35 protein-coding genes and 1 tRNA gene (1 of these 36 running past the window's edge) are annotated in these 57,671 nt (G+C 68.3%); 24 read left to right on the top strand and 12 right to left on the bottom strand.

Annotated elements, in window-relative coordinates:
- The 7 genes in view from MHN80_RS08340 to MHN80_RS08310 are tightly spaced (at most 22 nt apart) and all read left to right on the top strand, a layout consistent with a single transcriptional unit that may run on beyond the window.
- A protein-coding gene (locus MHN80_RS08340; protein ID WP_239400871.1) for an alpha/beta fold hydrolase crosses the window boundary here: on the top strand, positions 1 to 815 show its 3' portion. It extends 52 nt beyond the left edge of the window; the window shows 815 of its 867 coding nt (coding positions 53-867); the start codon falls outside the window, past its left edge; its stop codon occupies positions 813 to 815.
- 22 nt (positions 816 to 837) lie between these two features.
- Entirely contained in the window at positions 838 to 1,641 is an 804-nt protein-coding gene (locus MHN80_RS08335) for a 2-keto-4-pentenoate hydratase (protein ID WP_239400869.1), read from the top strand.
- 14 nt (positions 1,642 to 1,655) lie between these two features.
- Positions 1,656 to 2,600, top strand: coding sequence for an acetaldehyde dehydrogenase (acetylating) (locus MHN80_RS08330; protein WP_239400867.1), 945 nt, complete (start codon positions 1,656 to 1,658; stop codon positions 2,598 to 2,600).
- Positions 2,597 to 3,661: a 4-hydroxy-2-oxovalerate aldolase gene (gene dmpG, locus MHN80_RS08325; protein WP_239400865.1), complete on the top strand. Its 1,065-nt coding sequence runs from the start codon at positions 2,597 to 2,599 to the stop codon at positions 3,659 to 3,661. Before MHN80_RS08330 ends, dmpG begins: the two co-directional genes overlap by 4 nt.
- Before the next feature lie 5 nt (positions 3,662 to 3,666).
- Positions 3,667 to 5,334, top strand: a complete 1,668-nt coding sequence (locus MHN80_RS25800; protein ID WP_239400863.1) for an FUSC family protein — start codon at positions 3,667 to 3,669, stop codon at positions 5,332 to 5,334.
- Positions 5,331 to 5,507 (top strand): hypothetical protein, encoded by a 177-nt coding sequence (locus MHN80_RS08315; protein ID WP_239400861.1) that lies wholly within the window; start codon positions 5,331 to 5,333, stop codon positions 5,505 to 5,507. The genes MHN80_RS25800 and MHN80_RS08315 overlap by 4 nt, the downstream gene beginning before the upstream one ends.
- Positions 5,504 to 6,769 (top strand): CynX/NimT family MFS transporter, encoded by a 1,266-nt coding sequence (locus MHN80_RS08310; protein WP_239400859.1) that lies wholly within the window; start codon positions 5,504 to 5,506, stop codon positions 6,767 to 6,769. Before MHN80_RS08315 ends, MHN80_RS08310 begins: the two co-directional genes overlap by 4 nt.
- 208 nt (positions 6,770 to 6,977) lie before the next feature.
- Here MHN80_RS08310 and MHN80_RS08305 read toward each other — a convergent pair.
- Positions 6,978 to 7,051, bottom strand: a tRNA-Leu gene (locus MHN80_RS08305).
- Positions 7,052 to 7,163: 112 nt separating this feature from the next.
- Between MHN80_RS08305 and MHN80_RS08300 the strand changes: the two genes are divergently transcribed.
- Together MHN80_RS08300 and MHN80_RS08295 are read left to right on the top strand one after the other, a co-directional pair.
- Entirely contained in the window at positions 7,164 to 7,787 is a 624-nt protein-coding gene (locus MHN80_RS08300; RefSeq protein WP_239401202.1) for an ANTAR domain-containing response regulator, read from the top strand.
- Positions 7,788 to 7,981: 194 nt separating this feature from the next.
- On the top strand, positions 7,982 to 9,346 hold the full coding sequence (locus tag MHN80_RS08295) for an ABC transporter substrate-binding protein (RefSeq protein WP_033205878.1): 1,365 nt from the start codon (positions 7,982 to 7,984) through the stop codon (positions 9,344 to 9,346).
- Between the two features lie 123 nt (positions 9,347 to 9,469).
- On the opposite strand, the gene MHN80_RS08290 is transcribed toward MHN80_RS08295, so the two are convergent.
- Genes MHN80_RS08290 through MHN80_RS08275 form a run of 4 tightly spaced genes read right to left on the bottom strand, consistent with a single transcriptional unit; the run spans position 9,470 to position 13,738 of the window.
- The gene (locus MHN80_RS08290; RefSeq protein ID WP_004018887.1) at positions 9,470 to 10,285 is read right to left on the bottom strand and encodes an ABC transporter ATP-binding protein; all 816 of its coding nucleotides are present in this window, start codon (positions 10,283 to 10,285) and stop codon (positions 9,470 to 9,472) included.
- The gene (locus MHN80_RS08285) at positions 10,282 to 11,499 is read right to left on the bottom strand and encodes an ABC transporter ATP-binding protein (protein WP_239400857.1); all 1,218 of its coding nucleotides are present in this window, start codon (positions 11,497 to 11,499) and stop codon (positions 10,282 to 10,284) included. The genes MHN80_RS08290 and MHN80_RS08285 overlap by 4 nt, the downstream gene beginning before the upstream one ends.
- Positions 11,492 to 12,481 (bottom strand): branched-chain amino acid ABC transporter permease, encoded by a 990-nt coding sequence (locus tag MHN80_RS08280; protein ID WP_101821548.1) that lies wholly within the window; start codon positions 12,479 to 12,481, stop codon positions 11,492 to 11,494. The genes MHN80_RS08285 and MHN80_RS08280 overlap by 8 nt, the downstream gene beginning before the upstream one ends.
- Before the next feature lie 3 nt (positions 12,482 to 12,484).
- A complete protein-coding gene (locus tag MHN80_RS08275; RefSeq protein WP_239401200.1) occupies positions 12,485 to 13,738 on the bottom strand; it encodes a branched-chain amino acid ABC transporter permease in 1,254 nt (417 codons plus the stop codon).
- A 261-nt stretch (positions 13,739 to 13,999) separates the two neighbouring features.
- Between MHN80_RS08275 and MHN80_RS08270 the strand changes: the two genes are divergently transcribed.
- The 6 genes from MHN80_RS08270 (at position 14,000) to MHN80_RS08245 (ending at position 21,334) form a co-directional block, all read left to right on the top strand.
- Positions 14,000 to 14,572, top strand: a complete 573-nt coding sequence (locus MHN80_RS08270; RefSeq protein ID WP_239400855.1) for a GNAT family N-acetyltransferase — start codon at positions 14,000 to 14,002, stop codon at positions 14,570 to 14,572.
- A gap of 60 nt (positions 14,573 to 14,632) precedes the next feature.
- A complete protein-coding gene (gene polA, locus MHN80_RS08265) occupies positions 14,633 to 17,413 on the top strand; it encodes a DNA polymerase I (protein ID WP_239400853.1) in 2,781 nt (926 codons plus the stop codon).
- A complete protein-coding gene (locus tag MHN80_RS08260) occupies positions 17,413 to 18,498 on the top strand; it encodes an isocitrate/isopropylmalate dehydrogenase family protein (protein ID WP_239400851.1) in 1,086 nt (361 codons plus the stop codon). The genes polA and MHN80_RS08260 overlap by 1 nt, the downstream gene beginning before the upstream one ends.
- 169 nt (positions 18,499 to 18,667) lie before the next feature.
- Positions 18,668 to 19,567 carry an ABC transporter substrate-binding protein gene (locus MHN80_RS08255; RefSeq protein ID WP_239400849.1) on the top strand — a complete coding sequence of 300 codons (900 nt, stop codon included), beginning with the start codon at positions 18,668 to 18,670 and terminating at the stop codon, positions 19,565 to 19,567.
- 1 nt (position 19,568) lies between these two features.
- Complete coding sequence (locus MHN80_RS08250; RefSeq protein WP_239400847.1) at positions 19,569 to 20,528, top strand: amino acid ABC transporter permease; 960 nt, start codon at positions 19,569 to 19,571, stop codon at positions 20,526 to 20,528.
- Positions 20,525 to 21,334, top strand: coding sequence for an amino acid ABC transporter ATP-binding protein (locus tag MHN80_RS08245; RefSeq protein ID WP_275447533.1), 810 nt, complete (start codon positions 20,525 to 20,527; stop codon positions 21,332 to 21,334). The genes MHN80_RS08250 and MHN80_RS08245 overlap by 4 nt, the downstream gene beginning before the upstream one ends.
- A gap of 6 nt (positions 21,335 to 21,340) precedes the next feature.
- Here MHN80_RS08245 and MHN80_RS08240 read toward each other — a convergent pair whose 3' ends face one another.
- The 3 genes from MHN80_RS08240 to MHN80_RS08230 all read right to left on the bottom strand — a co-directional run bounded on the left by MHN80_RS08240 (position 21,341) and on the right by MHN80_RS08230 (position 24,299).
- Complete coding sequence (locus tag MHN80_RS08240) at positions 21,341 to 22,204, bottom strand: class I SAM-dependent methyltransferase (RefSeq protein ID WP_239400845.1); 864 nt, start codon at positions 22,202 to 22,204, stop codon at positions 21,341 to 21,343.
- 84 nt (positions 22,205 to 22,288) lie between these two features.
- The gene (locus MHN80_RS08235) at positions 22,289 to 23,386 is read right to left on the bottom strand and encodes a trans-aconitate 2-methyltransferase (protein ID WP_239400843.1); all 1,098 of its coding nucleotides are present in this window, start codon (positions 23,384 to 23,386) and stop codon (positions 22,289 to 22,291) included.
- 337 nt (positions 23,387 to 23,723) lie between these two features.
- The gene (locus tag MHN80_RS08230) at positions 23,724 to 24,299 is read right to left on the bottom strand and encodes a 2'-5' RNA ligase family protein (RefSeq protein WP_004018875.1); all 576 of its coding nucleotides are present in this window, start codon (positions 24,297 to 24,299) and stop codon (positions 23,724 to 23,726) included.
- A 225-nt stretch (positions 24,300 to 24,524) separates the two neighbouring features.
- Here MHN80_RS08230 and rpsA point away from each other — a divergent pair, with 225 nt between their 5' ends.
- Positions 24,525 to 26,000 carry a 30S ribosomal protein S1 gene (gene rpsA, locus MHN80_RS08225; RefSeq protein WP_004018874.1) on the top strand — a complete coding sequence of 492 codons (1,476 nt, stop codon included), beginning with the start codon at positions 24,525 to 24,527 and terminating at the stop codon, positions 25,998 to 26,000.
- 59 nt (positions 26,001 to 26,059) lie between these two features.
- On the opposite strand, the gene MHN80_RS08220 is transcribed toward rpsA, so the two are convergent.
- The gene (locus MHN80_RS08220; RefSeq protein ID WP_101821531.1) at positions 26,060 to 26,683 is read right to left on the bottom strand and encodes an SWIM zinc finger family protein; all 624 of its coding nucleotides are present in this window, start codon (positions 26,681 to 26,683) and stop codon (positions 26,060 to 26,062) included.
- Positions 26,680 to 28,140: a DEAD/DEAH box helicase gene (locus tag MHN80_RS08215; RefSeq protein WP_374206317.1), complete on the bottom strand. Its 1,461-nt coding sequence runs from the start codon at positions 28,138 to 28,140 to the stop codon at positions 26,680 to 26,682. The genes MHN80_RS08220 and MHN80_RS08215 overlap by 4 nt, the downstream gene beginning before the upstream one ends.
- Positions 28,141 to 28,534: 394 nt before the next feature.
- Between MHN80_RS08215 and MHN80_RS08210 the strand changes: the two genes are divergently transcribed.
- From MHN80_RS08210 to MHN80_RS08195, 4 genes are all read left to right on the top strand, one after another.
- Positions 28,535 to 29,257: a TetR/AcrR family transcriptional regulator gene (locus MHN80_RS08210; protein WP_239400841.1), complete on the top strand. Its 723-nt coding sequence runs from the start codon at positions 28,535 to 28,537 to the stop codon at positions 29,255 to 29,257.
- Between the two features lie 66 nt (positions 29,258 to 29,323).
- Positions 29,324 to 30,589 (top strand): zinc metallochaperone AztD, encoded by a 1,266-nt coding sequence (gene aztD / locus MHN80_RS08205; RefSeq protein ID WP_275447532.1) that lies wholly within the window; start codon positions 29,324 to 29,326, stop codon positions 30,587 to 30,589.
- Positions 30,590 to 30,732: 143 nt separating this feature from the next.
- Complete coding sequence (gene coaE, locus MHN80_RS08200) at positions 30,733 to 31,629, top strand: dephospho-CoA kinase (protein ID WP_239400839.1); 897 nt, start codon at positions 30,733 to 30,735, stop codon at positions 31,627 to 31,629.
- 135 nt (positions 31,630 to 31,764) lie between these two features.
- Entirely contained in the window at positions 31,765 to 32,235 is a 471-nt protein-coding gene (locus MHN80_RS08195) for a hypothetical protein (RefSeq protein ID WP_275447530.1), read from the top strand.
- 24 nt (positions 32,236 to 32,259) lie between these two features.
- On the opposite strand, the gene MHN80_RS08190 is transcribed toward MHN80_RS08195, so the two are convergent.
- Positions 32,260 to 32,853: a DUF402 domain-containing protein gene (locus MHN80_RS08190; protein WP_004018867.1), complete on the bottom strand. Its 594-nt coding sequence runs from the start codon at positions 32,851 to 32,853 to the stop codon at positions 32,260 to 32,262.
- A gap of 145 nt (positions 32,854 to 32,998) precedes the next feature.
- On the opposite strand from MHN80_RS08190, the gene uvrB reads away from it, so the two are divergent.
- Complete coding sequence (uvrB, locus tag MHN80_RS08185) at positions 32,999 to 35,155, top strand: excinuclease ABC subunit UvrB (RefSeq protein ID WP_033205868.1); 2,157 nt, start codon at positions 32,999 to 33,001, stop codon at positions 35,153 to 35,155.
- A gap of 173 nt (positions 35,156 to 35,328) precedes the next feature.
- Positions 35,329 to 35,772 carry a universal stress protein gene (locus MHN80_RS08180; RefSeq protein WP_004018865.1) on the top strand — a complete coding sequence of 148 codons (444 nt, stop codon included), beginning with the start codon at positions 35,329 to 35,331 and terminating at the stop codon, positions 35,770 to 35,772.
- A gap of 62 nt (positions 35,773 to 35,834) precedes the next feature.
- On the opposite strand, the gene MHN80_RS08175 is transcribed toward MHN80_RS08180, so the two are convergent.
- Complete coding sequence (locus MHN80_RS08175; RefSeq protein ID WP_239400835.1) at positions 35,835 to 36,737, bottom strand: hydroxymethylglutaryl-CoA lyase; 903 nt, start codon at positions 36,735 to 36,737, stop codon at positions 35,835 to 35,837.
- Positions 36,738 to 37,203: 466 nt separating this feature from the next.
- Between MHN80_RS08175 and MHN80_RS08170 the strand changes: the two genes are divergently transcribed.
- A complete protein-coding gene (locus tag MHN80_RS08170) occupies positions 37,204 to 45,450 on the top strand; it encodes an amino acid adenylation domain-containing protein (protein WP_239400833.1) in 8,247 nt (2,748 codons plus the stop codon).
- A partial coding sequence (locus tag MHN80_RS08165; RefSeq protein ID WP_239400831.1) for a non-ribosomal peptide synthetase occupies positions 45,447 to 57,671 on the top strand: 12,225 nt, incomplete at its 3' end. The genes MHN80_RS08170 and MHN80_RS08165, both read left to right, overlap by 4 nt.

Raw genomic sequence — 57,671 nt, 5'->3', positions numbered from 1 at the left:
TCGCCGACAAGTGGCTCCCCACCGCAGACGGCGAACTGACCCATTACCACGAACTCGGCGAAGGCACCCCCATCCTTTTCCTGCACGGATCAGGCACCGGAGTCACCGCCGCGGCGAACTGGTGGCTCAACCTGCCGCAACTGAGCCAGTACTGGCGGTGCATCGCGATCGACTCCATCGGCTACGGCCAAACAGTGGTCGCCGAGGGCACCACATACGGGATTCGGGAATGGGTTCGCCACGCCGTACGCGTCCTCGACGCCCTGGACATCGACAAGACGTGGATCGTCGGCAACTCCCTGGGCGGTTGGCTGGCCTTCCAATTCGCCATCGACTTCCCCGAACGACTTCTGGGCGTCGTGTCGATGGGGACCGGCGGTGCCATACTCACCGGAGCACTCAAGGGCCACTCCACTCCCGATCTGTCCGAGGCCGGCGTTCGGCGCACCCTCGAGCAGTTCGTTGTCGACAAGTCGCTGGTCACCGACGAACTTGTGTCGCTGCGCTACCAGTCCGCGCTGAACGACACCGCCTCCGACCGACTGAAAGACGTTGTCGCCGCACGAGACCGAGACCGCACCGAACTGCCGCTGGACTTTGACGTGTTGTCACGTCTGGAGATCCCGGTACTGCTCATCCACGGAGTGCAGGACGTCGTCATCCCTGTCTCGCGAACCTGGGAACTGCTCAACGTCATTCCACATGCTGACGCCCACATTTTCAGCCAGTGCGGGCACTGGTCGCAGGTCGAACGCGCAGACGAGTTCAACGAACTCATCGGCAACTACCTGACTCGCCATCTCACCGCCCACTGACTCACTAACAGGAAGACCAGAGATGACTGTCTCCGCCACACCCAGCGACCACGTGCGTGCCGCTGCTCAACGGCTCGCCGACGCTGAGACCACTCGACTGCCGTGTGCTCCCATCCGAGACGTCATTGATGTCGGCGACATCGAGGCCGCCTATGCCGTGCAGCAACACAACGTCGCCGCCGCCCGGTCAGCAGGCCGCCGCGTCGTCGGTCGCAAGATCGGACTGACATCACCAGCAGTGCAACGCCAGCTCGGTGTCGACCAACCCGACTTCGGGGTGCTCTACGCCGACATGGATGTCTCTACCGACCCTGAGATTGCGCTTACGAGACTGCTGCAACCCAAGATCGAAGCCGAGGTGGCGTTCGTGCTCGGTCGCTCGATCACGGAGCCGATTACTGCCGACACCGCCCGGGATTACGTCTCGAAAGTGATCGCAGCGTTCGAAATCGTCGACTCGCGAGTGGCCAACTGGGACATCACACTGGCCGACACCATCGCCGACAACGCATCATCCGGCCTCTACGTGCTCGGCAACCGTGTCCCGGTCACCGACGCCCCAGACCTGGCATCGGTCACCATGACGGTCACCGACAACGAGCACACCACGCTCTCGCAGGGCACCGGTGCGGACTGCTTGGAAAGCCCCTACAACGCGCTCGCGTGGTTGGCCAACACCGCTCAGAGGTTCGGCGACCCGCTGCTGGCTGGCGACGTCATCCTCTCCGGCGCCCTCGGACCGATGGTGCCGGTCACCGCCGGTCAGACCTACACCGCCACCATCAGTGGACTGGGCACGGTCGCCGCAACCTTCTCCGCACACTGACGAGGACAGACTCCATGACGAAAACCAAAGTGGCCGTGATCGGTTCAGGAAATATCGGTACCGACCTGGTTATCAAACTCAAGCGCATCGCCCGCAACGTCGAGATCGCTGTGCTGGTCGGCATCGACCCCGCCTCCGACGGGCTGGCCCGAGCCCGGAGATTGGGCATCAGCACCGTCGACTCGGGCGTGCAGGGACTCATCGAACACCCCGATTTCGACGACATCTCCATCATCTTCGACTCCACGTCGGCCAAAGCGCACGTCGCGAACGCCGAGGCACTCAAGCCCTACAACAAGCGGCTCATCGACCTGACCCCGGCGGCGATCGGCCCATACGTGGTGCCGCCGGTCAACATCGAACAGCACCTCGACGCGCCGATCGTCAACATGGTCACCTGCGGCGGGCAAGCCACCATTCCGATCGTGGCGGCCATCGCCGCGGTCACCCCGGTCCACTACGCCGAGATCGTCGCCTCCATCGCCTCGAAGTCCGCCGGCCCCGGTACTCGCGCCAACATCGACGAGTTCACCGAAACCACCTCCAAGGCAATCGAAGTGGTCGGAGGCGCGGCGCATGGGAAGGCCATCATCGTGCTCAACCCGGCCGACCCGCCGCTGATCATGCGCGACACCGTCCTGGCTCTGGTCTCCGATCCGGACCAGAACGCGATCCGCGCCTCGGTCAGCGAGATGGTCGAACGCGTCGCCCAGTACGTCCCGGGGTATCGCCTCAAGCAGCAGGTCCAGTTCAGCGCCGTGGACCCGGCCGACAACTTGACCACTCTCACAGGCGGCGAGCCGATCGACGGACAGGCGTGGAAGGTGAGCGTGTTCCTCGAGGTCGAGGGCGCTGCCCACTACCTGCCCGCCTACGCCGGCAACCTCGACATCATGACCTCCGCGGCTCTACAGGTCGCCGAACGTATCGCCGAACAATCCCTGGAGTTGACCCGATGACCGCATCCACCGCCGACCGCACCGCCGGAGCCACCGCCGCCGATGGTGCTGCGCTTTACATTCAGGACGTCACGCTCCGCGACGGCATGCACGCCACCCGCCACCGCATCCGGCCCGAGCAGGTCGCTGCGATCGCCGGTGCACTCGATGCCGCGGGCGTGGACGCCATCGAGGTCACCCATGGTGACGGGCTGGCAGGCCACAGCCTCACCTACGGACCCGGGAGCAACACCGACTGGGAATGGATCGAAGCCGCCGCCGGTGCAGTACACCGCGCGAAGCTGACGACCCTGCTGCTGCCGGGGATCGGTACCGTCGCCGAATTGACGCGTGCCCATCACATGGGGGTCACGTCGGTGCGGGTCGCGACGCACTGCACCGAGGCCGACGTCTCCGCGCAGCACATCGCCACCGCGCGCGACCTCGGGATGGATGTGTCCGGGTTCCTGATGATGTCGCACCTGACCGAGCCCGCTGAACTGGCCAAGCAGGCCAAGCTCATGGAGTCCTATGGCGCGCACTGCGTCTACGTCGTCGACTCCGGCGGCCGGTTGACCATGGACGGTGTGCGGCAACGTGTCCGCGCCTACCGCGACATCCTCGACCCGGGCACCCAGATCGGCATTCACGCCCATCAGAATCTGTCGCTGTCGGTGGCGAACTCCGTCATCGCGGTCGAGGAAGGTGCGATCCGTGTCGATGCGTCGCTCGCCGGGCACGGCGCCGGCGCCGGTAACTGCCCGATCGAACCGTTCATCGCCGTCGCCGAACTCAACGGATGGAAGCACGGCTGCGAGTTGTTCCCGCTCCAGGACGCAGCCGACGACATCGTCCGTCCCCTGCAGGATCGGCCGGTCCAGGTCGACCGCGAAACACTCACGCTCGGTTACGCCGGGGTGTACTCGAGCTTCCTTCGGCACGCCGAAACTGCCGCCCGGACCTATGATCTCGACACCCGAGACATCTTGATGGCGGTCGGACAGCGCCGCCTTGTCGGCGGGCAGGAAGATCTCATTACCGACATCGCCCTCGATCTGGTGGCGCATCGCAACCGGGATTGATGCGGGTGGCAACGCGTATCGCTGCCCATGTGCGTGCCGGATTGCGGCCACGAGCCGCTGACGCCTATCTCGCTCCGTCGTTACGCGCCGGCGTTGCGGTGGGTGTGCCGCTGGTGATTGCAGTGGTTTACGGGTGGGATGACTGGATCGCATACCTCGCACTGGGCAGCCTGGTTTCCTTGTACGGCAAGAACGCACCGTACCGAGAACGCGCCGTGTTGTTGGCCGGAACCGGAGTCGCACTGACCACCGCAGTGGTGATCGGAGCCCTAGCCTCCGGCCTCTCGAACGACTACCTGCGGGTGGCGGTTGTGGCTGGCGTGGCTGGGCTGGCGAAGCTCGGCTTCGACGCGGCTGCCACCGGTCCTCCCGGTGGCCTCATCGTAGCTTTCAGCTCGGCAACGGCGGCATTTATCCACCCATCTCCGCCGCTGGCGCAGGTGGTTCTTGCCTGCGCCGTCGGCGCAACGTGGGGTTGGTTGGTGTGTATGAGTGGATGGATCATCCGCCCGCACACGCCCTTGCAGATCGCGGTCGCGCGGGCACTGCGGACGGTTGCCGGACCCCAGGCCACCGGGCCTGCCGGTCGCATCGCAACTGCACAGGCCGTCCTTGCGGCTCGCACGGCGATCCGACGATGCCGTTCGACACGCCAGGCCGAACACCTGGCGTGGCTCGACTCAATCATGGACCGAGCCGAAACGGCAATGCTGCGCCGCGACGGCGTTGACGAGTCCCTACGAGAAGAGCTCCACGCCGCTTCCCGGGCGGTGGGGCGACTGCGTCCGCCGGCGTCGGCTGCCGACCTCGGTCGCAGAGCATCACCGGCCGCCGGTTCGGGCCGATTCGCCGCGATCCTGCGGGCCCTGCACCCGAACTCGGCGTACCTGCCAGGCGCCACACGAACGTTCGTGGGTGCACTGATCGCCGGATCGGTAGCCCTGGCCCTAGGGGTAGGTCATTCCTACTGGGCCGCAGTCACCGCGGTAGCCGTGCTGGCGGTACCGAATGCGGCCGGCAGCCTGCCCAGGGTCCTTCAACGCGTGGTCGGGTCGCTGATAGGCGTCGGCATCGCGTTCGCGACCCTCGCGTCCGTCAGCGATCCCATCATCGTCGCGGCACTGATCATCCTTTTCGTGACGGTCGGCGAGATGCTGGTCGTGCGTAACTACGGCTACGGAATGGTGCTGATCACGCCCACAGCCATGCTGTTGACATCTATGGCGCACCCGAACACCGCCGCGGCGTTGTCGGCGGATCGACTCGCCGACACCATGATCGGAGCTGTATTCGGAGTGTTGTGTGCCCTCGGTGTTCCCAATCCGCGGGCTCGCCGGGAAGTCGAGGCCGCATTGAGCGCCGCCCGCACCGAACTGCACCGATTCGCCGGGGACCGCACGACCGAGGCCCGTGGGCGTCTGCTGCACGCCCTCGTCGTGCTGCGGGAATCGCATTCCACGGCATCTGGGGAGTACTGGACGGCCGCTGTGAACAGCGACGAGGTTTCGAAGCTCGAGCACGAAGGCTTCCGCGCGGTCAGGGAAGCGAATCTGTTCGACAGCACGCGATCACAACCCGACGACCCGGAGCATCGTGCGGTGAGTCGAGCGCACAATGTCGACAAGTCATCCCTACTCGACGAGGTAACGACACAGGAAGCGACGCCGACATGAGTCCCTCGCTCTACTCGTCTCGACGTCGACAGGTCCAGGTGTTCTTGGTCGGTGTCGCGCTGGGGTTGGTAGTCCTGTCCGTCGGGCACGGACCAGTGATGGTGTCACTGGCGGTCGCCGCGCTGGTCGTGACCTGCGCCGTCTTCGTCTATGACGGCCGATATCGGCGATGAGCAGCAGCAACTCGCCCACCTACTCCCACCAGTCGAACGAACGTGGTCCCACTGTGTCGCGCCGCCGCGTACTGGCCGCGGCGGTCACAGTCCTCGCCATCGTGTTCCTGGGCTTGACCCTTCGATCGCCGATCAGCAGTCTGGCCGTCGTTCTGCCGGACGTCCAACACTCCCTGCAGATGTCGCAGCTACTGACCAGCTTCCTCACCACCGCACCGGTCTTGTGTTTCGCGCTCATCGGGTTGTGGTTCGGTCCGCGGATCTTTCGCTTGGGGCTGCGCCGAGCGGCGATCCTCATTCTCGTCGTCATGAGTGTGGGACTCGCGATCCGCGCGGCGTCCAATGGTGGCCTGCTCTTCGCGGCAGCGACACTGGTGATCCTCTCGGCGATAGCGATTGGCAACGTGCTGATCCCAGCGGCGGTCAAAGCGTGTTTTACACACCACGTTTCGGGCGTGAGTGCGGTATGCGCCGCCTCCATCATCGGCGGCGCGACATTGGGGGCAGTGCAGGCGGGCTGGATGCAACAGATCTGGGGATGGCGGCTCGCGCTGGCGGGCACCACGATCCTCGCTGTGGTGGCCATCTGTCTGTGGCTTCCGATCCAATCCGGTAGCCGCGTGTCGTCGACCCCGCCGGAGCCGACGATCTCGACTCGTCAGCTCGCGACGCTCCGCCCCGTCTGGCTACTGACAGGGTGCTTCGGCCTGGTGACCGCACAAGCCTATGCGCAGCTGGGTTGGTATCCGGCCATTCTCATCGACACCGGCCTGGACAACGCCGCCGCCGCAGGCCACCTCGCGTTGCTGACCGGGATCGGAATCCCGACCATGGTGCTGCTTCCGGCGCTGACTCGCCTCCTGGGTCTACGGGGCGTCATCGTGGCCCTTGCCGCCGCTACTGCCCTTGGGTGGCTCGGATTACTCTATGCGCCTTTGACAATGACGTGGCTGTGGTCCGCGCTCATCGGAGTCGGCGCGGGCAGCTTTGCGTGGACGCTGACGATGATCGGGCGTCATGCCGAGAGTCCCGAGGCAACCGCTGCGTTGTCTGGTTTCGTCCAGGGGTTGGGGTTCGTCTTTGCTGTCGTCGGGCCTTTGGGGGTGGGCCTGTTGCGAGACGTCACCGGCTCGTGGACGGCGTCGCTGTGGCTACTCGTCGTCGTCGGCCTGGGGATCGGCGCGGCGGGCGTGTTCATCGCGCACCGGTGGTCGGTGGAGGACTTGCTAGGCGCAAGCTCGCCGCGCCGGTCCACAGGCTAATCATCGCCCTGGATGCTGAGGAATTGTGTGCTGCGCCGATTCTGCCCTTGGCTGTCTAAAGGATGCTGCGCCACGAACGTAGACTCTTCCAACCGGAGGGGTGTAGAAACCCCGGCGGGGACATCGCAAAAGTCATGCGCGCGCCATGTGCTGATGCCCGCATGACATGTCCGAAAAGATAGAACCGTCTGTGAGCAGTTGATTTCTGTGCCCCCGGTCAGACTCGAACTGACACTGGACGGGTTTTGAATCCGTTGCCTCTGCCAATTGGGCTACGGGGGCCAGTACACGGGTCGCCCCGCGCCGGAGACCAACTCTAGATGATCGGCCGAGCGGCCTGCCAACCGGTACTCTGCGTGCACACGGACGCGGCGTGAGCGACGTGGAGGAGGGGATGGTGACGGTGACCGACAGTGCGACGACAGCAGCCGGTGAGACCACGACAACGCATCGGGTTCTGGTGGCCGAGGACGATTCCTTGATCCGGATGGACCTGATCGAGATGCTCCGCGAAGAGGGGTACGACGTCGTCGGGGAGGCGCCGAACGGGCAGGTCGCGGTGGAGCTGACCGAGTCACTGTCGCCCGACCTCGTCATCATGGACATCAAGATGCCCGTTCGTGACGGCATCGATGCGGCAACCGAGATCGCCGAGAAGCGTCTCGCGCCGGTTGTCATGCTGACCGCGTTCAGTCAGCGGGACTTCATCGACAAGGCGCGTGACGCGGGCGCGATGGCCTACCTGGTCAAACCGTTCACGAAGGCCGACCTGGTCCCGGCCATCGAGGTGGCGGTGAGCCGTTACCAGGAGCTCGAACAGCTCGAGCGCGAGGTCGCGACCATGAACGAGCGGCTGGAGACCCGCAAGCTCGTGGAGCGGGCGAAGGGGTTGCTGATGGAGAAGCAGGCCCTCTCCGAGCCCGACGCGTTCAAATGGATCCAGCGCGCGGCGATGGACCGCAGGACCACGATGAAAGCCGTTGCGCAGGTTGTCGTGGAGACCCTCGGGAGCGACTGACCACGAGCGCCTCGCCGACGCAATGCGTCTGTGCGCAAGCCAGTTTCACTGTCTTTACGCAGCCGCAACAAGATCGCGCTAGCTTTTCTCCAGCGAGGCGCGGTCCGCTGCACTCAGACGTGCCGTCCTCGTCACAAATGCCGAACGCACAGGCCGAACGCCGAACGCGCAGGCCAGACGCAAGGAGAGCATCGATGTCCTTACGCTTTTTGAGGAGCGGGGCAGTGGTCGTGACCGCGGCGGCAGCGCTGGTGGTCGCCGGCTGCAGCAGCTCTGATTCGGGTTCTGACGGAGGTTCCGAGGCGTCGTCGAGCGCCGCAGTGGAGTCCACGCCCGCACCCCCGGGTCTTGGCCTCGCGCAGAAGCTGGCATGTAACCCGCCGAAGGCCACCCCAGGCCCGGCCAGCACCGCCGCGCTGAAGATCGGCACCCTGCTCCCGGCGACCGGATCGCTGGCCTTCCTGGGGCCGCCCATGGAAGCGGGTGTGAACCTCGCGGTCAAGGACATCAACGCCGCCGGCGGAGTCCTCGACCAGCCGGTCGAGCTCGTCACCGGTGACTCGGGGGACACCACCACCGACACCGCCAACGCCACCGTGGACCGCGAACTCAGTGCCGGCACCCAGGTCATCATCGGCGCCGCGTCGTCCTCGGTGTCGCTGAAGGTCATCGACAAGGTCGCCAACGCGGGCGCGGTCATGTTCTCGCCGGCGAACACCTCCGACGAGTTCACCTGTTACCAGGACAAGGGTCAATACTTCCGCACCGCACCCGCCGATGTCCTCCAGGCGCAGGCGCTCTCGCAGACCATGGCCGAGGACGGCGTGCAGCGCGTGTCGATCCTCGCGCTCAACGATCCGTACGGAACGGGACTGGCCGACAACACCGTTCGGGACCTCGAGGCGGCCGGCGTCCCGGCCGACCAGATCCAGAAGATCATCTACGACCCGAACGCGCAGTCGTTCAACGCCGAGGTCGATCAGGTGAAGAACTTCGACCCGGACGGCATAGCGGTCATCGGATTCGAGGAGAGCGCCAAGATCATCACGCGCATGCACGAGGTCGGAATCGGTCCGAGCGACGGCAAGCTCGTCTACGGCGTCGACGGCAACATGGGCAACGCGTTGGGTGAATCGGTGGGACCGGGTCTACTCAAGGGCATGAAGGGAACCACCCCGCTGACCCAGACCAGCGGGGAGTTCCAGGCGGCCCTGAAGGAGCTCGACAGCGAACTCATCGACTTCAACTACTCGGGCGAGAGCTACGACGCCGCCGTGCTGAGCGCACTCGCGGCCACGGCAGCCAAGTCGACCGACGGTCGGACGATCGCGGCCAACATCATCGGCGTGACCAACGGTGACGAGAACTGCGACTCGTACCAGGCCTGCCTGGAACTGCTGAACGGCGGCAAGACGATCGCCTACGTCGGCAAGACCGGCAACCTGGCCTTCAACGCCGCCGGAGAGCCGAGCGTCGGTTCTTACGGTGTACTCGAGTTCGACGACAACAACGCCCTGCTCACCCCGACGCGCAAATACGTCTCGGTCGCAGCGCAGTAGAACCCCCGCACACGACGAGACCCCCGGTTCCGGCCGGGGGTCTCGTCGTGTCAGCGGTCCTGATCTCGTATCCCGTTGTCGCCCAACGCGTCGGCAGCAGCGGTCACGGCATAGGCCGACGGCTCACGCCTTCTTCTCCGAACTGCCCGCGAGTGTGCCGAGGTAGAGCTCGATGATCTTGGGGTCGTTGGCGAGGTTGCGGCCCGTGTCGGTGTAGGCGTTGCGGCCCTGATCGAGCACATAGCCGCGGTCGCAGATCTGCAGGCAGCGGCGGGCGTTCTGCTCGACCATGATGATCGAGACGCCGGTGGCGTTGATCGCCTTGCAGCGGATGAACACCTCGTCCTGGAACATCGGGGACAGGCCCGCCGACGGCTCGTCGAGCAGTAGCACCGCCGGGTCCATCATCAGCGCGCGTCCCATGGCGACCATCTGCCGCTCACCACCGGAGAGTGCGCCCGCCTTCACCTTTCGCCTCTCGGAGAGCAGCGGGAAGAGCTCCGAGACGAACTCGAACCTCGTGGCGAAGGTCTTGGGCCGCAGGTAGACGCCCATCTCCAGATTCTCTTCGATCGTCAAGGCGGGGAAGACGTTCTGTGTCTGCGGAACGTAGCCGACACCCTTGTCGACGAGGACGTGCGCCTTCGCCGAGGTGATGTCGTCGCCACGGAGCGTGACCGAACCCTCGCGCACGGGAATCAGTCCGAACAGCGTCTTCAGCAGAGTCGACTTGCCGGCGCCGTTGGGGCCGATGATCCCGACGATCTCACCGTCACCGAGGTAGAAGTTGCACTCCTCGAGGATGTTGATGCCGGGGAGATAACCGGCGGTGATGTCGTCGGCGCGCATCAGTGCGTTTCCCGCGAGTTTGCGATGCTCCTCGGCAGTGGCCGCGAGCTGCGCCGGCGTCAACTGCCCGGGTTCGGGCTCGGTGCTCATCGTCCGCCCTCCTTCGTCTCCGGCGCCGACGGCGGCAGTTCGGTGACCTCCGAGAGGTCCCCGCCCTCCTCCAGCGTCGCCTCGATGGCTGCCTCGACCTTCTCCGCGAGCACCGCGGTGGCCCCGACCGGACGACCCTGGTCGTCGAACTCCAGTGCCTGATCGTGATGACCCCCGAGGTACGCGTCGACGACGGCCTCGTTGTCGCCCAGTCGGTCGGGGAGGGATTCGGCGATGACCTGGCCCTGGGCCATCACGACAACCCAGTCGCTGATGTCGCGGATGACGTCCATGTCGTGTTCGACGAAGACGACCGTGACCCCTTCGTCCCGCAGCGATTTGATGTGTTCGAGCAGGCTCTGCGTCAGCGCCGGGTTGACGCCGGCCATCGGCTCGTCGAGCATCACGATCTCGGGGTCGGTCATCAACGCGCGTGCCATCTCCAGCAGCTTGCGCTGTCCGCCCGACAGCGAGCCGGCGAAGTCGCCGGCCTTGGCGTCGAGCTTGAAGCGCCGGAGCAGTTCGTGTGCGCGGTCGGTGATCTCGGCTTCCTGCTTGCGCCACACCCAGGGCGCGAGCGCGGCGAGGAAGTGCTCGCCCCGCTGCCCGGTGGCCCCGAGCCGGACGTTGTCGAGCACGGTGAGTTTCGCGAGCGCCTTGGTGAGCTGGAAGGTGCGCACCATGCCGCGACGGGCCACCTGGTGGGGAACCATCCGGCCCAGGGAGTCGCCGTTCAGTGACCATGTGCCCGAGTCGGGCTTGTCGAATCCGGTGATCAGGTTGAAGAAGGTGGTCTTGCCCGCGCCGTTGGGGCCGATGAGACCGGTGATGGCGCCGCGCTGCACCTCCAGATGATCGACCTGAACGGCCTTGATGCCACCGAAGGTCCGAGAGATGTTGTCCACCACGATGATCGGATCGGGTTTGGGTGAGCCCGGCTCGGCGGTGACCCCGGCGAACAACCGTGACCGCTCGGCGGCCGAGAGCGCGGAGAGGTCCCGGCGGGTCGCCCGGACGGGAGCGGCTTCGTGGTCTCCGCGAGTGACCTCGACGGACGCGGCGGCCTCGCTACGCTCGGACGACGCTGCTCGGCCAGCAGGGGGGGCCAGTTCGGTCTCGCTACGCTCGGACGACGCTGCTCGGCCAGCAGAGGGGGCCGGTTCGTCGTCGGGGGCGGAATGGCGGCCCGGATGCGGTGTGGGGTCGTCAGGCATCGAGCTGCACCTCCCTCTTGTTGCCGAGCAGTCCCTGCGGTCTGAACACCATCATCAGGATGATCGCCAGACCGAGCAGCACGTAGCGGAATGCGCCGACCTGCTGCGCGGACAGATTCAGCAGTGGGTCGTCGCCGGATGTGGCCTGACGCAACAGCGCGTCGGGAATCGCGAGCAGGAACCAGAACAACATCGCGCCGAGAACCGGGCCGAACACCGTCGCCGCCCCACCCAGGATGAGTGCGCCGTAAGCGAAGAACGTCTGTGCCGTCGAGTAGAAGTCGGGATTGATCGATTGGGTGGCGAATGCGTTGAACACTCCCGCCAGCCCACCGATACAGCCTCCGAGCACCAGGGCCTGCATCTTGTAGAAGTAGGCGTTCTTGCCGAGCGACCGCGCGGCGTCCTCGTCCTCCCGGACCGCCTTGAGCACGCGTCCCCACGGACTGCGGACGAGGAGATAGACCATCAGACACAAGAGCGCGACGACGATCCAGCCGACCACCATCGACCACAGGTCGCCACCGAGGAACTTGACGCCGAAAAACGAGTACTGCTTGCCGTTGTCGAACGGGCTGATGGAGAAGAAACTGCCGGCGTAGCCGTAGATGCCGTTGGTGGAGCGGGTGAAGTCGTCGGCGGAGGTCGACCGGAAGACCAGGCGCAGGATCTCCGACGCCGCGATGGTGACGATCGCCAGGTAGTCCGCCCGCAGGCGCAGGGTGGGAAGACCGAGAACGACCGCCAGCATCCCGGCGGCGGCGATGCCGATGATCCCGCCCAGCCAGAGCGGCTGGTCGTAGTTGACGGCCATGATGCCGACGCCGTAACCGCCGAGCAGGGCGAAGGCGATCTGGCCGAAGTTGAGCAGTCCGGCGTAGCCGAAGTGCAGGTTCAGGCCGATGGCCAGCAGGGCGTAGAAGATCGCCGATGGACCGATGAGCTGCGCGATGGCTATCTGAAGCGCTGAGATGATGTCCATGGGTCAGCCGATCCTCGCTCGAGATCCGAGAATGCCCTGGGGCCGGATGGTCAGGATGATGATCAGGATCAGCAGGCCGCCGATGTACTTCAGGTCGGGGCTGAGGATGTAGGTGGACAACTGGACGAGCAGACCGACGATGAGACAGCCCAGTAGTGCGCCGTAGGCCGTGCCGAGTCCGCCGAGTGTGATGCCCGCGAACATGAGCAGCAGGAGCTTGAAGCCCATCTCCCATTGGACCCGGCCGCCGAGTTCGGAGAGCGCGAACATCACGCCGCCGAGCGTGGCCAGGCCGCCGGCCAGTGCCCATACGAACAGAATGACGCGGTCGACGTCGATACCCGACGACTCGGCGAGGTCCTTGTTGTCGGCGACCGCGCGCATCGCCTTGCCGATCCTGGTGCGCTGCAACAACACCGCGACGCCGAGCAACACCACGATGCTGATGACGATGCAGGCCAGGTTCACCGGTGTGATCGCAAACGGACCGGAGCCGATCTGGGTCTGCGCCTGATAGTCGTCGAACGGTTCGGCCCGGTCGGAGAAGAAGATCAGGATCAGGTAGCGGAGCACCAGCGACAGGCCGATCGACACGACGAGCATGGCGATCAGCCCGGTTCGTCGTCTTCGCAACGGTCGCCACAGACCGAGTTCGTTCAGGATCCCGATGCCGACACCGACGATGACCGCCAGGATCGTCGCCGGGATGAGTTGCACACCGAGCTTGACGTTGATCACCCACGCGATCACCGCGCCGAGTGTCACCAGCTCGCCATGGGCGAAGTTCGTCAGTCCGGTGGTGCCGAAGATGAGGCTCAGACCGACCCCGGTGATGGCGATGATCAGACCGAACCGGATCCCGTCGATGGCCAGCCGCGTCAGCTCGGCGACCGCGGACACCTCGGTGCCGGTCCGGACGTCCCCGAAGGAAAAGATGACCGGACGTGCCGTTCCGCCGCTGACGTCGACGGGCAACTCCGACTTCTGGACCTCGACGCCGTCGGGGAGCGATTCGGTGTCGACAACGATCGTGTACTGGCCCGGGGGCACGTTGATCGACCAGGCCCCGGTCGCCGACGACGTCGCCGTGCCGACGATGGTCCCCGACGTGTCCTTCGCCTCGAGCTCGACGCCCTCGACCTTGTCCGCACCGTTGCGCAACACCCCGAAGACGCGTACCGAGTCCTCCGGTGCGGCCACGGCGGGCGAGGCGACGAACAGCCCACACAGAATCGACGCGGCGAGCAGGAGCAGCATCGCGATCGCCGGGCGTCGTACCGATGGCGGGGGAGCAGGGGGATGGCTCTCGAGATCGGAATCCTCGCCGAGAGCACATCGTGGCGGCGTCTGCGGCGAGGTGCCGGCGCGTTGCGATGTCATCCTGCGGGACATTAGCGCCAGCGTCGTCACCACGTGGCGACAACGACGTTTCCCAGAGGTAACTTCTCGCGCCGACCGACCGCACCGAGAAGTCGCGATGTGCTGTCGGAGACCCGATCCGGGTCGTACGCTGGTCCGATGGTCCCGGTCAGCGTGTCCACAACCACAGACGTCGAACTCGCCGCAGCGCTCCTGGCGCAGGCCTTCGCCGACGACCCGGTGACGGTGTGGATGCAACCAGACACCTCGCGTCACCTCGTCATGTTCCGCACACTGTTGAAGTACAGCCACGGCCCGAAGTCGACGCTCGACCTCGCGATGCGCGACGGCCAACCGGTCGGTGCGGCCGCGTGGGATCCCCCGGGACACAAGGTGTCGGCGACGGCACAGGTCGTGTCGATGGTCGGGTTCTTCCGGGCGATGGGGTCGCGGATGAGCCGCGGGATGAAACTCGAGGAAGAATTCGGCAAGCGTCGACCCAAGGAGCCGCATTGGTACCTGGGCCAGATCGGGGCGCCGGTGCACGGAGTCGGGGTGGGCACCTCGCTCCTGGGACATCGGCTCGACCAGATCGACGGCCCCGCGTACCTCGAATGCTCGAGCGTCCGCAACGTGCCGCTCTACGAGCGTTTCGGATTCACGGTGACCGAGGAGTTCGCGCTCCCGCTCGACGGTCCCACGGTGTGGGCCATGTACCGGCCTCTCCGATGAGAGGCCGAGTGTGAGGAGTCGTCCCAGGCGTGTCGGACAGGGTCACTAGACTCGGCGACTGTGAGTCCAGCGCAGAGTTCCCCGGCAACGACCCCCGCCAAGGCACCCGGATCGACGGGCACAGCGGCACCCCGCGCCAAGGGCAAGACCAAGCAGCCGGTGTTGATGCTGCTCGACGGACACTCCCTGGCCTACCGGGCGTTCTTCGCGCTTCCCGCGGAGAACTTCAAGACGCATTCCGGCCAGACGACCAACGCCGTCTACGGCTTCACCTCGATGCTGATCAACCTGTTGCGCGACGAGGAGCCCACGCACATCGCCGCCGCCTTCGACGTCTCACGGAAGACCTTCCGGTCGGAGATGTACCCCGAGTACAAGGCGCAGCGGTCGAAGTCGCCCGACGAGTTCAACGGCCAGGTCGACCTCACCAAGGAGGTCCTCGATGCGCTGGGCGTCTCGGTGCTGGCCATCGAGGGTTACGAGGCCGACGACATCATCGCGACCCTGGCGACCCGGGCCCGTGAGGACGGATACAAGGTCCTGATCGTCACCGGTGACCGGGACTCACTGCAGCTCGTCGACGCGTCGACAACCGTGCTCTACCCGCGCAAGGGAGTGTCCGACCTCACCCGCTTCACGCCCGAGGAGGTCGAGAAGAAGTACGGTCTCACCCCCACCCAGTACCCGGACTACGCGGCGCTGCGCGGCGACCCCAGCGACAACCTCCCGGGCATACCCGGAGTCGGCGAGAAGACCGCGTCCAAGTGGATCCGCGAGTACGGATCGCTCGCCGCGCTCGTCGATCACGTCGACGAGGTCAAGGGCAAGGTGGGCGACGCGTTGCGGGCGCATCTGGCGTCGGTGCAGACCAATCGGCAGCTCACCGAGCTCGTCCGGGACATGCAGCTGCCGGCGTCCCCCGACGACCTGGCCATGGTCGGGTGGGACCGCGATCGCATCCACCAACTGTTCGACGACCTGGAGTTCCGGGTGTTGCGGGACCGGCTCTTCTCGACGCTGAGTTCCGTTGAGCCCGAAGCGGAAGCGGGTTTCGATCTCGACGGCGCGGTCCTGGGTGCCGGCGAGGTCGGCGAGTGGCTCACCGCGCACGCCCGGACCGGCCGGGTCGGTCTTGCAGTGACCGCGCCGCACGTCGTCGTCGGGTCCGACCCGTCGGGTGTGGCGATCGCAGCGGCCGACGGGTCGTCGGCCTATGTCGACGTGACCGCACTGACTCCCGAAGACGAAGCGGCACTGGGGGAGTGGTTCGCCGACCCGTCGGCACTCAAAGCGGTCCACGAGGCGAAGTGGGCGGTGCACGCACTCCGGTCGCGCGGTTGGAAGCTCGACGGTGTCACCAGTGACACCTCGCTCGCGGCCTACCTCGTCCGGCCCGGGCAGCGCACCTTCAATCTCGACGACCTCGCGCTGCGCTACCTGCGTCGCGAACTCCGTGCCGACGGCGGGCCGGGCGATGGCCAGATGTCGCTGCTCGACGATGATTCCGACGGCCGCGTCGCCGAACAACACATGCTCGAGGCACGTGCTGTCCAGGAACTGGCCGACACGCTCGACACGGAGCTGGACCGGATCGACTCCAAGCCGCTGCTGACCGAGATGGAGTTGCCGCTGTCGTTCGTGCTGGCCGACGCCGAGGCGGCGGGCATCGCGGTCGACGTCGATCACTTCGGCGCACTCGAGCGGATGTTCGCCGACCGCATCCGTGCCGCTGCCGAGGCGGCGTACGAGGTCATCGGGGAGCAGATCAATCTCGGCTCACCCAAGCAGTTGCAGACCGTCCTCTTCGACAAGCTGGACATGCCGAAGACGAAGAAGACCAAGACCGGTTACACCACCGACGCCGACGCGCTGCAGTCTCTCTACGAAAAGACCGAACACCCCTTCCTGGCTCATCTTCTCGAGCATCGCGATGCGACACGACTGAAGGTCACCGTCGACGGACTCCTGAAGTCGGTCGCCGACGACGGGCGCATCCACACGACGTTCAATCAGACGATCGCCGCGACCGGGCGCCTCTCGTCCACCGAGCCGAACCTGCAGAACATCCCGGTGCGCACCGAGGCCGGGCGGGAGATCCGGCGCGGCTTCGTCGTCGGCGCCGACACCGCGACCGGTGTTCCCTACGACTGCCTCATGACCGCCGACTACAGCCAGATCGAGATGCGGATCATGGCGCATCTATCGGAGGATGCGGGTCTGATCGAGGCGTTCAACACCGGCGAGGACCTGCACAACTTCGTCGGGTCGCGCGCCTTCGGGGTGCCGATCGACGAGGTCACCACCGAGATGCGTCACCGGGTGAAGGCGATGTCGTACGGACTTGCCTACGGCCTCAGTGCGTTCGGGCTCGCGGCCCAGCTGAAGATCAGCCGCGACGAGGCCAAGGAGCAGATGGAGGCATACTTCGCGCGCTTCGGCGGAGTGCGCGACTACCTGCACGACGTCGTTGCCGAGGCCCGCCGCAACGAGTACACCGCGACCCTGTTCGGCAGGCGCCGCTACCTGCCGGATCTGAACAGCGACAACTGGCAGCGGCGGCAGTCCGCCGAGCGCATGGCGCTCAACGCGCCCATCCAGGGCACCGCCGCGGACATCATCAAGGTCGCGATGATCAACGTCCACAAACGCCTTGCGGCCGAAGGTCTCACATCGCGGACCCTTCTCCAGGTCCACGACGAGCTCGTGATCGAGGTCGCCGCCGGTGAGCGGGACGCCGTCGAAGCGGTGGTGCGCGAGGAGATGGGCAACGCCATCACCTTGTCGGTGCCCCTGGAGGTGTCGGTCGGTTTCGGGCGGTCCTGGGACGACGCAGCGCACTGATGGGCCTGGGCGAGAGAACTTTCGGCGTCCTCACCGGCGACGGGATCGGGCCGGAGATCGTCCCCGCGGCGGTGTCGGTCGCGGACGCGGCCGCCGCCGCGGAGTCGATCGAGATCGACTGGCAGGAACTGCCTTTCGGGTTGTCTGCCATCGCCTCGCACGGTGATCCGGTGCCCGAGCAGACGCTGACGGCTCTCGACGGCCTCGGATTCTGGATCGTCGGCCCCCACGACTCGGCGGCCTACCCGCCCGGTCACGGCGATCGCACTCCGGGAGCCACGCTCCGAACCCGGTACGAACTGTTCGCGAATCTCCGTCCCGCTCGGGCCTTTGCCGGTGTCCCGGCGCTGCGGCCGGACATCGATGTGCTGATCGTGCGGGAGAACTCCGAGGGCTTCTACGCCGACCGCAACATGGCGGTCGGAAGCGGCGAGTTCATGCCGACTCCGGATGTGGCCCTCGCAGTCGGGCTCGTCACCCGTGCGGCGTCGGAGCGCATCGCGCGGGTCGCATGCACAGCCGCGATCGAGCGTGCGGGTTCCGACCGGCAACCGCGACTGACGATCGTGCACAAAGCCAATGTCTTGCGGATGACCACCGGACTGTTCCGAGATGCGTGCCGCGCCGTCGCCGCCGACTTCCCCGAGGTCGAGGTGTCCGAGCAACACGTCGATGCCATGGCGGCCCTGCTGGTTCGGCGCCCCGCCGACTTCGACGTCCTCGTGACCGAGAACCTCTTCGGTGACGTCTTGTCCGACCTCGCCGGAGAGCTCGCCGGATCGCTGGGCATCGCCGGTTCCGTCAACAGCTCGGAGACCCGCGTGATGGCGCAGGCATCGCACGGTGCGGCGCCCGACATCGCCGGGCGCGGCATCGCGAACCCGGTCGCCATGATCGCCTCGGTGGCAATGGGATTCAGACGCTTCGGCCAGATGACCGAGGACGCAGCACTGGTCGCGGCCGGGGCCCGGATCGACGCCGCGGTCGCCGACACACTCGCGCACACCGCGACGGGCGACCTCGGTGGCGACGCCACCACCGCGGAGTTCGCGGCCGCGGTGGGTCAGCGCATCGCGGAGGGCTGACGGGAGCGCGAGCGACCGCCTACGGCTCCCTGGACGGCAGTCGCGCGCACTCGCACCCTCGTGAACCATGAGTCCGGGAACGAACACGCGTGAATCGCGGGTATCGAGCCGGGGTGCAGCAGGCGAACTACAGTGAGTTGATGCGCTCGGCCGGACGGAGGGAAGTGGTGTGACGCGGGTGGCTCGTTGGCTCGGCGTCGTGCTCGCCGTCCTGGTCGTGGTGACCGGATGCGTGGACAACGAAGCCCGGGAGCGTGCGAACCAGGTCACCCCGATCGACATCGACGTGGCGAAGGTGCCGGAGATCTCGGCTCTCGTCCCACCCGAGATCGCCCGCACCGGACGCCTCATCGTCGGGGTCAACATCCCGTACCAGCCGAACGAGTACAAGGACGCGTCGGGAAAGATCGTCGGTTACGACGTCGACCTGATGAACGCCGTCGGCAAGGTGCTCGGACTCTTACCCGACTACAAGGAATCCCAGTTCGACACGATCATCCCGTCGATCCAGGCCGGCACCTACCAGGTCGGCATGTCCTCGTTCACCGACACACTCGAACGCGAGAAGCAGGTCGACTTCGTGACCTACTACAGCGCAGGCGTGCAGTGGGCGCAGGCCACCGACAACGACGACGACATCGATCCGGACAACGCCTGTGGTCTCCGGGTCGCAGTCCAGACGACCACCTACGAGGACACCGACGAGGTCCCGGCCAAGAGCGCGGCCTGCGTGGCTGCGGGGAAACCGGCAATCGACAAGGTCAGGTTCGACAGCCAGGACGAGGCGGTCAACGCGCTGATCCTCGGGCGCGTGGACGCGATGTCGGCCGACTCGCCGGTCACCGCCTACGCCATCAAGCGGACGGACGGCCGATTGACGCCGGCCGGCGGCATCTTCGACTCCGCGCCCTACGGCTGGGCCATCCGGAAGGGTTCGCCGCTCGCGGTCGCGATGCAGCGCGCCGTGCAGTACCTCATCGACAACGGACAGTACGAACAGATCGCGGCCAACTGGGGCCTCGAGGAGGGGATGATCGATGTCTCCGTCATCAACGGGGCGGTGAACTGAGGTGACGTCACCACACGCCGACCCCGCCACAGCGACCGAACCGGAACCGATCAAGGCGGTTCCGCTGCGCCGACCCGGGCAGTGGATCGCCGCGGTGATCATCGTCGTGCTGGCCGCACTGTTCATCTATGGTGCCGCCACCAACGAGGCCTACAGCTGGGGCACGTACGGCAACTACCTCTTCGACTCGCGCATCCTGTCGGGTGTCGGGTACACCCTGGCCCTGACCCTGCTGTCGATGGCGATCGCCATCGTGCTCGGTGTCCTCCTGGCGATCATGCGGCTGAGCCCGAACCCGGTGCTGCGCGGGACGTCGTGGGTCTACCTGTGGATCTTCCGCGGCACACCCGTGTACGTCCAGCTCGTGTTCTGGGGCCTGTTCCCGGCGATCTACAAGCAGATCGACCTCGGCATCCCATTCGTGCACCAGTTCGTGACCCTCGACATCCAGACCCTCAACGCCGCGTTCCTCTTCGCGGTGATCGGTCTGGGTCTGAACGAGGCCGCGTACATGGCCGAGATTGTCCGCGCCGGTGTGTCGTCGGTCGGTGAGGGGCAGACGGAGGCCTCGGTGGCGCTGGGCACGTCGTGGTCGCAGACGATGCGACGCACGGTCCTGCCGCAGGCCATGCGGGTCATCATCCCGCCCACCGGCAACGAACTGATCAGCATGCTCAAGACCACCAGCCTGGTGGCAGCGGTGCCGCTGACGCTCGACCTCTACGGCCGTCAACGCGACATCTCCGGTGTGATCTTCGAGCCGATCCCGTTGCTGCTGGTCGCATCGACCTGGTACCTCGTCATCACCAGTGTCCTGATGGTGGGTCAGTACTACGTCGAGCGCTACTACGCCAAGGGCGCGACCCGGGCGCTGACCGCGCGACAGCTCAAGACGATGGCCGACGGGGCGGCCACGGCCCCCGGCGGCGCCGCCGGCCCGGCAGGGGGAGAGAAGGCATGAGCCCGGGAGAGCACACGGCCGGTCCGGCCAACCCCGGCGGGTCACCGACCCCGATGGTGGTGGCCGACCGTGTCTGCAAGAGTTTCGGCTCGGTGCAGGTCCTCAAGGGGATCTCGCTGGAGGTCGCACGCGGCGAGGTGCTGTGCCTCATCGGACCGTCGGGCTCGGGGAAGTCCACGTTCCTGCGGTGTGTGAACCACCTGGAGGTCGTCAACGCCGGCCGGCTCTACGTCGACGGTGATCTGATCGGGTATCGCGAACGTAGCGGCAAGCTCTACGAGATGAGCGCCAAGGACGCGGCCACCCAGCGCCGCGACATCGGCATGGTGTTCCAGCATTTCAATCTGTTCCCGCACCGCACGGCCCTCGAGAACGTGATCGAGGCGCCGATGCAGGTGAAGCGGCAGTCGCGTTCGGAAGCGGTCGACAAGGCCCGCTATCTGCTGGATCGAGTCGGGCTGTCCACACGGGCCGACGCCTACCCGGCGCAGCTGTCGGGCGGCCAGCAGCAACGCGTCGCGATAGCGCGCGCACTTGCCATGGACCCCAAGCTCATGCTCTTCGACGAGCCCACCTCGGCACTCGACCCCGAACTCGTCGGGGACGTGCTGAAGGTGATGCGCGAGCTAGCCGCTTCGGGGATGACGATGATGGTCGTCACCCACGAGATGGGCTTTGCCCGGGAGGTCGCGGATCAACTCGTGTTCATGGACGGCGGCGTCGTCGTGGAACGGGGCGATCCCCGCGAGGTCCTCTCCGACCCGAAAGAACAGCGTACCCGGGAGTTCCTGTCGAAACTGCTGTGACAGCCGTCAGCCGGCCTTGTGGCTGCAGAAGATCGCTGTTCCCGGAAAGTAGCTGCCCCGCAACGGACTCCACTGGCCCCATGTCCGGTCGAAACCGTCCGGCCATTCGGGTTCGATGATGTCGTCGAGGACGAATCCGGCCGTACGGAGTTCACGGACACGGTCACCGATGGTGCGGTGGTGCTCGACGTAGGTCAGCCTGCCGTCGGCATCGGTCTCGGTGTACGGCGTGCGGTTGAAATACGGTATCCGGACGGTCAACCCCTCCGGCCCGGGGTCGTCGAGGAACATCCAGCGCATCGGGTGGTTGACGGCGAAAACCCAACGGCCACCGGGTTTCAGCACTCGCGCGACCTCGCTCATCACGCCGGCGGAGTCGGCGACGAACGGTACCGCGCCGAATGCCGAGCATGCGGTGTCGAACGATTCGGCGGCGAAGGGCAGCGTCTCCGCGGTGGCCTGCACGAGCGGTACCCGCACGCCCTCGGCGGCCATCGCGTCGAGTCCGATGCCCAGCATCCGCCGGGACAGATCCACGCCCACCGCGTGGGCGCCATGGGCGGACAGCCATCGGGCGCACGGCGCCGAACCGCAACCGATCTCGAGGATGTGACGCCCGTCGATGTCCCCGAGGAGGCCGACGTCGGACTCACGGAGTCCCTCCGGACACCAGACGAAGTCACCGCCTGCGGCATGCGCGCCGAGAAACTCGCCGTGCTCGACGTGGTAGTTCTCCGCGTCGTGATCCCACCACCAACGGTTGGCACGGTCGCTGGACGTGGAGTCGACGTCGCCGAGAATCCTCGGGGGACGGCCTGCTGCCGGTTCGTTCGACGTCGTGTCCGCGGGTTCGGCCTGGTTGGGGGACATCCTGCGATGATAGGGCCCGGGCCGTGACGACCACTTCCGCCGGCCCATGGTGTCGACCCGACCGGCGGCGCTCGCCGGCGCCGGTCAGGTCGTGAGCTCGTAGAAGCGGAAGAAGCTGAAGTCCTCGATGGGGAGGACCTCCACGTCGGCGTATCCCGCATCGCGGGCGTACTGCCTCACGGTCGACGGCCGGAACACGGTGCCGGTCGCCGCCGACGGCGGCGAACTCATCGAGTCCGGCAGACAGACGAACAGCGAGAACCCGTACATGATCTTGTCGAGATCGTCTGCCGGGCCGCTGAACTCGTCGGACACCGCCTCGTCCATGACGATCAGTGACGCCCCCGGTACCAGTGCGCGACGGACCGCCGCGAGAACCTGGACCGGGCGGGGCATGTCGTGGAGACACTCGAACGCGAACGCGGCGTCGAACGGACCGTGCGCCGTCGCCTCGTCACCGTCGGCCACGAGGAATGTCACGCGCTCGGAGACCTCCGCGGTTGCGGCGTGCGCGCGGGCCATCTGGACGGATGCCTCGTCGACGTCGAGGCCGACGAAGGTCGCCTCCGGGTAGGCACGAGCGAGTGCGATGGTGGAATGCCCTGCCCCGAAGCCGACGTCGGCGATGCGGGCGCCGGGCCGCGACAGACGCGTGTGGAGGTGTTCGACACCGGCGAGCGCCGGGGCGAGCCGGGCGTCGAACCAGGGCCGGTTGAGATCTGCCTGGCACTCCCGCGCGTCGGCGCCCAGGGTCGCCCAGCTCACGCCACCACCGTGCCGATAGGCGTCGAGCAGTTCGGGCAGGTGGCGAGCCGACGCCGCGAACATGCGCGGGAGGGCACCCAGATACGACAGGCTCGATGTGTCGGTGAGCACCTCGGCGACGCCGGGCGAGATCGCAAAGGTGGGCGGCCGCGAGGTCAGGTCGGCGTCGAGAATGCCGAAGGCGCACTGCATCTCGAGCCACTCCCGGGCGTACCGCGCGTTGGTCTCGGTGTGCTCGGCCAGTCCGTCGGCGGTGAGTGGTCCCGCCTCGGCCAGGCACCGGTACCACCCGAGGCGCTCACCGAGATACACGCTCAGCGTCTCGGCGGTGGCGAGGGCGGAGCCGAAGAGGCGCTCGGCGAACTCGTCGGCACTCGGTCCCGGCCGGTCAGGGTGGCCACCCGCTGCTTCGGTCATGAACCATGATGTGGCCGAGTCCGGGCGGCGCGCGCTCGTTTCGGCGAACGCGGTCGCGCGAACTTCGCCGGACCGCCGGTTCGGGAGTGCGTAACCTGTGCGTCGTGGGCGACGAGACTTGCCGATGCGGTCACGACCGAGCGGCTCATGAGCACTATCGGGCGGGGACCGACTGCGCGCTGTGCGGCGCGGGTGACTGCCCTCGCTTCCGGCGGAATTCCCGGGTTCGTCGTCTCCTCGGCGCGTTGCCCGGAGCGCGCGGCTCCGGCCGCCCGTCAGCCTGATCGCCCATTCGGCTCTCGTCGGCTGCTCCGTGCGGTCCGTCGACGCCGTTCGATCAGCAGGCTCGCCCCGCGAGTATGACGTCGGTTCCCTCGTCCGGGTCCCAGCGACGGAGTGCGGTGAACTCACCGGCGATCTCGGCGCGCAGGTCGAGGACGACCAACGCGCGGGCGAGCTGCTCGGCGTCCATCCGCCGCGCCAGGGTGACGTGCGGCGTCCACCGTCCGGGGGTGGTGTGCGCGAACGCGGTCCCGTGGTGTCCCGGTGACGTTGCGGAACCGGCCGGTCGGGACCCGATGAACCCGGCCGCCAGTCGGCAGACCTGAGCGTGGACCGAGAGGAGTTCGGTCGACGGCACCACGAGCCGCGCAAGTGTCGACCGGCCGGCGGCGCCGAAGAGGATCGGGGCGCCGAGTCGCATGCCGACCGGGAGGCGCATGGCGACCCCGGCCAACGCCGCGTCGGCGTGGGGATCGATGCGCGACGCGGCCACGAGCGTCACGTGCGGGCGGTTGGTGGCCGACGCGACGCGTCCCTGATGGGGCAGTCCGGCTGCGGCCAGCGCGTCCCATTCGGCCCGAACCTGCTGGTCGGACGAGTCGTCGAGGAGGAGTTCGAGGGAGTGCGCCACGTGGGCATCGTCTCATTTTCCGCTGGGCCGCACGTCTCGGCGGCCTCGCGAGACGAGCCATTTGCCCAGCACAACGCCGCTGGAGTAGGCTTCTACACGCGCGTGTGCCCGATGACGCGCGGTTCGCACCTGCCCTGACCGGTGACAGGCCGGTCCAGGTGGTGTCGATCAACAGCGCTTTTCAGAATCGTACCTACTACACACCTGTCCGGAGCAACTCAACATATGTCGTCCCCCACGATCACCTCGCCGCAAGTAGCCGTCAATGACATCGGCACTGCCGAGGACTTTCTCGCCGCCATCGACTCCACGATCAAGTACTTCAACGATGGCGACATCGTGGAAGGCACCATCGTCAAGGTCGATCGGGACGAGGTTCTGCTCGACATCGGTTACAAGACCGAAGGCGTCATCCCTTCTCGCGAACTGTCGATCAAGCACGACGTGGACCCCAACGAGGTCGTCAACGTCGGTGACGAGGTCGAGGCCCTGGTCCTCACCAAGGAGGACAAAGAAGGTCGTCTGATCCTCTCCAAGAAGCGTGCGCAGTACGAGCGTGCCTGGGGCACCATCGAGGAGCTCAAGGAGAAGGACGAGGCCGTCAAGGGCACCGTCATCGAGGTCGTCAAGGGCGGCCTGATCCTGGACATCGGCCTGCGCGGCTTCCTCCCGGCATCGCTCGTGGAGATGCGTCGCGTCCGCGATCTGCAGCCGTACATCGGCAAGGAGATCGAGGCCAAGATCATCGAGCTCGACAAGAACCGCAACAACGTGGTCCTGTCGCGTCGTGCATGGCTCGAGCAGACCCAGTCCGAGGTCCGCAGCGAGTTCCTGCACCAGCTGCAGAAGGGCCAGGTCCGCAAGGGCGTCGTGTCCTCGATCGTCAACTTCGGTGCGTTCGTCGATCTCGGCGGCGTCGACGGTCTGGTCCACGTCTCCGAGCTGTCCTGGAAGCACATCGATCACCCGTCCGAGGTCGTCGCAGTCGGCGACGAGGTCACCGTCGAGGTCCTCGACGTCGATCTGGACCGCGAGCGTGTGTCGCTGTCGCTCAAGGCAACCCAGGAAGATCCGTGGCGTCAGTTCGCCCGCACCCACGCCATCGGCCAGATCGTGCCGGGCAAGGTCACCAAGCTGGTGCCGTTCGGTGCGTTCGTCCGCGTCGACGAGGGCATCGAGGGTCTGGTCCACATCTCCGAGCTGGCCGAGCGTCACGTCGAGGTGCCGGATCAGGTTGTCGCCGTCGGTGACGACGCGATGGTCAAGGTCATCGATATCGACCTGGAGCGTCGCCGGATCTCGCTGAGCCTCAAGCAGGCCAACGAGGACTACACCGAGGAGTTCGACCCCTCGAAGTACGGCATGGCCGACAGCTACGACGAGCAGGGTAACTACATCTTCCCCGAGGGCTTCGACGCCGAGACCAACGAATGGCTCGAAGGCTTCGAGAAGCAGCGTGAGGCATGGGAGGCCCGGTACGCCGAGGCCGAGCGTCGTCACAAGATGCACACCGCCCAGATGGAGAAGTTCGCCGCTGCTGCCGCCGAGGCCGCCAACGCCCCGACCGACTACTCGTCGGCGTCGGAGAGCCGCGGAGGTTCCTCGTCCAGCAGCTCGACCGGTGGATCGTCGGCCGGCGGTTCGCTGGCCAGCGACGAGCAGCTCGCCGCCCTGCGTGAGAAGCTGTCCGGCAACGCCTGACACGCACGCTCACTGAGCACATGAGAGAAGCCCTCCCGGGTAAACCGGGAGGGCTTCTCTCATATCTCGTCCGTGCCGGGCGGGTCTTGGCGCTCCCCGTGCGGCCCGGTCTGCCAATAGTCGCGGACATCGAAGGCCGTCAGTGCCGACCAGCGTGGGGGCGTCCGGCGCGATACTCCGTCCGGGTCCGATGTGTCGTCGCCGGGCGCGCCGTCGAGCGGACCCTCGAAGTCGCGTAGCCGAAGCGCCAGGGCGGGTTCTCGATCGATCGCCGCGGCGAGTGCGTACAAGGTGGCGAGGATGTGCAGGCACCGATCGCCGCGAGCCCGACATGAACAGTCCGCGACGTCGAGACCCGCAGCGGACCACGACGCCGCCTCGACCAGCTTGCGGTGCATGTCGTCGGTCGGCTCGGTGGACGCGCCGAGCAGCTCGCGCAGAGCCGACGCGGTGGCCGAGCTCATCGGCTCGAATTCCAGGTGTGCCACGGACGCCTGGCCACCTCGCTGGACCAGTCCGCTGACCGAACGTCCCTCGACGGTCAGGGCGACGCCACCGTTGCGGGCGACACTGCGGGCGCGCGGCGCCACCGGGTTCGGTGAGCGGGTCGCGATGGGCTCGGCGAGCCGGACGATCTCGGCGCCCCAGCGGCTGAAACCGAACTCGGCGGGTGAGTTGGTCATCGGACCTCCCGATTGCGGCGAAGGACGTCGATCAACCGTTCGTCGCTGAGGCCGGTCAGTTCCGCGAGGGCCGACGAGTCGTCGGCGTGCGTGCCGAGTGCGGACTTGCGCCGGTGCAGGTCGTCGATGTGTTCCTCGAGCGAGGTGGCCGTCGTGAGGGTGGTGATCGTGACCGGACGCTCCTGGCCGATGCGGTGCACGCGATCCGAGGCCTGGGCTTCGACCGCCGGATTCCACCAGCGGTCGAAATGGATGACGTCGCAGGCGCGTGTGAGTGTGAGCCCGACGCCACCGGCCTTGAGACTCATCACCATGATCCCGGGGCCGCGGCCCGACTGGAAGTCGGCGACGAGTTCGTCGCGCCGACTCGCCGGGAGGCCGCCGTGGAAGAACGGGGCGTCGACTGCGAACTGTTCGGCGAAGTGACGGACGAGCAGTTCACCGGTGTCGCGATACTGGGTGAAGACGAGGGTGGGGGAATCGGTGCGTAGATTCTCGCCGAGGATCTCCGCGCACACGTCGAGTTTGCCCGAACGGCCCGGGAGCACCCGGGTGTCGCCGGTGACGAGACCGGGGTGGTTGCAGATCTGCTTGAGGCGGGTGAGGGTGGCGAGAATCCTTCCGTGTCTTTCGAATCCATCGCCGAAGCCGTCGTCTTCCACACGCGCCAGGTGAGCATCGTAGAGTTGCGCCTGTTCGGCCGTCAGGTCGACCAGAACCGGATTCGGGATCTTCGGTGGGAGCGCCGACGCCACCCGGGATTTGGTGCGCGCCAGCATGACCGGTGACACCGCGACCCGGAGTCGTTGCAGCGCTCCGGTATCGCCGTCGTCCACCGCCTTGGTGAACCGGCGCCGGAACACCGCCCGGTGGGGGAACAGCCCCGGCGCAGTGACGCGGAGGATCGCCCAGAGGTCGTCGAGACTGTTCTCGATCGGGGTGCCCGTCAACGCGACACGAGCACCGGCATCGACGGAGCGGGCCGCGCGGGAGACCTGGGTCCGCGGGTTCTTCAGGTTCTGAGCCTCATCGAACACGATTGTCGCCCAACGAGTTCGGCGCACGACGTCGACGCTCGACCGCAGTCGTGCGTAGGAGATCACGGTGACCGAACCGGCCGCGACGGGGGCGTCCTCGAGGGGTCCGGTGTGGACGTCGAGTGCGGGCGCGAAGCGGGCCACCTCGTGCGTCCAGTTGGTGACGAGACTCGTCGGGCAGACGACCAGCTGGGGTCCCTCGTGGGCGCGTAGTGTCAACAGCCCGATCGCCTGGACGGTCTTGCCGAGTCCCATCTCGTCGGCCAGTACGGCGCCGCCGGTCACCTCTGCGGTTCGGGCGAGCCACGCCACGCCGCGGATCTGGTAGGGCCGCAGGCTTGCCCGGAGCCTGTCGCGCAGAGCTTCCTCCACCACCAGGCAGTCCCGCAGAGCCGCGCGGGCGAACTCGGCCGTCGTCATCGCGGTTCCCGTGGGGTCGACCTCGGCGTGAGCGGCGAGAGGTAGCTGCGTCGAGGTGTCGCCGGCAAGCGTGAGTCGCCACGCGTGAACCGACTCGGCGACCCTGCTCGGATCGTCCGATGCGTGACCCGAGAGGAGCGTCGGGACGTCGACGAGGTCGCAAGCGACGTCACGGACGACGAGATCGCCGCCCTCCGGAATCGCGAGGCGACATGAGTCCGCGCGGCTTCCGACGTCGGGATCATGCGACGACCAGAGTGCGAACTGATGGAGATCCGGCAGATAGGTGGCCTGTCTGGTCAGCGTGACGCTCCTGTTGGTACGGTGTACGGAGTTATTACTCGGTACACCGTACGGGAAAGGCGTCGCCGTGTCGACCGCTGATGATGCACGTATGTTGGTCCGCCTCCTGTGGCGGGCCGAGTCCGGCGCCGGGGGGCCGCGGCGTGGTCCGCGGCAGCGGGTGTCGGTCGACGACATCGTGACCACCGCGATTCGCCGCGCGGATGCGGGGGGACTCGGCGCCGTGTCGATGCGCTCGCTGGCTTCCGATCTCGGTGTCGGGCCGATGAGCCTGTACACCTACGTACCGACACGTGACGTGTTGGTGGCGCTCATGGTCGACGAGGTGGCGGCGGATGCCCCGATGCCGCCGTGTTCGCCGACAGTCGTGGAATCCCTGGCGGGTGTCGCTCGCGCTCTGCGTGCCGAGTGTCTGACGCACCCCTGGTTGCTGGAGGCCTCGCCCTGGCGTCAGGTGCTGGGGCCGCACCGACTCGCCCGCTACGAGCGGCAGCTCGAGCTGCTCGAGCCGCTCGACATCTCGGATGTACAGCGCGACAGCATCATCGCGCTGATCGGAGCCTTCGTGGTCGGTAACGCCCGCGAGGCGGTCGGGGACAGGGTGGCCGCGGCCGAGACCGGGATGAGCGATGCGCACTGGTGGGAGATCGTCGGGCCCGAACTCGCGGCGGTCGTGCCCGACGGCGCGTTCCCGCTGTCGGATCGGGTCGGCACTGCGGTCGGCGAGCTCCGGCAGGCGCCCGGTGCGCCCGAGGAGGCCTTCGAGTTCGGGCTGTCGCGCGTCCTGGATGGATTGCAGCCACTGCTGTCCTGATGTCCGGCGTCGATGTGCGGATCGATGGTGGTGGAGGGGCGACGCCGCAACCATGCGTTGTTGACAATGATTTTCATTCCACTGTTGACTGTCCGGGTGTTTGCACAACGGACAAATCTGACCCGATCTCTGGCGCTTCTCGCCGCCGCATCGTTCGCGCTCGTCGCCTGTGGAAGTGAAGATTCCGGTGATTCGACACCGGCCGCCTCCAGTTCGGCCAAGGCCGTCGAGCAGCAGAGCGCCACACCACGTCTCGCACTCAGCTACGACGGCGGCATCCTGGTCCTCGACGCCGAGTCGCTCGAGCAGGTCGCCGACCTGCCGGTCGACGGCTTCATCCGGCTCAACAGCGCCGACAACGGCCGGAACGTCTTCGTCTCCGAATCGGACGGGTTCCGGGTCCTCGACATGGGTACCTGGACGCGTCAGCACGGCGATCACGGTCACTACTACACGACCACTCCGGCCCTCACCGACATGACCTTCGGCGGGGAGGAGCCGGGACACGTTGTGCCCCACGATTCCCGGATCGCCCTGTTCACCGATGGGACAGGTGAAGTCGACATCGTCGAACCCGCCGAACTCCTGCGTGGAAACGCGGCGTCGACCTCCTTCACCCTTCCCGAGCCCCACCACGGGGTCGCGGTGTTCCGTGAGGACGGCACCATGGTGGTGACCGTCGGCAACGAGGATTCGCGCAGTGGTGTCGCGATCCTCGACGGCGAGCGCAAGGAGATCGTGCGCAATGACCAGTGCCCGGGCGTGCACGGCGAAGCCGCCGGCGCCGGCGGGGTCCTTGCCTTCGGCTGTGAGGACGGCCTGCTCATCGTCAACGGCAACGACATCCGTAAGGTCGACAGCCCGGACCCGTACGGCCGCATCGGCAACCAGGCCGGCAGTGACGAGTCGCCGATCATCCTCGGCGATTACAAGTCCGACCCGGATGCCGAGCTCGAACGGCCGACCCGGTTCTCGCTCACCGACACCCGCACCGGTCAGCTGCGGCTGGTCGATCTCGGCACCTCGTACAGCTTCCGGTCCATCGAGCGCGGGCCCGGCGGGTCCGGCGTGATCCTGGGAACCGATGGTGCGCTGCACGTCTACGACGTCAACACGGCGACCAAGACCGCCACCATCCCGACGATCGGCGCGTGGAGCGAACCGGACGAGTGGCAGTCCCCGATGCCGAATGTCGTGGTCCAGGAGGGCATCGCCTACGTCAGTGATCCGGCGGCCAAGAAGATCGTCGCCGTCGATCTGAACAAGAACGAGAAGGTCGGTGAGGCGGAGTTGCCGCACGAGACCATCGAACTCGCCGCCGTCACGGGCTGACACCGGCGATCCGACGAGACCTCGTCTCGACGGCGTGTTCCTGATCTCAGGCCGCGCTGCGCGAGACGAGGTCTCTGCGTGTCTGACCCGGGCAACCGCCCCGACGCCACTCCGGCGCCATGGTGTTTGTCACACTGGTGGGCGTGATCAGGCTTGGACTGACCGGTGGCATCGGAGCCGGCAAATCGACCGTGGCAAAGACGTTCGTCGAGCGGGGCGCGTACATCATCGACGCGGACAAGATCGCCCGGGAGGTGGTCGAGCCCGGGTCGGAGGGTCTGGCCGCGCTCGTCGAGGCGTTCGGCCCGGAGATCCTGGCCGCCGACGGGAGTCTCGACCGTCCGGCGCTCGCCGGGAAGGCTTTCGTCGACGACGAATCCCGCACGACGCTCAACGGCATCACCCACCCGCTCATCGGGGCGCGAACACAGGCGATCCTCGACGATGCGCCGGCGGATGCAATTGTGGTGCAAGACATCCCATTGCTGGTGGAGAACCACACGGCCCCGTTCTTCCACCTCGTCGTGATCGTGTTCGCCGAGGCCGACGTACGGCTGCATCGGTTGACGACGATGCGGGGGGTCGCCGAGGCCGATGCCCGCGCCCGCATCGCTGCGCAGGCGACCGACGAACAGCGTCGAGCCGTAGCCGACTTGTGGCTGGACAACTCCGGCGCCCCCGAAGACCTGGCGGCGTCCGCGGCGCGGATCTGGGACGAGCGTCTCGTCCCTCTCGAGATGAATGTCCGCGCTCGCCGAGTCGCCGAGCCGGTCCCCGGACTCGTTGCCGCCGAGCCCAACCCGGACGGCCCGTCGGCGCGTCTGGTGAACCGGCTGTGGGCCGTGGCAGGTGAACTGGCCACCGCGGTCGACGTCACCGACGCCACGGCCGTCGAGTTGCGGGTGACCGCCCGCGATGCCGACGCCGCCGAGGGGCTGGCGAACCGGCTCGCCGACGGCGGATTCGCGCCGGCCGGGCCGGATCTGTACGGCTCGTGCGACCCCGGCCGACCCGCCACGGTGCGCGTCGTCGTCGGCTGACGAGTCCCGCGACACAAACTGACTACAAACGTTGCCAAAATGCGTACACGGCGCGGTGTGCGCTGCTAGCTTGTGAAAACGCACGCCACCGCGACGGTGGTGTGGTCGAGGACGAGCGTAGGAGTGGAGTACAGCATGGTCGGTCGGGGACAGCGGGGTCGCGCGCGGATTGTCGGTGGCGCAATAGCTTTCGGGGCAGTGGCATGCGCCGGTGTCGCACTGGCCGCGCCGGCCGAGGCGGCACTGCAGGGCATCGCGGTGGACACCCTCCCGGGTTACGGGTCGTCGGCCAACGGCTCGTTCAACTACGGCCTGTACGGCGCGGGCTGTGCCTACGAGCTGTCGGTGCTCGTGGGTGATCCGGGGTCGGCGAAGTCGAATCTGAAGGTCACGCTGGTCGGTGCCGGCCGCACGGTCACCATCTACGACAAGAAGCCCGCGAGTTCCGAGGTGCGTCCGACCTGGCGCCCGTCGACGCCCGGGCGCTATGTGCTGAAGGCCACGCTCGACGGGGTGGAGAAGACGCGCGCCGTCACCGTCGGCACCGGCGTGCAGCTCCCGGATTTCATCCGAAACGGATCGTGTTTCGTCCTACCCACCTACTGAGGTCTGCCGGTCTGAGGTGGTGAGCTACCGGGCGTCGCCGCGGCGGCGATGGTCATGGTCGCGAAAGGCGACCACGCCCCCCGCCGCGGCGTCCAGCCAGGCCTGGACGTCGTTCCCGTGCTCGGCCGTGCCGACGAGTGCGCGCGTGGCGATCTCCACGGCTTCGACACACTGTGCGGTGTCGAGAAGTCCGTCCCGATGCGCCTCGAGCAACTCGTCGGTGTCGAGCAGCACCGGCGGGGTGCCCGGTACGTCCACGAGATCGAGATACCAGTCCTCGGCGTGCCACCGCCCGTCGTCGTCGGGGCCGGCGAAGTGGCCGACATCCAGATAGAGGCGCTGCCCCTCGCGGTAACCGCCCTGATAGTGGAAGATGTTGGCGCGCAGGCCCAATGCAGGTAGCAGCCAGGATTCCAGATGGTCGAATCGGGGATGTCCGGGTGCGTGCCGCGACATGTACAGCCCGTAATCGGTGACGCGGTACTCCTCGACCTGACGGACGAAGCCCTTGTTGTCCGTGTTCGTCATCGCGGGCACGTCGAAGACCTCCCGCTTGGGCGGGTGCGCCGGGCGTGATTCGGGTGCCGTCTCGGCCGCGCCTCCGCGAGGGTTCGTCATGCCTCGAATCTAGACAGGCCACCGCGTCTGCACCGGGCGACCGATGATCTCGGGGCCGGAACTCGGAGTCGCCGCGTTCGTCGAGCTTCGGGGTCGTGCACCGCGCGGGAACATCGATGTCATAGGCCGCGTTTACCCTGGCACTATGGCTTTTGCAGCAGAGCGCCCCGTCATCGCGCACTCGGAGTTCCGGCCGGTCGGTGAGATCGAGCGGTCCGACGCGCGCCTGGAGGTCGTCAGCGAGTACGAACCGGCGGGCGACCAGCCCGCCGCCATCAAGGATCTGACGCGACGGATCAACGCAGGCGAGAAGGACATCGTCCTCCTCGGCGCCACCGGCACCGGTAAGTCGGCGACCACCGCCTGGCTGATCGAGCAGGTGCAGCGCCCCACCCTGGTGATGGCGCCCAACAAGACACTCGCGGCGCAGCTGGCGAACGAATTGCGCGAGATGCTGCCCAACAACGCCGTCGAGTACTTCGTGTCGTACTACGACTACTACCAACCCGAGGCGTACATCGCGCAGACCGACACCTACATCGAGAAGGACTCGTCGATCAACGACGACGTCGAGCGTCTGCGGCACTCGGCGACCTCGAGCCTGCTGTCGCGGCGCGACGTCGTGGTGGTGGCCTCGGTGTCCTGCATCTACGGCCTCGGCACGCCGCAGTCGTATCTCGACCGATCCGTCGAGGTCGAGGTCGGCCAGGAGATCGACCGCGACGCGTTGCTGCGGCTGCTCGTCGACGTCCAGTACACGCGCAACGACGTGTCCTTCACCCGCGGTGGGTTCCGCGTCCGCGGCGACACCGTCGAGATCATCCCGTCGTACGAGGAACTGGCGGTTCGGATCGAGTTCTTCGGTGACGAGGTCGAGTCGCTGTACTACCTGCACCCGCTGACCGGTGACGTCGTGCGCCAGGTCGACTCGCTGCGCATCTTCCCGGCCACCCACTACGTCGCCGGGCCCGAGCGCATGGAGAAGGCGATGGCGAGCATCGAGCGAGAGCTCGAGGAACGACTCGCCGACCTCGAGGGCAAGGGCAAACTGCTCGAGGCCCAGCGGCTGCGGATGCGGACCACCTACGACCTCGAGATGATGCGGCAGGTGGGGTTCTGCTCGGGGATCGAGAACTACTCGCGGCACATCGACGGCCGCGCCGCCGGGAGCGCACCGGCAACGCTGATCGATTACTTCCCCGACGATTTCCTTCTCGTCATCGACGAGTCGCATGTGACGGTGCCCCAGATCGGTGGCATGTACGAAGGCGACATGTCGCGCAAGCGCAACCTCGTCGAGTACGGCTTCCGTCTCCCCTCCGCGGTGGACAACCGGCCGCTGACCTGGGACGAGTTCGTGGATCGGATCGGCCAGACCGTGTACCTGTCTGCGACGCCGGGGCCGTACGAACTGGGCCAGTCCAACGGCGAGTTCGTCGAGCAGGTGATCCGACCGACGGGTCTCGTGGATCCCCAGGTCGTGGTCAAACCGACCAAGGGCCAGATCGACGACCTGGTCCACGAGATCCGGGAGCGGACCGACCGCGACGAGCGCGTCCTGGTGACCACCCTGACCAAGAAGATGGCCGAGGACCTCACCGACTATCTGCTCGAACTGGGTATCCGGGTCCGGTACCTCCACTCGGAGGTGGACACCCTGCGCCGCGTCGAACTCCTGCGCCAGCTGCGCTCGGGTGACTACGACGTCCTCGTCGGCATCAACCTGCTGCGTGAGGGTCTCGACCTTCCCGAGGTGTCCCTCGTCGCGATCCTCGACGCGGACAAGGAGGGCTTCCTCCGGAGCACCACCTCACTCATCCAGACGATCGGTCGCGCCGCCCGCAACGTGTCCGGCGAGGTCCACATGTACGCGGACAAGATCACCGACTCGATGCGCAATGCGATCGACGAGACCGAGCGACGCCGCGAGAAGCAGATCGCCTACAACAAGGCGAACGGCATCGATCCGAAGCCGCTGCGCAAGAAGATCGCCGACATCCTGGACCAGGTGTACCGAGAGGCCGAGGACGAGGCCGTGGCGGTCGGCGGTTCCGGGCGCAATGCCAGCCGCGGACGCCGCGCACAGGGCGAGGTCTCGAAGGCCGGCAGTTCAGGCGTGATCGAGAAGCGCGACGTCTCGATGATGCCGCGGGCCGAGCTCGCCGATCTCGTGTCCCAACTCACCGATCAGATGATGAGCGCCGCTCGGGATCTGCAGTTCGAGCTCGCCGGCCGACTCCGCGACGAGATCGCCGATCTGAAGAAGGAGATGCGCGGGATGGACGCGGCCGGCATCAAGTGAGGTCTCGTCTTCCACCCTGCGCTGTGTGACCGGCCGGTGTGCCGATCACCACGAACGGGGGACAGACACGTACGTGGCAAACTAGTGTCCCGATGCAGGACCCCTGCAGTTCGGGTATACGCGGTGACGCCTCGCTGATGGGCAGCGAGGCGATTTCATGTCGGGAGGTTGGGATGAGCTCTTACGAAACCGTCGTCGTCGGTACCGATGGCTCCGAGTCGTCGATGAAGGCTGTGGAACGTGCGGGTGCACTCGCGGGCGACGCCCAGTTGGTGATCGCCTGCGCGTACTTCCCGAACGAGCGCGGCGCGGGGGATGCTGCCGACGTCCTCAAGGACGAGGCGTATCAGGTCACCGGGTCGACCCCGACCGAGGAGATCCTCCGGACCGCGAAAGAACGCGCGGCCAAGGCCGGTGCGACCAACGTGGTGCAGCGCCCGGTCAAGGGAGCCCCGGTCGACGCGCTCCTGCAGCTCGTGAGCGACGTCAAGGCCGACCTCCTGGTGGTGGGCAACCGCGGCCTGAACTCGATCGCCGGTCGGCTTCTCGGTTCGGTCCCCGCGGATGTCGCCCGCAAGTCGGCCTGCGACGTCCTGATCGTGCACACCACCGGCTGAACCGGTGTCGCGGGGTCGTCACTGCGCAATCGTGGTGAGGCCCCGGACGAGATGTCCCCGTGTCAGCGGGCGGCCGGAAATGGTCCGGCCCGTCCGAGGAGTGCGGGGACATCCTTGTCGAGGGCCTCGCCCAGCCACTGTGCGGCGTCGACCAATCGCTGCATCTCGACACCGGTCGTGACCTCCGACCGGTCGAGTGCGTAGACGAGATCCTCGGACGCGATGTTGCCGGTGGCCGCGGGCGCGAACGGGCATCCGCCGAAGCCGCCGATACTCGCGTCGAGGGCACGCGCGCCGGTATCGAGTGCGGTGAGGGCGTTCGCGTAGCCGGTGTTCCTCGTGTTGTGGAAGTGCCACCGCTGCGGAATCCCTGGTGCATGTTCTGCTGTCCGCCGGGCGAGGTCGCGCACCTGTGCCGGCACTCCCACTCCGATCGTGTCGGCGAGCGCGATCTCGTCCGGGGCGGCCTCATCGGCCAGCCGGGCCACGATGTCGGAGATCCGGCCTGAACTGACCTCTCCGGTGAAGGGGCAACCGAAGGCGACCGCGATGGTCACCGTCGTCGCGAGGCCGGCCGCCCGCGCATCGCGGACGACATCGACGGCTGCCGCGATGGTGTCCGCGACGCTGCACCCCTGATTCCGATGACTGAACTCCTCGGTGGCCACGACCACGGCATTCACCTCGTCGACCGAGGATGCGAGAGCGCGGTCGAGGCCACGGCGATTGAGGACGAGCCCGATATAGGAGACGTCGTCTCCTCGCGGCACCCGTTCCATGACTTCTTCCGCGCCGGCCATCTGCGGTACCCGCCGCGGGTTGACGAAGCTGACCGCCTCGATGCGACGCACGCCGGCGTCCACGGCCCGGGTGATGAACTCGACCTTCTCGTCGATCGAGAGCAGGGTCTGTTCGTTCTGCAGCCCGTCCCGCGGGCCGACCTCGATCAACTGCACGTCTGACATGAGATCGATCTTGCCCGTTCTGCTCCCGCGACTCCATCGGGCCTCCTCGGCCCGCTCATTCCGCTTCAGTCCATCCCGCTGTCGGTCGAACGACCGAATCCCGCGGGGCCCATGCCGGCACACACGGTGCGAGAGTGACCAGAGTGACCCTGCTTGACTGGGGTGATCCCATCTGTCACACCAGTGTTCACAATGGACCACAGGCACAGAGGGTCCTTTGATGCGGGATGTATCACTTTCGGAAGCGAAAGCGATGTACCGCGTATGATTCGTTGCTGTTCGACGATCGCTGCGGGGGGACGCGGGGGCGTCTTCGTCGAGCGACCCTATCGCCGAAACCGACGTCGGACGAGGCATGGATGACACTGCGTCCCACCGAGATGGGACTGGGGGAGATAGGCGCCCGGGGACACCCCGAGCGCCTGAAGGGGTTGATCTGCTGGATCTGACCGCGGCGCAACGCGCCATGTGGTTTGCCGAGAACCTCGTCGACGACCACTCGGTGACGGTCGCGCACTACCTCGACATCATCGACGACGGGCGCCCGTTCGATCGCGAACTGTTCCGCCGCGGCGTCCTCGAGGCGGCGCGCGACCTCCAGACGGCATACACCCGCGTCACCGAGGTCGACGGCACCCCTCAGCAGTACATCGATTACTCCGTCCCCTTCGACGTCATCGACGTCGACCTGCGGGCCGAACCGGATCCCGAAGCGGCCGCCGAGGAGTGGATGCGCACCGACCATCAGCGGTCCGTCGACCTGCTCGCCGACCCGGTCGCCGTCGCCGCGTTCATCCGGGTCACCGACGATCGCACCTACTGGTACATGCGCGGGCACCACATCGCCTTCGACGGATACGGCGCGCTGATGTGCCTGCACGAGGCCGTCGAGCAGTACAACCAGCACCGGGAGCCCGGCGGCGGGGCCGACCCCACCGCCTCCGCACCCGCGCGGATCGGTCACCGTCCGGTGCGTCGCGCCGGCATCGCCGAGGTGGTCGCCGACGACGCCGCGTACCGGCAGAGCACGCGGTTCGAGAAGGATCGAAAATTCTGGTCCGAGCGCGCCGCCGGACTCCCCGAGCGGGTGAGCCTGGCCGCGCATCCCGCGACCACCGGGGTCCGCAACGAGACGGTCGTCTCCGCCGGCCTGCTCGGTCCCGAACTCGACGATGCGCTGCGGAGATGTGCCCGGGACCTCGACGCCTCGGTCGCCGCCATCCTCACCGCCGCGTTCGCCGCGTTCCTCGCCCGCATGTCCGGAAACGACGACATCGTCCTCAGCCTCCCGGTGACCGCGCGGACGACGGCGCGCATCCGGCACTCGGCCGGGATGGTCTCCAACATGCTGCCCCTGCGCGTGAACGGGATCGCCACGGCGACATGTGCCGACGTCGTCTCGGCCGTGACCGCGGAGATCACCGCGGGTCTCCGCCACCAGCGCTATCGCTCCGAGGACATCAGGGCGGCAGCCGGATTCGGTGACACCCTCGGCACGAGTTTCGGTCCGCTGGTCAACCTGCTGCTGTTCGACAAGCCGATCGTGATCGACGGCGCTCGCGTGCGCTACCACATGTTGTCCGCCGGCATGGTGGAAGACCTCGTGATGAACGTCTTCGCGGCCGGCCCGGACGCGCCGCTCGAAGTGGGTCTGCACGCGAACCCCAACCTGTACGAGCCGGCCGAACTCGACATGCACCGCAGGCGACTGTTGCACCTGCTCACGCAGTTCGTGACCGAGCCGCGCCGACCCGTCGCAGACCTCGAGCTCCTGATGGCCGGGGAGTCGGCGACGGTGGACCGCCTCGGTTCCGGCGGACCGGCGATCGTCGTCGGCGACGAGCACGTACTGGCCGCCTTCGATCGCCAGGTCGACTCGACACCCGACGCACCCGCGGTGACGTTCGGTGACACCACCCTGACCTATCGCGAGTTCGAGCGTGCCTGTGCGGAATTCGCAGATCGGTTCGCGGAGCGGGGCGTGCGGCGCGGTGACCGGGTCGTCGTTGCGCTGGACCGGTCGATCGAGCAGGTGTGCGCCGTCTACGCCGCCATCTCGCTGGGTGCGGCCTACGTGCCGCTCGACCCGGCCGAGCCGGAGGAACGTCGCCGGGCGATCACCGCAGCGGTCGGACCGTCGCTCATCGTCGACGCGCAGTTCGTCGCCGACGTCGGCCCGGGGCACGATTCGCCTCGCTCCCGGCGTCGTGACTCTCCTCGTCCGGATGGGCCGACACCGGCGCACCGTGGCCGGCGGGCTCCGGCCGGCCTGCCCGCCTATGTCATCTTCACCTCGGGATCGACTGGCGTCCCCAAGGGCGTCGAGATCGATCATCGGGCGATCGGGCAACGCCTCGCCTGGATGCAGCACGACCACCCGATCGCTGCCGGTGATGCCGTGCTGTACAAGACCCCGGCGACGTTCGACGTATCGGTCTGGGAGTTGCTGTGGCCGTTGCGCGTCGGAGCGCGGATGGTGATCGCGGCACCGGGTGGGCATCGCGACCCCGCCTATCTTCGCGACCTCATCGCACGGTCGGGGGTCACCGTCGTGCACTTCGTGCCGTCCATGCTCGACGCCTACCTCGACGTGGCGCTCGGACCGGAGCGCGAGGATCGGCAGACGGCCGGTGCCCCGGGCCCACGCGAGGCCGCACCGTATCAACGCGTCTCGCTGCCCGATCAGGTGCGCTGGCTGTTCACCTCCGGGGAGGCGTTGCCCGCGCGGCTCGCCCATCGGGCACGGTCGTCGAGTCGCGCCGGACTGGTGAATCTGTACGGACCGACCGAGGCCGCGATCGACGTGACCGCCCAGAGGATCACGACGGATCGTGCGGTCGTGCCGATCGGTCGTCCGGTGCCGGGCACCGTGGTCCGGGTGCTCGACGCCCGGTTGCGTCCGGTCCCGGTCGGCGTCGCCGGCGAGTTGCACCTGGTGGGTGCGCAATTGGCGAACTGTTATGTCGGCGCCCCGGGTCAGACGTCTGCCAGGTTCGTGGCCGATCCGCAGGGCACCGCGGGTGCGCGGATGTATCGCACCGGTGATCTGGTCCGATGGACCGGCGACGGCGAGCTGGAGTACCTCGGACGGACCGATCAACAAATCAAGATCCGGGGCCGGCGGGTGGAACCCGGCGAGGTCGAGGCGGTGATCGCCACGCTTCCGGGCGTCGATGCGGTCGCGGTCGTCGCACGGCACGATCTCGGGCCCGCGCCGGTTCTGGTCGCCTACGTGCGCGCTCGGCGGGAGGTGTTGTCGGGCACTGTCGGCGGCGTGCTGGACGCCGAGGCTGTCCGCGCACACTGCCGGCGGCGGCTCCCCGGCCACATGGTTCCGCTCGGGGTGGTCCTGCTCGACTCGTTTCCGACGACCAGATCGGGGAAGCTCGACCAGCGCGCCCTGCCGGTCCCGGTACTCGGTTCCGGCGCAACCGGTTTCCGGCCGCCGCACACGCCTGCGGAGCGGGCGCTCGTGGGGCTTGTCGAGGAGGCGCTCGGCCGCGACGGGGTCAGCGTCTCGGACAACCTGTTCGCGCTGGGCTCCGACTCGCTGCTCGCCGCCCGGATGGTGTCGCGCGCACGCGTCGACCACGGGCTCGGGATCGCCCTCACCGATGTCTTCGAGGCAGTCGACCTCGCCGATCTCGCCTCGCGTGCGGTGGTCATCCCGGAGTCCGACCAGGCCGCCCCGAGACAGACGCGGTCGATGCCGCGGCCGGCACGAATCCCGCTGTCGCAGGCGCAGACCCGGCTGTGGTTCATCAACCGGATGTCGCCGGCCGAGTCGACCTACAACATGTCGGGGGCGCTGCGCCTGACGGATCCGGTCGATACCGCCGCCCTGCACCGCGCCGTCCTGGATGTCGTGGATCGGCACGAGATCCTGCGTACCGTGTTCCCCGTCGTCGACGGGGAGCCCGAGCAACGAATCCTGGATCTGCAGGTGGCCGCCGATCGCCTTGGTGTGACCGTCGCCGGGAGCGGAGCGAGCGGGACTGGTGTGACCGTCGCCGGGAGCGGAGCGAGCGGGACTGGTGTGACCGTCGCCGGGAGCGGAGCGAGCGGGACTGATCTGGCCGCTGCGTTCTCGGCGGTCACGGAGGTGGGATTCGACCTGGCCGAGGAGATCCCGTTCCGGTACCGGGTGGTGACGGGTCATCCGGACGGCGATGTCATCGTGCTGGTGGTGCATCACATCGCGGCCGACGGGCATTCGCTCCGGCCGTTGCTGCGAGATCTGATGACCGCGTACGACAGTCGGCGTACGGGTGAGGTGCCGGATTTCGCGCCCTTGCCGTTGCAGTACGCCGATGTCGCCGTCGAGCGTGCCGAGACGCTCGGCACGCCGGAGTCGCCGTCGCCGGCACTGATCGAGGGTCTGGAGTTCTGGCGTACGGAGTTGCGTGGGGCGCCGGACCTGTTGCAGCTGCCCACCGATCGGCCGCGTCCCCGGGTGATGTCGAGCAGCGGAGCGCACGTCGACACCGTGCTCGGCCCGGAGCTGACCGCCGGTATCCGGCAGCTCGCGAGATCGTTGTCGGCCACCCCGTTCGCGGTGTTCCAGTCCGCCTTGGCGATCACGCTGGGCCGGCTCGCCGCGACCGACGACGTGAGCATCGGGACCGCGGTCGCCGGCCGAGACGATCCGGCGGTCGCCGACCTGGTCGGGATGTTCGTCAACACCGTCGTGTTGCGAACGACCGTGAATCCGGCGGACACCGTCGCCGAGTTCGTCACCGCTGCCCATCGCCGCTGCGCCCGCGCGATGAGTTGCGCCGATGTCCCGTTCGAGCGGGTCGTGGACGCCGTCGCGCCCCATCGATCACCCGCGCATTCGCCGCTGTTCCAGGTCGCGCTGACGGTACAGCCCGACCAGTTGGCCGAGCTGGCGCACTGGACCGGGTCCGCGGCGATCCTCGATGCGCGGGTACCGTCCGCGAAGTACGACGTGACCGTCTCGGTGACCGATCACGCCGATCGTTACGACATCGAAATCGCCTATGCCACCGATCTCTTCGACGCCGCCACGGTGCGGGAGATGGCAGCGCGGCTCGAGTTCGTCCTGGCACAGATGGTGGGGCAGTCGTCCCGGACCATCGGCTCGATCGACCTGCTGCGGCCGGACGAGACGCGCCCCCTGGCGTCGCCGGCCCGCGGCGCGCGTCCGGAACAGACGCTCGCCGGTCTGCTGGCGCGCGGTCTCGCCCGCGCCGACCCCGGCGCGCCGGCCCTGATCGGGGACAGTGTCCTGCGCTGGTCGGAGATCGCGACCACCGCCCATCAGCTCGCCCGGGTCCTGATCGCGCGCGGCATCGGTCCGGGTGACGTCGTCGCCCTGAGTATTCCGCGGTCAACCCGGTCGGTCCTGGCCGTGCTGGGGGTGGCGATGAGCGGTGCCGCCTTCGTGATGATCGATTCCCGTCTGCCCGTCGCGCGCCGCGCCACGATGCTCGCCGACAGTGGGGCGGTACTTCTGATCACGGCGCAGGCGCCGGACGGGGACGACGGCGGCCCGCCCGGCGCCGGGGCGTCGACGATCCCGTCCACGGTCGCCCGCCTCGTCCTGGACGATCTCGAGGTGGATCTGGGCATCGCGGGACGGCCGACGTATCCGGTGGCCGATGCCGAGCGGGTCCGGCCCATCTCCCTCGACGACGTCGCCTATCTGCAGTTCACCTCGGGCTCCACCGGCCGTCCGAAGGCGGCCACGTTGACCCACGCCGGATTCGCCGAGCTGGTCGCCGAGCAGCAGGACCGGCTGGGCGCGACCCCGGACGCGCGCATACTCCACGTCGCCGCATCGGGATTCGATGTCGCGGTCTGGGAGATCGTCTTCGCGGTGTGTTCGGGGGCGCAGCTGGTGATCAGCCCACCCGATGTCTTCGCGGGCCCCGAACTCGAGAACGTCATCGCCCGGCATCGGGTCACCCACACGATCATGACCCCCACCGCGCTCGCCACCCTCGATCCCGCAGCGGTGCCCGAACTCGCGGTCGTGATGGTGGCGGGCGAGGCCTGCCCGCCGGAGCTGGTCTCGAGATGGCACGCGGCGGGTCGCCCGCTGCTGAATCTGTACGGCCCCAGCGAGACCACCATCTGGGCCACCGTCTCCGAACCGCTGCGGCCCGCGGAACCGGTGACCATCGGTGGGCCGATCTCCGGAGTGGGCGTCAAGGTCCTCGATGCGTGTCTGCGTCCGGTGCCGAACGGCGTTCTCGGCGAGCTGTATCTGTCGGGACGGGCGCTCGGGCGCGGCTACCACGCTCGTCCCGGACTGACGGCGGCACGCTTCGTGGCCGATCCGTTCGACGAGGGGGGCCGGATGTACCGCACCGGCGACCTCGTCACCCGGACACCGTCCGGTGACATCGTCTACCACGGCCGCAACGACTTCCAGATCAAGATCCGCGGTATGCGGGTCGAACCCGGCGAGGTCGACGGCGTCCTCGCGAGCCACCTCGATGTGGAGACCGCGGTGACCGTCGGGACTTCGACGCCGGCGGGGGAGACGGTCCTGGTGTCGTATGTGACCGCCCCACCTGACCGGCTGCCGGCACCCGAGCACATCCTCGACCACGCGGCTGCTCGTCTCCCGGCACACCTCGTGCCCCACACCGTGGTCGTGCTCGACGAGTTGCCGATGACCCGGACCGGGAAGGTCGACCGGCGTGCTCTGCCCGCGGTGGAGATCTCACCCGCCCGCGAGTACGTCGCGCCACGCAGCCGGCTCGAGGGCGTGGTGGCGCAGATCTTCGCCGATGTGCTCGGCGTGCGGGAGGTGAGCGTCCACGACGGGTTCTTCGAACTCGGTGGCAGCTCGCTGTCGGCGACCAAGGTCGCCTATCGCGTCGAACAGCACATCGGACGTCGCGTGCCGATGTCGGCGCTCTTCGAGAATCCCACCGTGGCGGATTTCGTGGCGGCGGTCGCCACAGCCGATCGGGCGGCCGGCCGGATGCTGACGCCGCGTGACCGCACCCATGTCGTCGACCTCACCGGAGTGCAACGCGGGCTGTGGTCGATCAACCAGATCGATCCGGCGTCGCCCGCGTACAACGTCGGGCTGACCCTGGAACTCGACGGCCGGTTGGACGTCCCCGCCCTCACCGGTGCGGTGGGCGATCTCGTTGCCCGTCACGAGTCGCTCCGGACTCGCTATCCGTTGCACGACGGCGCCCCGGTGCAGCTCATCATCCCGGCCGCAGATGCGGTGCACGCGTTGCGGATTCCGCTGGTCGATCTCGCCGGGGACCGGCTCGACTCGACCGACGGAGACCGGGTGGGCGCCGAGGTAGCCGCGGTCGTCGACGCCGGATTCGATCTGACCGGCCCCCCGGCCGTCCGCGCGACGATCCTGCGACTGAGCGCCGACCGACACGTGCTGGTGTTCGTCGTGCACCACATCAACGCCGACGGGGGATCGCTCGCCCCGCTCGCTCGCGACCTCGCCGAGTTCTACGCCACCCGGATCTCGGGCAGGTCGGGCTCGGGGAGCGTCGTCGGGCAACGCGTGCAGTTCGCGGACTATGCGATCTGGCATGCCGAGCGCCTGCAGACCGTGCGGCCCGATGGGATGACCGAACGGCAGCGGCAACTCGAATACTGGGGGCGGCGTCTCGACCGGGTGGGGGAGCCGGCGACGATCCCGACCGACCGGCCGCGCCCCGTGGAGCCCCGCCACGTCGGCGGCGTCGTCGATCTCGACATCCCGTCGTCGACGGCGACGATGCTCCGCCAGATGGCCCGGGTGGGCAACACGACCCAGTTCGCCGTCCTGCATGCGGCGCTCGCGGTCCTGATCGGGCGGCTGTCGGGCAGCGACGACATCGTCATCGGCACCCCGTTCGCCGGCCGCGATGATCCCGCCCTGACCGACATGGTGGGAATGCTCGCGACCACGGTGCCACTGCGGACGCGGCTGCGCCTGGACGAGCCGTTCGCGGACCTGCTGCGGCGAGTGCACACCGACGACTTCGCCGACCTGGGGCACACCGACGTGTCCTTCGACGAGATCGTCGATCACCTTGCCCGCGCCGACCGCGGGGCGGTTCGTCGCGGACGCCGAAATCCGTTGTTCTCGGTGATGATCGCGTATCAGAACCTCGAGTTCCCGGACGTCGAACTCGACGGTCTGCACGTCCGTCCGCGGTTGCCCGCCTCGTTCCCGGCCAAGGTGGATCTCGAGGTCATGCTCTATCCCGGTGATCCGGACGGCGTCGACCGAAACGGTGCCCTCGGCGGGCAGATCGCCTTCGACACTGATCTGTTCGACCCGGGCACGGTGGCGCTGTTCGCCGAGCGCTACCGAAATCTGTTGACCGACATCGTGTCGCGGCCCGACATCGCGGTCGGGGACCTCGCGCTCTGGGAGGAGGCGACGCCGGGCCCCGGCGAAGCCGAGGACGCGCGTCCGCTGTACGAGATCGTGTCGGAGGTGGCGGCCGTCGCTCCCGACACCGTCATCGGCGTCGCGGGGGCGCCGCAGGTGACCTTTGCCGATCTCGAGGCGACCGCTGTGGCGATGTCGATCTCGGTTCCCGACGATGATCCGGCGGAGGCGCTGACGATCGCCGTGGCTACGCTTCTGGCCGACGCCGACCGGTCGATCGACGACGTCTTCGAGAGCGTGCGAACCGCTGCCGACGCCGTGTTGCGACGGGACGCGGATGCCGGATCGGGTGCGGTCCCGCGAAATCGTGTGGGACCCGCGTGACGTCGGACACCTCGATTCCCCGCGCCTCGACGGGGTCCGCCCCGTCGTCGCCGCGTCCGTCGGCGCTGCGCTCGCTCGCGCTCGCCGCGACCCATGCGGGCGACGACGTCGCGATGACCGGTGTGGCCGGCCCGGTGTCGTTCCGTGCCCTTCACCGCAGGGTGTCGGCGTCGGCGATCACCCTGGCCGGACGGGGTGTCGCGCCCGACGCCGCCCTGCGCGCGACGGTGACCGCGCTCATGCCACGCGCCGGGCTGAGTGGTTCGCAGCTCGCCGCCGCGGCCGCGGAGATCGTCGTCGAACTCGACCGCCGTGTCGACGGGATCCTGGGTGTCGGTGACCGCGAATCGCTACCGGGACTCTTCCGGATCGCCGCGCGGCGGCGGGCCGACGCCGTCGCCCTCACCGACCTCGACGGGGCGTCGCTCACATACCGGGAACTCAACGAGCGATCGGAGCAGATGGCCTCGGCCCTCGTCGCCTGCGGTGCGGGACCCGAGACCCTCGTGGGCGTCGCGCTGCCGCGATCGGCGGACCTCGTCGTGGCGCTGCTGGCGGTACTGCGGACCGGCGCGGCCTATCTGCCCCTCGATCGCACCCACCCGGTCGCGCGGCTGACCGGGATCGTCGAGGACGCGTCGCCGGTGGTCGTGCTGGCCGATGCCGAGACGGTCGAGGCCTGGGCGGCGATGTCCGCGCCGCTGTGCACACCGCAGGACCTGCTGGCGCAGTACGAGATCCGCGCGGGCGGTGCATCGCCGTCCCCGCTGCCGGATCATGTGAGTCCGCAGGCGAGCGCGTACGTGATGTACACCTCCGGATCCACCGGACGGCCGAAGGGCGTCGTCGTCACCCACGACAACGTGGTGTCGCTGCTGGCAGCCCTCGACACCGTCGTGGAGAGCACTCCCGAGGACGTGTGGTCGTTGTTCCACTCCTACGCATTCGACGTGTCGGTGGGTGAGATCTGGGCCGCCCTGCGCGCCGGTGGACATCTCCTCGTACTCGATCACGCGACGACACGCGCCCCCGACGACGTGGTCGAGGCCTTCGACCGGCACGGGGTCACGATCGTCAACTTCACCCCGTCGTCGTTCTATCAGTTCGCCGCGGTCGTTCGCCCGCCCCATGGTCGACGGTTGCCCGACTCCGTTCGGCGACTGCACTTCTCGGGAGAGCTGCTCGACTACGAGCAGGTGCGGAAGTGGCAGTCGGACCGGGCCGACGACGGGTCGGCGACCCGTCCCGGCGCCGACGCCGCGGGTCCGCAGCTGAACAACATGTACGGTCCCACCGAGACGACCGTCTACATGACCCGCCGCGAACTGACGCGTGCGTTCGTCGACGGGGCGACCGCCTCGGACATCGGGACGCCGCTGCTCGGTTCGCGGGTGCACGTGCTCGACGGTCGGCTCGCCCCGGTGCCCGACGGGGTGCCCGGCGAACTGTACGTCTCGGGCACGCAGGTCACCCGTGGATTCCTGCACCGGCATGGTCAGACGTCCACGCGGTACGTCGCCGATCCGTTCGGTCCGCCGGGTGGCCGGATGTATCGCACGGGCGACGTCGGTGTGTCCCGCAACGGGTCCATCGAATTCGTGGGACGACGCGACGGCCAGGTGAAACTCCGCGGCTTCCGCATCGAACTCGGCGAGGTGGAATCGGCGATGTCGGCGCTCGACGGTGTCGATGCGGCGGGGGCGGACATCCGCACGCTCGGGGACACCGAACACCTCGTCGGCTACCTGGTGACCACCGACGGAAGCGGCGAACCGGCCACCGCAGGTGTCCACGGCTCGTCTTCCGTCGGGGCGATGACGCTGCCGGAGAACGAGATCCGAGCGCGACTCGCGACGGCGGTGCCCGACTACATGGTGCCCACCCGGTTCGTCCGGCTTCCGCGACTCCCGCTCACCGTGAACGGCAAGCTCGATCGAGGCGCCCTGCCCGACCCGGCGTCCGGGGACGACGGCCCGATCGTCGCCGAGCCGCCCGCCACCGCCACCGAGGCCGCTCTGGCCGAGCTCGTCGCCGAGATCCTGGGCGTGAGCGACGTCGGAGTCACCACCTCGCTGTTCGATCTCGGCGGAAACTCACTGACCGCAACCCGGGTGGCGGCCCGGGCAACCGAGCGGTTCGACACCACGGTCTCCGCGCGAGCGGTGTTCGCCGATCCCACGGTTCGCGGTCTGGCGGCGGTCATCGACGATCAGGACGACGGAGAGTCCGGGGGGTCCGGTGCGCCCGCGCATCCGGTGACCCGGCGCCGGATTCCGCTGACTCGGGTCGACCGCGACGGGGTGCTCCCGCTGTCGCCCGCGCAGCGACGTATCTGGTTCCTGGAGACCCTGGACCCGGGCGGGGCCGGTTATCTCATCCCCGCGGTCCTCCGACTGAGTGCCGCGCCGGACCCGGGTCCCGGCGCCGGCCGCCGTTCCCCGGACCCGGTGGTGGTCGCCGCCGCGCTCGCGGATCTACTCGCCCGACACGAGGTTCTCCGCACGCGGTTCGTGTCGGTGGACGGTGTCCCCGAGCAGGTGATCGCACCGGCCGGGGACACCCGACACGACGTCCGGGTGGTGCCCCCGATCGACATGCGCGGCGCAAACGAGACCGACATCTCCGCCACTATCGCCGAGATCACCAGCCGGGGTTTCGATCTCGAGGACATCGCGCCGGTCCGGGCCCGGCTGCTCCGCGTCGCCGACGACGACATGATCCTCGTCCTGGTGGTGCATCACATCATCAGCGACGGTGGTTCGGTCGCGCCGATGGTCACTGACTTCGTCACCGCCTACGAGGCACGCCTGGCCGGGCGGGAGCCCGGCTGGGCGCCGCTGCCGGTCCATTACGCCGACTACGCGGTGTGGCAGCACCAGCGGCTCGGGGACACCGCCGATCCCACGTCGCTCGCGGCGCATCAACTCGAGTACTGGCGCGCCGGTCTGGCGGGGGCACCGGAGCTCATCGAGTTGCCGGTGGATCGGCCGCGGGCGCCGGTCCGCAACGACTCGGGTGCGGAAGTGTCCTCGACGTTCGACGCGGTCACCTGGAACAGTCTGCGAGATCTGGCCGGCCGACACGGCGCGACGATGTTCATGGTCGTCCACGCGCTGCTCGCGGTCACACTGGTCCGGTCCGGTGCCGGCGAGGACATCGTCATCGGGACCCCGGTGGCCGGGCGCGGCGAGCGCGATCTGGATCCGCTGATCGGGATGTTCGTCAACACGCTCGCGCTGCGAAGCCGGGTGCCTCGTGACGTCGCGTTCGACGACCTGCTCGACGTCATCCGCGACATCGATGTCGCCGCACTCGATCACGCCGACCTCCCGTTCGAGACCGTCGTCGACGAGGTCGTCGCGGTGCGCAACACCGCACATCCGCCCCTCGTCCAGGTCGCCCTCGCGTTCCAGAACGCGACTCGGCCCGCGGTCGAGTTGCCGGATCTCGTGGTCGCCGAGATCGAGGCTCCGGTCACCACGGCCAAGGTCGACCTGCAGGTCACCGTCCTCGACGAACCGGGCCGCCCCGCCGACGACGACACCCGCGTGATCATCACCTATGCGACGGCCCTGTTCGACGCCGAGACCGTGGACGCATTCCTCCGGCGGATGGTCGCCCTCGCGCGAGCCGCCGCGGTCGACCCGCACCTGCCAGTGGGTGACCTGCCCACCGGGGACGACGAATCCGGCGCGGTGGTCGCCGCGCCGGGCATGGCGTCGTCGCGGTCGACCCTGGCAGACCTGTTGGACGCGGCGATCTCGATGAACCCCGGCGGCGTCGCGGTCACCGAGAACGGACGGCACCTGACCTATGGCCGCCTCGACGCCGAGACGCGACGGCTGGCCGCCGTACTCCGAGCGCGCGGCGCCGGACCGGGCACCGTGATCGCCTTGGCCACACCGAGATCGCTCGCGGGCATGGTCGGGTTCTGGGCGATCGCGCGCACGGGTGCGGCCGTGGCGCCCATCGATCCCGCCCTGCCGGTCGAGCGCCTGCGCCACATGCTGGACACCGTCGACGTGCGCCTCGGGATCACCTCGGCCGCAGTCGTCGCCGAGCTGTCACCATCCGGCCCGGTGTCATTCGGCCCGCTCGCTCCGCTCCCGGCGCCGGTGGAATGGATCGCCGTCGAAGACCACCTCGGGATCGACGAGGCCGGGGGCGGCGTGCCCGGGAACGTCTCGACCGGAGTCCAGGCGACCACTCGTCCAAGACCCGACGAGACCGCCTACGTCATCTTCACCTCCGGGTCGACGGGCCGGCCGAAAGGCGTCGCGGTCACCCACCGAGAGTTGGCCGACCTGGTCGCCGATGCCCGCCTCAGATTCGAACTCACGCCGTCCGCGCGCGTACTCCGCTTCGCGGCACCGGGTTTCGACGCCGCGGTCTTCGAGACACTGGTCGCGGTGGCGGCCGCATCGACGATGGTCGTGGTACCGGACGGAGTGACGGGCGGCGGCGAACTCGCGGCGATCCTGCGCCGGGAGCACGTCACCCACGCGACCATCACCCCGACCGCGCTGGCGACGGTGTCCGACGTGCTCGCCGACACGGAGTCGGAGGTGTCGTCTGCCGGCGGCTTCCCTGATCTCGAGGTCATCTGCGTGGCCGGCGACGTCTGCTCGCCGGAACTGGTCCGGGCCTGGTCGCCCGGTCGCGTGATGCGAAACCTCTACGGCCCCACCGAGACCACCATCTGGGCGACGTCGTCCGAACCGATGCGCCCGGACTCACCGGTCACCATCGGCGGTCCGATCGCCGGGATCACCGTCGCGGTGCTCGATCCGCGCCTGCATCCCGTTCCGGCCGGGGTGACCGGTGAGCTGTACCTGGCCGGTTCCGCGCTCGCCGCCGGCTACCTCGGCCAGACTGTGCTCACCGCCGAACGGTTCGTCGCGGCCCCGTTCACAACCACCGGGCTCGGTGCGCCAGGAGAGCGGATGTACCGCACCGGGGACCTCGTCCGGTGGCGCATGCGAAACGGTCGATGGGCGCTGGTCTTCCTCGGCCGCAGCGACTTCCAGGTCAAGATCCGCGGCTTCCGGATCGAACTCGGTGAGATCGACGCCGTCCTCGGCGAGCACGAGTCGGTGGATTTCTCGACGACCGCCGGAGTCGAGCACCCGACGTCGGGAGAGACGGTCCTCGTCTCCTGGGTCCACGGTGTCGCCGGCGTCGCGCCCGACGCCGGGGAAGTGGCGGCCCACGCGGCGCGTCGGCTGCCCGCCCACATGGTGCCCACCGCCATCCTGCCGCTCGACGAGATCCCGCTGACGGCCACCGGAAAGCTCGACAGCAGAGCACTGCCGACGCCGCGGTTCGGCGGGGAGGTCCACGTCCCGCCGGAAACGGCGACCGAGCAGACGGTCGCGACGGTCTATGCCGAGGTACTGGGACTCGACGCCCAGGAGGTGTCGGCGGAGGCGTCGTTCTTCGATCTCGGCGGGACATCGCTGTCGGCGACCCGGGTCATGGCACGCCTGGGAGTCGCACTCGGCGTCGAGATATCGGTGCGGGCGCTGTTCGAGACGCCCACCGTCCGCGCGCTGGCCGCCGCCGTCGACGCCGGGGAACACGCCGGCAGCGACCTGCCGGCACTCGAGGCCATCCGCCGGCCGCACCCGGTGCCCCTCTCGTACGCGCAGCGCCGGATGTGGTTCCTCAACCAGTTCGACCCGGAGTCGACCGCCTACGTGATCCCGATCGTGGTCCGCCTGCGCGGCGACCTCGACGTGCCCGCGATGCGCGCGGCGATCCTCGATGTCGTCGACCGGCACGAGGTGCTGCGCACGGTCTACCCGACGGGGACTCCCGACGCCGACGCCGCCGATCTCTCGGACGCCGTGGCGAACGGGGCCGGACGGCCCGATGGCGCCGTGCCGGTCGGTGTCGAACCCGTGGCGCTCGTGCTGGACGACTGGGCGGGACGGCTCTCGATCGGCCACACGGTGATCACGCCGCGGGCCGTCCCATCGTCCGACGAGGTCGTGGACCAGGAGATCCACGAGCTCGTCGCAGCCGCGTTCGACGTGACAGCCGACCTGCCGGTGCGTGCTCGCATCGTCTCCGTGTCGCCGACCGAACACGTACTCGTGATCGCGCTGCACCACATCGCCGCCGACGGTGAGTCGGCGCCGGTGCTGGCGGCGGAGATCGCCCGCGCCTACCGGGCGCGACGATCGGGTCGGGCGCCGGACTGGCCGGCCCTGCGGTTCCAGTACGCGGATTACGCGGTGTGGCAACGACACCGGCTCGGTGACGCCTCCGACCCCGAATCCCTGATGGCGCGACAGCTGCGGTTCTGGGCCGAACGGCTCACCGGCCTGCCCGACGTGCTCCCGTTGCCGACGGACCGGCCCCGTCCCGCCGTGCCCGACGGGCGGGCGGCCACGGTGCGGTGGTCGCTGCCGGCGTCGACCGTCACGCAACTGCGGCGGCGAGCAGCGGCCCGACGTGCCTCCCTGTTCATGGTGGCCCACACGGCCACCGCCGCGGTGCTCGCGCGCCTGACGTCGACGACCCGGATCGCGGTGGCCACACCGGTCGCCGGCCGCGGCCGTGCGGAGATCGACCAGCTGATCGGCATGTTCGTCAACACCGTCGTCCTGTCGGTCGACGTCGAGCCGCACCTCACCGTCGCCGCCTTGCTCGAGCAGGTGAAGAGCGCCGACCTCGCGGCATTCGACAACGCCGACGTCCCGTTCGAGCGCGTGATCGACGCTGCCGACCCGCGGCGGATCGAGAACGTGGAACCGCTCGCGCAGGTCCTGCTCGTCCACACCGTCAACGGCGACCCCACCCTCGGTGCACTCGACGATCTCGACGCCGAGTTCGTCGAACTCGAGGACAGCGTCGCGAAGTTCGACCTCGCCATCGGCTTCCGCGAGACCTCGGACGGGGGGCTGGCCGGCTCGATCACCTATACCACCGCGCTGTTCGACGCGGCGACCGCGGAGACCATCTCCTCGGCGCTGTCCTCGGTCCTCGCCGCCCTCGCCGCCGACGCGGACCTCCCGGTCGCCGACATCCCGATTCTCACGACGGCCGAAGCCGCGGCCCAGCAACAGCTCTCGATCGGACGCGCCGTCGTCCTGCCGGACCTCACGGTGCCGGCGGCGATCGCGGCCGCCGACCAGCTGCGATCTCCGGACGCCATCGCGCTGCGCTGCGGCGAGCGCTCTCTCACCCATCGCGAGTTCGCCGCGCGGGTGGCCGCTCTCGCACGGGAACTCATCGGTCTCGGGGTCGGCCCGGAGGACTGCGTCGTGGTGTGCATGCCCCGGTCGGTCGAACTGGTCGTCGCGGTCCATGCGGTCCTCACCGCCGGCGGACAGTACATGCCGGTGGCACCCGATGCACCGGCCGACCGCGTCCGCTACATGGTCGACACCTCGCGCGCGACGATCGCGCTGGTATGCGACGAACGGGTACCCGCCGCACGCGTTGTCCCGCGCACCCTCCTGGTGGACGCCGGAAGCCCCGTCGCCCTCGACACGGTGCCGGTCGCCGACGACGAACGCCGGTCGGTGCTGCGCCCCGAGCACGCGGCCTACACCATCTTCACCTCGGGCTCGACCGGCCGGCCGAAGGGCGTCACGGTCGGTCACCGCGCCGTGCTGAACCGATTGCGGTGGGGGGTGGACGAATTCGGGATCGGACCGGACGACTCGATCCTGCTGAAGACACCTGTCACCTTCGACGTGTCGGTGCCCGAACTGCTGACCCCCGCGCTGACCGGCGCCCGGCTGGTCATCGCGCCCGAGGACGCGCACCTGGACCCGCACTCGATGGCGCGCCTCATCGATGCCGAACAGATCACCACGGTGCACTTCGTCCCCTCGCTGCTCGCGGTTTTCATCGGTGAACTCCAGCCCGCTCGCTCCGCTCCCGGCGCGGGTGCGATTCGGCCCGCTCGCTCCGCGCCCGGCGCGGGTGCGATTCAGCCCGCTCGCTTCGCTCCCGGCGCGGGTGCGATTCGGCCCGCTCGCTTCGCTCCCGGCGCCGCCGGGCGCCCACTTCTGCCGACCCTGCGCCACCTCTACTGCTCCGGTGAGGCGTTGCCGCCGGCCGTGCTGCAGTCGACGCGCGCCGCGCTCCCACATGTTCGCGTCTCCAACCTGTTCGGTCCGACCGAAGCAGCCGTCGAGGTCACCGCGGCGACGCCGCACCCCGACGCCGTGGTGGTGCCGATCGGACGACCGGTGTGGAACACCCGGACGTTCGTCCTCGACGCGCGGCTGCGTCCCGTGCCCGCCGGCATCACCGGTGAGTTGTACCTCGGTGGTGTCCAGCTCGCGCGCGGCTACGCAGGCCGGCCCGACCTCACCGCCGAGCGTTTCGTCGCCGATCCCGCCGGCGGCGGAGCGCGGCTGTACCGAACCGGCGACCTGGTCCGACGCAACCGCGCCGGCGACCTGGAGTACCTGGGACGCAGCGACTTCCAGGTCAAACTCCGCGGTCAGCGGATCGAGCTCGGTGAGATCGAGGCGGTCCTGGCGACGGTCGACGGTGTCCGCCAGGCCGTGGTCACCGTCGCGAGCACCCCGGGCGGTTCGGAACACCTGGTGGGCTACCTCATCGCGCCGGACGGCGGCGGAACGAACGGGGATGAGGTCGTCGGACGCGCACGAGAGGCGGTGACCGCGTCGCTGCCGGCGTACATGCGTCCGACCCACTGGGTCTCGCTGACCGAGGCCCCGCTCGGCAGCACCGGCAAACTGGACCGCAAGTCGCTGCCCCTTCCGCGTTTCGATCTGTTGTCGGGGACCGAGGACAGCGACTCTGCTCCCGTCGGTGAGTCGGAACAGATGGTCGCCGCCATCGTCGCGTCGGTGCTCGGGCTCGAGGACGTGCCGCTGACCCGTTCGTTCTTCGAACTCGGCGGGGACTCGATCGCGTCCATCCGGCTCACGTCGATGTTGCGCGCAGCGGGGCTGCACCTCACCCCGCGCGATGTGTTCACGGCGTCGACGATCCGTGAGCTCGCCGGCGCCGCACGAACGGAGCCGGACGCTGTCCTCGACGAATTGCCCGGCGGCGCAGTCGGTCCGGTCGAGCTGACACCGGGGGCGGCGTGGATGCTCGAACTCGCCGACGAACCGGACGACATCGCGGACTTCTCGCAGAGCACCGTGCTCACACTTCCTGCCGAGGCCGACGAGCCGGCGATGCGGGCGGTGGTGACCGCGGTCGCCGCAGCCCACCCGATGCTCACCGTGTCGTTGCGCCTCGACGCCGATGGCTCGCCGACGATCCTGGCCGGCGACGGCGACCCCGGTGACGTCACGGTCGAGATCCTCGACCGTGCCGACGTCCCCGGCGCCGGGACGACTTCGTCGCCCGTGGTGGACGACGCCATCCGCGCCGCGCATTCGCGAGCTCTGGCGACCTTGTCGCCGGCCGACGGGCGATTGCTCGCCGCGGTCGGTGTCCGGTTCGCCGACGGTACCGGCCGGGTGGTCGTCGCGGCCCACCATCTCGGTGTCGACGCCGTGTCGTGGCCGACCATCGTGTCGGGTCTGGGTCGCGCGTGGTGGCAGTACCGCAACGGGGAGTCGCCGGCCCTCACCGCGTCGGGCACCTCGTTCCGGCGCTGGTCGGGCGTCCTGGCCGAACTCGCCGACCGGACAGCGGAGATCGACTGGTGGACTCGACAACTGCCACCTGTGCCGCCGGAATTGACCATCGACCGAGCCCGGGACCGACTCGCCACCACGGTCTCGGTGATCCGCAGCGTCGAGCCCGGTCTCGCCGAGCGGGTGCTGGGCACGGTCACCGAGTCGTTCGGCGCGCGCCCGGACACCGTGCTGGCCGCAGCGCTCGCGCTCGCGGTCCGGGAGTCGGTGCCGGCCTCGGGTCCGGTGTCGATGATGATCGAGAACCATGGCCGCGACGAGAGCATCGCGTCCGGCGCCGACCTGGCCGAGACGGTCGGGTGGTTCACCTCGTTCGTCCCGGTGAGTGTCGATGTCCCGGGAGTCGCGTGGGCCGGGAGTTCGACCGGCCCGGTCGAGACCGACGCCACCCCGGGTCGTCCGCTGGCGGCGATGGTCAAAGCGCTCAAGGACACCCAGGCCCGCATGCCGGACAACGGGATCGCCTTCGGCCCACTGCGCTGGTCGCGTCCCGACTCACCGTTGCGGGGTCGGCCCCTCCCGCCGATCACGGTGAACTATCTGGGTCTGCTGGGTGCCGGCGCCGGGAGCGGAGCGAGCGGGCCGAGTGGTGCCGGCGCCGGGAGCGGAGCGAGCGGGCCGAGTGGTGGCGGCGCCGGGAGCGGAGCGAGCGGGCCGAATCACACCGGCGCCGGGAGCGGAGCGAGCGGGCCGAATGGCACCGGCGCCGGGAGCGGAGCGAGCGGGCCGAACATTCCTGGGGATGCCGGTATCGACATGGCTGCAACGGAATTCGCTCCGGTGGCGGACGCGCCCTCCCTTCCACCGTCGGTCCGCGGAGACATGGTGGCGCTGGCCGCACTCACCGTGACGGCGGGCTCGTTGGCGACTGCACGCGGTCGTGAACTGCGGGTGGACCTCACCGCGCCGGCGGGAGTGTTCGACGAGTCCGCTCTGGCCGGTATCGCCGATCGCTGGGAGGCGGCGCTGTCGTCGCTCGCCGCGTATGTCGACGACGTGGGCGATCCGGGCCTCAGCGAAACCGACGTGATCGGCGGGCTGGATCAGTCCGACATCGACCATGTGCTCGCCACCCGGTCGAGCACACCACGCCCGCGCGCCGGGTACGCGATCTGGCCGCCGACGCCATTGCAACAGGGTTTGTTCTACGAGGCGGAGCGCCTGGTCGGCGCCGATCCCTATGTGACCCAGTCGATCATCGAGTTCGACGGCAATCATCCCGTCGACACCATCCTGCCGGCGATCCGGGAACTGCTGGCCAGGCAACGCGTCCTGCGTTCGGGTTTCACCCGCACTCCGTCCGGCCGTCTGGTCGTGGTCGTTCCGCCGGGCGACGATCCCGTGGTCACGGAGCCGGACTTCCGTGGGGTGGACCTGCAGGATCTGAGCATGGCCGAGGCGGCAGCGCGGATCGTCCGGATCGCCGACGAGGATCTGCGCCGCCCGTTCGTACTGGACGACCCGCCGCTCATCCGGTTCTCCGCGGTGTCGCATTACACGGTGACGGGTCCGGCGCACACGCTGGTCATCACCGCGCACCACATCATCCTGGACGGCTGGTCGGGCCCGATCCTCGTCGCCGACCTCCTCGCGGCACATCTGGGCCGGCCGGCGATCACACCGGCCGCCGACTTCGAGTCCTACCTCGCGTGGCTCGACGGACGCGACCGCGAGGCCGCCGTGGCCGCCTGGCGTGAACATCTCGTCGACTTCGGACCGACCCTGCTCGCTCCGCAGGAACACCCCGGCACCGACGATGGACCCCGCCGCCACGAGGTGACCGTCCGGGTTCCCGCGGACCGCCGGGCGGCGGTGGAACGAACCGTACGCCGGTTGGGCACGACGACGAGCACGATGCTGTATGCGGCGTGGTCGATCGTGCTGTCCCGTTTCACCGGGGAGCAGCGGGTCGTCTTCGGCGAGACGGTGTCGGGGCGGCCCGCCGATCTCGACGGTGCCGACGGCATGATCGGGCTGTTCATCAACACCGTGCCGGTGGCAGCCGACGTCGATCCGCGTCAGACGCTGGCCGGACTCATCGGTGAGTTGCACCGCGCGCGGGCGCGGATGCTGGACCACCAGTTCGTCGGACTCGGCGACATCACCGCCGCGACGGGGCATCCGAGGCTCTTCGACACCCTCGTGGTCTTCGAGTCGTACCCCGTCGACGTGGACACGGTGGTGGAGGGGTCACGGACCTCGGGCCTGGAGATCCGCGACGTGAGCACCGCCGATGCCACGCACTATCCGCTGGCACTCATCGCCGCGCCGGAGGGCGACGACCTCTGTCTGACGGTCAAGGCGGACCTGGCCCTCGTCGGCGACGGGGTCGCCGAGGTGGTCGCGGCCACGCTCACCGATGTTCTGGATGCGGTGCTCGACGATCCGACGCTGCCGGTGGCGGCGCTCGATCCGATGCCGGCGGCCATGCGCTCGACGGTCGAGGGTTGGTCGCGTGGTGTGGGTGTGGGGTTGGGGTGGTCGGGTCGTTCGGTGGGGTCGGTGGTTGCTGAGCGGGTGGGGTTGTCGGTGGGTGATGTGGCGGTGTGGGTGGGTGAGCGGGTGGTGTCGTATGGGGAGTTC

Source organism: Gordonia sp. McavH-238-E, from assembly GCF_022348225.1.
In the GTDB taxonomy this organism is placed as follows: domain Bacteria; phylum Actinomycetota; class Actinomycetes; order Mycobacteriales; family Mycobacteriaceae; genus Gordonia; species Gordonia terrae.
This window is presented reverse-complemented; position numbering and strand designations above follow the sequence as displayed.

Bases quoted from the DNA above. Each gene is read 5' to 3' on its own strand.
- MHN80_RS08335 (WP_239400869.1), top strand. From the start codon at position 838: ATGACTGTCTCCGCCACACCCAGCGACCACGTGCGTGCCGCTGCTCAA.
- MHN80_RS08330 (WP_239400867.1), top strand. From the start codon at position 1,656: ATGACGAAAACCAAAGTGGCCGTGATCGGTTCAGGAAATATCGGTACC.
- dmpG (WP_239400865.1), top strand. From the start codon at position 2,597: ATGACCGCATCCACCGCCGACCGCACCGCCGGAGCCACCGCCGCCGAT.
- MHN80_RS08315 (WP_239400861.1), top strand. From the start codon at position 5,331: ATGAGTCCCTCGCTCTACTCGTCTCGACGTCGACAGGTCCAGGTGTTC.
- MHN80_RS08310 (WP_239400859.1), top strand. From the start codon at position 5,504: ATGAGCAGCAGCAACTCGCCCACCTACTCCCACCAGTCGAACGAACGT.
- MHN80_RS08300 (WP_239401202.1), top strand. From the start codon at position 7,164: ATGGTGACGGTGACCGACAGTGCGACGACAGCAGCCGGTGAGACCACG.
- MHN80_RS08295 (WP_033205878.1), top strand. From the start codon at position 7,982: ATGTCCTTACGCTTTTTGAGGAGCGGGGCAGTGGTCGTGACCGCGGCG.
- MHN80_RS08290 (WP_004018887.1), bottom strand. From the start codon at position 10,285: ATGAGCACCGAGCCCGAACCCGGGCAGTTGACGCCGGCGCAGCTCGCG.
- MHN80_RS08285 (WP_239400857.1), bottom strand. From the start codon at position 11,499: ATGCCTGACGACCCCACACCGCATCCGGGCCGCCATTCCGCCCCCGAC.
- MHN80_RS08280 (WP_101821548.1), bottom strand. From the start codon at position 12,481: ATGGACATCATCTCAGCGCTTCAGATAGCCATCGCGCAGCTCATCGGT.
- MHN80_RS08275 (WP_239401200.1), bottom strand. From the start codon at position 13,738: ATGCTGCTCCTGCTCGCCGCGTCGATTCTGTGTGGGCTGTTCGTCGCC.
- MHN80_RS08270 (WP_239400855.1), top strand. From the start codon at position 14,000: ATGGTCCCGGTCAGCGTGTCCACAACCACAGACGTCGAACTCGCCGCA.
- MHN80_RS08260 (WP_239400851.1), top strand. From the start codon at position 17,413: ATGGGCCTGGGCGAGAGAACTTTCGGCGTCCTCACCGGCGACGGGATC.
- MHN80_RS08245 (WP_275447533.1), top strand. From the start codon at position 20,525: ATGAGCCCGGGAGAGCACACGGCCGGTCCGGCCAACCCCGGCGGGTCA.
- MHN80_RS08240 (WP_239400845.1), bottom strand. From the start codon at position 22,204: ATGTCCCCCAACCAGGCCGAACCCGCGGACACGACGTCGAACGAACCG.
- MHN80_RS08235 (WP_239400843.1), bottom strand. From the start codon at position 23,386: ATGACCGAAGCAGCGGGTGGCCACCCTGACCGGCCGGGACCGAGTGCC.
- rpsA (WP_004018874.1), top strand. From the start codon at position 24,525: ATGTCGTCCCCCACGATCACCTCGCCGCAAGTAGCCGTCAATGACATC.
- MHN80_RS08220 (WP_101821531.1), bottom strand. From the start codon at position 26,683: ATGACCAACTCACCCGCCGAGTTCGGTTTCAGCCGCTGGGGCGCCGAG.
- MHN80_RS08215 (WP_374206317.1), bottom strand. From the start codon at position 28,140: ATGACGACGGCCGAGTTCGCCCGCGCGGCTCTGCGGGACTGCCTGGTG.
- MHN80_RS08210 (WP_239400841.1), top strand. From the start codon at position 28,535: ATGTTGGTCCGCCTCCTGTGGCGGGCCGAGTCCGGCGCCGGGGGGCCG.
- aztD (WP_275447532.1), top strand. From the start codon at position 29,324: ATGATTTTCATTCCACTGTTGACTGTCCGGGTGTTTGCACAACGGACA.
- MHN80_RS08195 (WP_275447530.1), top strand. From the start codon at position 31,765: ATGGTCGGTCGGGGACAGCGGGGTCGCGCGCGGATTGTCGGTGGCGCA.
- MHN80_RS08190 (WP_004018867.1), bottom strand. From the start codon at position 32,853: ATGACGAACCCTCGCGGAGGCGCGGCCGAGACGGCACCCGAATCACGC.
- uvrB (WP_033205868.1), top strand. From the start codon at position 32,999: ATGGCTTTTGCAGCAGAGCGCCCCGTCATCGCGCACTCGGAGTTCCGG.
- MHN80_RS08180 (WP_004018865.1), top strand. From the start codon at position 35,329: ATGAGCTCTTACGAAACCGTCGTCGTCGGTACCGATGGCTCCGAGTCG.
- MHN80_RS08175 (WP_239400835.1), bottom strand. From the start codon at position 36,737: ATGTCAGACGTGCAGTTGATCGAGGTCGGCCCGCGGGACGGGCTGCAG.
- MHN80_RS08170 (WP_239400833.1), top strand. From the start codon at position 37,204: ATGTGGTTTGCCGAGAACCTCGTCGACGACCACTCGGTGACGGTCGCG.